At 73.3% G+C, this 52482-nt stretch carries 60 protein-coding genes and 1 tRNA gene (1 of these 61 only partly in view); 32 read left to right on the top strand and 29 right to left on the bottom strand.

Annotated elements, in window-relative coordinates; genetic code table 11:
• Both AB0E19_RS21345 and AB0E19_RS21340 read left to right on the top strand, forming a co-directional pair.
• A protein-coding gene (locus AB0E19_RS21345; protein ID WP_031009709.1) for a DUF1416 domain-containing protein crosses the window boundary here: on the top strand, positions 1-260 show its 3' portion. The gene continues 31 nt to the left of window position 1, outside the view; only the last 260 of its 291 coding nucleotides appear in the window; its start codon lies off the left edge, out of view; its stop codon occupies positions 258-260.
• Between the two features lie 120 nt (positions 261-380).
• Positions 381-641 (top strand): DUF3099 domain-containing protein, encoded by a 261-nt coding sequence (locus AB0E19_RS21340; protein ID WP_362182328.1) that lies wholly within the window; start codon positions 381-383, stop codon positions 639-641.
• Positions 642-650: 9 nt separating this feature from the next.
• Here AB0E19_RS21340 and AB0E19_RS21335 read toward each other — a convergent pair whose 3' ends face one another.
• Positions 651-1166, bottom strand: a complete 516-nt coding sequence (locus tag AB0E19_RS21335) for a hypothetical protein (RefSeq protein WP_362182324.1) — start codon at positions 1164-1166, stop codon at positions 651-653.
• Between the two features lie 122 nt (positions 1167-1288).
• Positions 1289-1651 (bottom strand): DsrE family protein, encoded by a 363-nt coding sequence (locus tag AB0E19_RS21330; protein ID WP_362182321.1) that lies wholly within the window; start codon positions 1649-1651, stop codon positions 1289-1291.
• A gap of 318 nt (positions 1652-1969) precedes the next feature.
• Here AB0E19_RS21330 and AB0E19_RS21325 point away from each other — a divergent pair, with 318 nt between their 5' ends.
• The 3 genes from AB0E19_RS21325 to AB0E19_RS21315 are packed head-to-tail and all read left to right on the top strand — an operon-like array spanning position 1970 to position 4031.
• A complete protein-coding gene (locus AB0E19_RS21325) occupies positions 1970-2542 on the top strand; it encodes an FABP family protein (protein WP_189950939.1) in 573 nt (190 codons plus the stop codon).
• Positions 2543-2592: 50 nt separating this feature from the next.
• Positions 2593-3030, top strand: coding sequence for a transcriptional repressor (locus AB0E19_RS21320; protein WP_362182317.1), 438 nt, complete (start codon positions 2593-2595; stop codon positions 3028-3030).
• Between the two features lie 23 nt (positions 3031-3053).
• Positions 3054-4031: a folate-binding protein gene (locus tag AB0E19_RS21315; protein ID WP_362182314.1), complete on the top strand. Its 978-nt coding sequence runs from the start codon at positions 3054-3056 to the stop codon at positions 4029-4031.
• A gap of 24 nt (positions 4032-4055) precedes the next feature.
• Here AB0E19_RS21315 and dtd read toward each other — a convergent pair whose 3' ends face one another.
• The gene (gene dtd / locus AB0E19_RS21310) at positions 4056-4481 is read right to left on the bottom strand and encodes a D-aminoacyl-tRNA deacylase (protein WP_362182311.1); all 426 of its coding nucleotides are present in this window, start codon (positions 4479-4481) and stop codon (positions 4056-4058) included.
• 128 nt (positions 4482-4609) lie between these two features.
• On the opposite strand from dtd, the gene AB0E19_RS21305 reads away from it, so the two are divergent.
• Both AB0E19_RS21305 and AB0E19_RS21300 read left to right on the top strand, forming a co-directional pair.
• Positions 4610-5236 (top strand): ABC transporter substrate-binding protein, encoded by a 627-nt coding sequence (locus AB0E19_RS21305; RefSeq protein ID WP_362182308.1) that lies wholly within the window; start codon positions 4610-4612, stop codon positions 5234-5236.
• 50 nt (positions 5237-5286) lie between these two features.
• A complete protein-coding gene (locus AB0E19_RS21300; RefSeq protein ID WP_362182305.1) occupies positions 5287-6531 on the top strand; it encodes a GNAT family N-acetyltransferase in 1245 nt (414 codons plus the stop codon).
• Between the two features lie 2 nt (positions 6532-6533).
• Here AB0E19_RS21300 and AB0E19_RS21295 read toward each other — a convergent pair whose 3' ends face one another.
• On the bottom strand, positions 6534-7304 hold the full coding sequence (locus tag AB0E19_RS21295) for an ABC transporter permease (protein WP_362182302.1): 771 nt from the start codon (positions 7302-7304) through the stop codon (positions 6534-6536).
• The gene (locus AB0E19_RS21290; RefSeq protein WP_362182299.1) at positions 7297-8253 is read right to left on the bottom strand and encodes an ATP-binding cassette domain-containing protein; all 957 of its coding nucleotides are present in this window, start codon (positions 8251-8253) and stop codon (positions 7297-7299) included. Before AB0E19_RS21290 ends, AB0E19_RS21295 begins: the two co-directional genes overlap by 8 nt.
• Positions 8254-8369: 116 nt before the next feature.
• Here AB0E19_RS21290 and AB0E19_RS21285 point away from each other — a divergent pair, with 116 nt between their 5' ends.
• Positions 8370-9149 carry a TetR/AcrR family transcriptional regulator gene (locus AB0E19_RS21285; RefSeq protein WP_362182296.1) on the top strand — a complete coding sequence of 260 codons (780 nt, stop codon included), beginning with the start codon at positions 8370-8372 and terminating at the stop codon, positions 9147-9149.
• A 7-nt stretch (positions 9150-9156) separates the two neighbouring features.
• Here AB0E19_RS21285 and AB0E19_RS21280 read toward each other — a convergent pair whose 3' ends face one another.
• The 4 genes from AB0E19_RS21280 to AB0E19_RS21265 form a co-directional block, all read right to left on the bottom strand.
• The gene (locus AB0E19_RS21280) at positions 9157-10608 is read right to left on the bottom strand and encodes an MFS transporter (protein WP_362182293.1); all 1452 of its coding nucleotides are present in this window, start codon (positions 10606-10608) and stop codon (positions 9157-9159) included.
• A gap of 98 nt (positions 10609-10706) precedes the next feature.
• Positions 10707-11192 (bottom strand): MarR family winged helix-turn-helix transcriptional regulator, encoded by a 486-nt coding sequence (locus AB0E19_RS21275; RefSeq protein WP_362182290.1) that lies wholly within the window; start codon positions 11190-11192, stop codon positions 10707-10709.
• A gap of 79 nt (positions 11193-11271) precedes the next feature.
• Positions 11272-11685, bottom strand: a complete 414-nt coding sequence (locus AB0E19_RS21270; RefSeq protein WP_362182287.1) for a VOC family protein — start codon at positions 11683-11685, stop codon at positions 11272-11274.
• Between the two features lie 10 nt (positions 11686-11695).
• The gene (locus tag AB0E19_RS21265) at positions 11696-12115 is read right to left on the bottom strand and encodes a helix-turn-helix transcriptional regulator (protein WP_362182459.1); all 420 of its coding nucleotides are present in this window, start codon (positions 12113-12115) and stop codon (positions 11696-11698) included.
• Between the two features lie 87 nt (positions 12116-12202).
• On the opposite strand from AB0E19_RS21265, the gene AB0E19_RS21260 reads away from it, so the two are divergent.
• From AB0E19_RS21260 to AB0E19_RS21250, 3 genes are all read left to right on the top strand, one after another.
• On the top strand, positions 12203-12682 hold the full coding sequence (locus AB0E19_RS21260) for a helix-turn-helix transcriptional regulator (RefSeq protein WP_362182284.1): 480 nt from the start codon (positions 12203-12205) through the stop codon (positions 12680-12682).
• Between the two features lie 64 nt (positions 12683-12746).
• Positions 12747-13319 (top strand): hypothetical protein, encoded by a 573-nt coding sequence (locus tag AB0E19_RS21255; protein ID WP_362182281.1) that lies wholly within the window; start codon positions 12747-12749, stop codon positions 13317-13319.
• Positions 13320-13415: 96 nt separating this feature from the next.
• The gene (locus AB0E19_RS21250) at positions 13416-13763 is read left to right on the top strand and encodes a DUF2516 family protein (protein ID WP_362182278.1); all 348 of its coding nucleotides are present in this window, start codon (positions 13416-13418) and stop codon (positions 13761-13763) included.
• Positions 13764-13824: 61 nt separating this feature from the next.
• Here the strand turns inward: AB0E19_RS21250 and AB0E19_RS21245 are convergent, their stop codons facing one another.
• From AB0E19_RS21245 to AB0E19_RS21235, 3 genes are all read right to left on the bottom strand, one after another.
• Positions 13825-15201 carry a fused response regulator/phosphatase gene (locus tag AB0E19_RS21245; RefSeq protein WP_362182275.1) on the bottom strand — a complete coding sequence of 459 codons (1377 nt, stop codon included), beginning with the start codon at positions 15199-15201 and terminating at the stop codon, positions 13825-13827.
• A gap of 434 nt (positions 15202-15635) precedes the next feature.
• Positions 15636-16700, bottom strand: coding sequence for a C40 family peptidase (locus AB0E19_RS21240; RefSeq protein ID WP_362182272.1), 1065 nt, complete (start codon positions 16698-16700; stop codon positions 15636-15638).
• Positions 16701-16944: 244 nt separating this feature from the next.
• Entirely contained in the window at positions 16945-17748 is an 804-nt protein-coding gene (locus AB0E19_RS21235; protein ID WP_360607932.1) for a class I SAM-dependent methyltransferase, read from the bottom strand.
• 473 nt (positions 17749-18221) lie between these two features.
• Here AB0E19_RS21235 and mshA point away from each other — a divergent pair, with 473 nt between their 5' ends.
• Both mshA and AB0E19_RS21225 read left to right on the top strand, forming a co-directional pair.
• On the top strand, positions 18222-19592 hold the full coding sequence (mshA, locus tag AB0E19_RS21230; RefSeq protein WP_362182269.1) for a D-inositol-3-phosphate glycosyltransferase: 1371 nt from the start codon (positions 18222-18224) through the stop codon (positions 19590-19592).
• Positions 19585-20133: a YbjN domain-containing protein gene (locus AB0E19_RS21225; protein ID WP_362182266.1), complete on the top strand. Its 549-nt coding sequence runs from the start codon at positions 19585-19587 to the stop codon at positions 20131-20133. The genes mshA and AB0E19_RS21225 overlap by 8 nt, the downstream gene beginning before the upstream one ends.
• Here AB0E19_RS21225 and AB0E19_RS21220 read toward each other — a convergent pair.
• Complete coding sequence (locus AB0E19_RS21220; RefSeq protein ID WP_362182263.1) at positions 20063-21394, bottom strand: MFS transporter; 1332 nt, start codon at positions 21392-21394, stop codon at positions 20063-20065. The genes AB0E19_RS21225 and AB0E19_RS21220 overlap by 71 nt on opposite strands.
• Positions 21395-21520: 126 nt before the next feature.
• On the opposite strand from AB0E19_RS21220, the gene AB0E19_RS21215 reads away from it, so the two are divergent.
• Entirely contained in the window at positions 21521-22279 is a 759-nt protein-coding gene (locus tag AB0E19_RS21215) for a phosphoglyceromutase (protein ID WP_189950971.1), read from the top strand.
• Positions 22280-22534: 255 nt separating this feature from the next.
• Here AB0E19_RS21215 and AB0E19_RS21210 read toward each other — a convergent pair whose 3' ends face one another.
• The gene (locus tag AB0E19_RS21210; RefSeq protein ID WP_362182259.1) at positions 22535-23068 is read right to left on the bottom strand and encodes a hypothetical protein; all 534 of its coding nucleotides are present in this window, start codon (positions 23066-23068) and stop codon (positions 22535-22537) included.
• A 96-nt stretch (positions 23069-23164) separates the two neighbouring features.
• On the opposite strand from AB0E19_RS21210, the gene AB0E19_RS21205 reads away from it, so the two are divergent.
• Positions 23165-23632 carry a GNAT family N-acetyltransferase gene (locus AB0E19_RS21205; RefSeq protein ID WP_362182256.1) on the top strand — a complete coding sequence of 156 codons (468 nt, stop codon included), beginning with the start codon at positions 23165-23167 and terminating at the stop codon, positions 23630-23632.
• A gap of 120 nt (positions 23633-23752) precedes the next feature.
• On the opposite strand, the gene AB0E19_RS21200 is transcribed toward AB0E19_RS21205, so the two are convergent.
• On the bottom strand, positions 23753-23905 hold the full coding sequence (locus AB0E19_RS21200; RefSeq protein ID WP_360607948.1) for a hypothetical protein: 153 nt from the start codon (positions 23903-23905) through the stop codon (positions 23753-23755).
• Between the two features lie 117 nt (positions 23906-24022).
• A complete protein-coding gene (gene phoU / locus AB0E19_RS21195; protein ID WP_031009786.1) occupies positions 24023-24703 on the bottom strand; it encodes a phosphate signaling complex protein PhoU in 681 nt (226 codons plus the stop codon).
• 266 nt (positions 24704-24969) lie between these two features.
• Here phoU and AB0E19_RS21190 point away from each other — a divergent pair, with 266 nt between their 5' ends.
• Positions 24970-26199 carry an ATP-binding protein gene (locus AB0E19_RS21190; RefSeq protein ID WP_189950983.1) on the top strand — a complete coding sequence of 410 codons (1230 nt, stop codon included), beginning with the start codon at positions 24970-24972 and terminating at the stop codon, positions 26197-26199.
• Positions 26196-26876, top strand: coding sequence for a response regulator transcription factor (locus AB0E19_RS21185; RefSeq protein WP_043226173.1), 681 nt, complete (start codon positions 26196-26198; stop codon positions 26874-26876). The genes AB0E19_RS21190 and AB0E19_RS21185 overlap by 4 nt, the downstream gene beginning before the upstream one ends.
• A 117-nt stretch (positions 26877-26993) precedes the next feature.
• Here AB0E19_RS21185 and AB0E19_RS21180 read toward each other — a convergent pair whose 3' ends face one another.
• Positions 26994-27623, bottom strand: coding sequence for a DUF461 domain-containing protein (locus tag AB0E19_RS21180; protein WP_362182249.1), 630 nt, complete (start codon positions 27621-27623; stop codon positions 26994-26996).
• A gap of 611 nt (positions 27624-28234) precedes the next feature.
• On the opposite strand from AB0E19_RS21180, the gene AB0E19_RS21175 reads away from it, so the two are divergent.
• From AB0E19_RS21175 to rlmB, 5 genes are all read left to right on the top strand, one after another.
• Entirely contained in the window at positions 28235-28717 is a 483-nt protein-coding gene (locus AB0E19_RS21175; protein ID WP_003953493.1) for a CarD family transcriptional regulator, read from the top strand.
• Between the two features lie 277 nt (positions 28718-28994).
• Entirely contained in the window at positions 28995-29744 is a 750-nt protein-coding gene (gene ispD / locus AB0E19_RS21170; RefSeq protein WP_362182246.1) for a 2-C-methyl-D-erythritol 4-phosphate cytidylyltransferase, read from the top strand.
• Entirely contained in the window at positions 29734-30240 is a 507-nt protein-coding gene (gene ispF / locus AB0E19_RS21165) for a 2-C-methyl-D-erythritol 2,4-cyclodiphosphate synthase (RefSeq protein WP_360607956.1), read from the top strand. The genes ispD and ispF overlap by 11 nt, the downstream gene beginning before the upstream one ends.
• 73 nt (positions 30241-30313) lie before the next feature.
• On the top strand, positions 30314-31711 hold the full coding sequence (gene cysS, locus AB0E19_RS21160; RefSeq protein WP_360607958.1) for a cysteine--tRNA ligase: 1398 nt from the start codon (positions 30314-30316) through the stop codon (positions 31709-31711).
• Positions 31712-31801: 90 nt separating this feature from the next.
• On the top strand, positions 31802-32758 hold the full coding sequence (gene rlmB, locus AB0E19_RS21155; RefSeq protein ID WP_362182241.1) for a 23S rRNA (guanosine(2251)-2'-O)-methyltransferase RlmB: 957 nt from the start codon (positions 31802-31804) through the stop codon (positions 32756-32758).
• A 28-nt stretch (positions 32759-32786) separates the two neighbouring features.
• Here rlmB and AB0E19_RS21150 read toward each other — a convergent pair whose 3' ends face one another.
• Positions 32787-33419, bottom strand: coding sequence for an NUDIX hydrolase (locus tag AB0E19_RS21150; RefSeq protein WP_362182238.1), 633 nt, complete (start codon positions 33417-33419; stop codon positions 32787-32789).
• Between the two features lie 13 nt (positions 33420-33432).
• Positions 33433-35007, bottom strand: coding sequence for a hypothetical protein (locus tag AB0E19_RS21145; protein ID WP_362182235.1), 1575 nt, complete (start codon positions 35005-35007; stop codon positions 33433-33435).
• A 166-nt stretch (positions 35008-35173) separates the two neighbouring features.
• Here AB0E19_RS21145 and AB0E19_RS21140 point away from each other — a divergent pair, with 166 nt between their 5' ends.
• Positions 35174-36727, top strand: a complete 1554-nt coding sequence (locus AB0E19_RS21140; protein WP_362182232.1) for a DoxX family membrane protein — start codon at positions 35174-35176, stop codon at positions 36725-36727.
• Between the two features lie 90 nt (positions 36728-36817).
• Here AB0E19_RS21140 and AB0E19_RS21135 read toward each other — a convergent pair whose 3' ends face one another.
• From AB0E19_RS21135 to ugpC, 3 genes are all read right to left on the bottom strand, one after another.
• Positions 36818-37534: a nucleotidyltransferase family protein gene (locus AB0E19_RS21135; RefSeq protein ID WP_362182229.1), complete on the bottom strand. Its 717-nt coding sequence runs from the start codon at positions 37532-37534 to the stop codon at positions 36818-36820.
• 46 nt (positions 37535-37580) lie between these two features.
• The gene (locus tag AB0E19_RS21130) at positions 37581-37997 is read right to left on the bottom strand and encodes a hypothetical protein (protein WP_360607973.1); all 417 of its coding nucleotides are present in this window, start codon (positions 37995-37997) and stop codon (positions 37581-37583) included.
• A 235-nt stretch (positions 37998-38232) separates the two neighbouring features.
• Positions 38233-39330, bottom strand: coding sequence for a sn-glycerol-3-phosphate ABC transporter ATP-binding protein UgpC (gene ugpC / locus AB0E19_RS21125; protein WP_360607975.1), 1098 nt, complete (start codon positions 39328-39330; stop codon positions 38233-38235).
• A gap of 145 nt (positions 39331-39475) precedes the next feature.
• Here ugpC and AB0E19_RS21120 point away from each other — a divergent pair, with 145 nt between their 5' ends.
• From AB0E19_RS21120 to AB0E19_RS21110, 3 genes are all read left to right on the top strand, one after another.
• Complete coding sequence (locus tag AB0E19_RS21120; RefSeq protein WP_362182224.1) at positions 39476-39814, top strand: helix-turn-helix transcriptional regulator; 339 nt, start codon at positions 39476-39478, stop codon at positions 39812-39814.
• Positions 39811-40248: a hypothetical protein gene (locus tag AB0E19_RS21115; protein WP_362182220.1), complete on the top strand. Its 438-nt coding sequence runs from the start codon at positions 39811-39813 to the stop codon at positions 40246-40248. The genes AB0E19_RS21120 and AB0E19_RS21115 overlap by 4 nt, the downstream gene beginning before the upstream one ends.
• Positions 40249-40283: 35 nt before the next feature.
• Positions 40284-40357, top strand: a tRNA-Thr gene (locus tag AB0E19_RS21110).
• Positions 40358-40433: 76 nt separating this feature from the next.
• Here AB0E19_RS21110 and AB0E19_RS21105 read toward each other — a convergent pair.
• The gene (locus AB0E19_RS21105) at positions 40434-41828 is read right to left on the bottom strand and encodes an FAD-binding oxidoreductase (protein ID WP_362182217.1); all 1395 of its coding nucleotides are present in this window, start codon (positions 41826-41828) and stop codon (positions 40434-40436) included.
• A 443-nt stretch (positions 41829-42271) separates the two neighbouring features.
• Between AB0E19_RS21105 and AB0E19_RS21100 the strand changes: the two genes are divergently transcribed.
• Genes AB0E19_RS21100 through AB0E19_RS21090 form a run of 3 tightly spaced genes read left to right on the top strand, consistent with a single transcriptional unit; the run spans position 42272 to position 44018 of the window.
• Entirely contained in the window at positions 42272-43159 is an 888-nt protein-coding gene (locus tag AB0E19_RS21100) for an aminoglycoside phosphotransferase family protein (protein WP_362182214.1), read from the top strand.
• 4 nt (positions 43160-43163) lie between these two features.
• Positions 43164-43646 carry a GNAT family N-acetyltransferase gene (locus AB0E19_RS21095; RefSeq protein WP_362182211.1) on the top strand — a complete coding sequence of 161 codons (483 nt, stop codon included), beginning with the start codon at positions 43164-43166 and terminating at the stop codon, positions 43644-43646.
• A gap of 9 nt (positions 43647-43655) precedes the next feature.
• Positions 43656-44018, top strand: a complete 363-nt coding sequence (locus tag AB0E19_RS21090; protein WP_362182208.1) for a hypothetical protein — start codon at positions 43656-43658, stop codon at positions 44016-44018.
• Positions 44019-44025: 7 nt separating this feature from the next.
• On the opposite strand, the gene AB0E19_RS21085 is transcribed toward AB0E19_RS21090, so the two are convergent.
• Positions 44026-45024: a zinc-binding dehydrogenase gene (locus AB0E19_RS21085; protein ID WP_362182205.1), complete on the bottom strand. Its 999-nt coding sequence runs from the start codon at positions 45022-45024 to the stop codon at positions 44026-44028.
• Between the two features lie 110 nt (positions 45025-45134).
• Here AB0E19_RS21085 and AB0E19_RS21080 point away from each other — a divergent pair, with 110 nt between their 5' ends.
• Positions 45135-45791 carry a pentapeptide repeat-containing protein gene (locus AB0E19_RS21080; protein ID WP_362182201.1) on the top strand — a complete coding sequence of 219 codons (657 nt, stop codon included), beginning with the start codon at positions 45135-45137 and terminating at the stop codon, positions 45789-45791.
• Positions 45792-45802: 11 nt separating this feature from the next.
• On the opposite strand, the gene AB0E19_RS21075 is transcribed toward AB0E19_RS21080, so the two are convergent.
• The 4 genes from AB0E19_RS21075 to AB0E19_RS21060 all read right to left on the bottom strand — a co-directional run bounded on the left by AB0E19_RS21075 (position 45803) and on the right by AB0E19_RS21060 (position 49417).
• Complete coding sequence (locus AB0E19_RS21075) at positions 45803-46303, bottom strand: hypothetical protein (protein ID WP_362182197.1); 501 nt, start codon at positions 46301-46303, stop codon at positions 45803-45805.
• A 92-nt stretch (positions 46304-46395) separates the two neighbouring features.
• On the bottom strand, positions 46396-47601 hold the full coding sequence (locus AB0E19_RS21070; RefSeq protein WP_362182194.1) for an FAD-dependent monooxygenase: 1206 nt from the start codon (positions 47599-47601) through the stop codon (positions 46396-46398).
• Positions 47602-47669: 68 nt separating this feature from the next.
• On the bottom strand, positions 47670-48290 hold the full coding sequence (locus AB0E19_RS21065; protein ID WP_030495583.1) for a response regulator transcription factor: 621 nt from the start codon (positions 48288-48290) through the stop codon (positions 47670-47672).
• Positions 48291-48304: 14 nt separating this feature from the next.
• Positions 48305-49417 carry a sensor histidine kinase gene (locus tag AB0E19_RS21060; RefSeq protein ID WP_362182189.1) on the bottom strand — a complete coding sequence of 371 codons (1113 nt, stop codon included), beginning with the start codon at positions 49415-49417 and terminating at the stop codon, positions 48305-48307.
• Between the two features lie 456 nt (positions 49418-49873).
• Here AB0E19_RS21060 and AB0E19_RS21055 point away from each other — a divergent pair, with 456 nt between their 5' ends.
• Together AB0E19_RS21055 and AB0E19_RS21050 are read left to right on the top strand one after the other, a co-directional pair.
• The gene (locus tag AB0E19_RS21055; protein WP_362182186.1) at positions 49874-50416 is read left to right on the top strand and encodes a heme-binding protein; all 543 of its coding nucleotides are present in this window, start codon (positions 49874-49876) and stop codon (positions 50414-50416) included.
• 111 nt (positions 50417-50527) lie between these two features.
• Entirely contained in the window at positions 50528-51946 is a 1419-nt protein-coding gene (locus AB0E19_RS21050) for a M1 family metallopeptidase (protein WP_362182456.1), read from the top strand.
• Here AB0E19_RS21050 and AB0E19_RS21045 read toward each other — a convergent pair.
• The gene (locus AB0E19_RS21045) at positions 51943-52467 is read right to left on the bottom strand and encodes a GNAT family N-acetyltransferase (RefSeq protein WP_362182183.1); all 525 of its coding nucleotides are present in this window, start codon (positions 52465-52467) and stop codon (positions 51943-51945) included. The genes AB0E19_RS21050 and AB0E19_RS21045 overlap by 4 nt on opposite strands.
• Positions 52468-52482 lie beyond the last annotated feature (15 nt).

The following is a 52482-nucleotide window of genomic DNA, read 5'->3' as shown; positions in this document are numbered from 1 at the left end:
TCAGCACCCTCAAGCCCGGTGAGACGGCCATCCAGGGCCAGGTGACCAAGGACGGCGAGCCCGTCACCGGTTACGTCCGCCTCCTGGACTCCTCCGGCGAGTTCACGGCCGAGGTCCCCACCTCCGCCACCGGCCAGTTCCGCTTCTACGCGGCCACCGGCGAGTGGACCCTCCGCGCCCTCGTCCCCGGCGCCCAGGCCGACCGCAAGGTCGTCGTCACCGAGACGGGTAGCCTGACGGACGTGGCCATCGCGGTCTGATCCGTCGCATCACAGACGGCCGGAGGGCCGTGCCTCCTGGGGGGTTGGACGCCATCACCAGGACTCGGGGCACGGCCCTTCGGTCTGTCCGCGGCGGGGTCGCGGTCGTAGGCTGGAGGTGTGTACGCACGGCGTCGGCGCGTCTACTTCTGGATGATGGGTGCCTGCCTGCTGCTCTTCGTGGGCGCCTGGGCCGTCGTGCGGTTGTTCTCCATGCCGGTGGCCATCGGGATGTGCGTGGTGGCCATGGTCATCCCGCCGGTCGCGGCGATGGTGGCGAACCGGCGGGGGCCGGAGGACCGCTGGTGGGACGACCCGTCCGGGGATGCGCAGTCGGACGAGTGGTGGGACGAGCTCGACGGCAGGAAGCGGCGGGAGTAGCGGCGGGCGTCAGCCGAACCAGGCATGGGACTCCGGCTGGTGGGGGCGGACCAGGGCCAGGATCGTCAGGGCCGTCCAGGCCACCGTGATGATCGTCATGCCGAGGAACACATAGGCGAACGGCAGGGACACCCAGCCGTAGGCGATGGCCGAGATCCGTACGCCCGGCAGGCGGGTGGGGAACCTGAGCGCGGTGGCCACGCCCCAGCCGGCCAGCGCCAGGACCAGTACGCCGAGGAACCGGACCGTGCCCGAGTGGAGCTCCGGCGCGTCGTCCTCCCAGGTCCGCGCCGCGATCTCGACGTCGTGCGTGAGCACCCAGACGGCGAGCAGGGCCTGCGCGCCGGCCAGCACCATCAGCAGCGTGCGGAGATTGCGTACCGGCCCGGGCATCGGCACGTCGCCCGGCGGGTACACGGGGGGCTCGGGCGGCTTCGCGGGGCCGCCGCCGGACCGGGCGGGGTCCCGCGGGCGGTTCCACGGGCGCTCGTCGTCGGGCCGTCCTGCGCCGTCGTTCCGTTCCACCGTGGCCTCCCCCGCCTCGCCCGGAACCGTCCGCACACACGTGCGTGCGCCATGGTCGGCGATCCGCCCGGAGGAGTCCAGGGGAGATCCGGCCGGAATCCGTACCGGAACCGGGGACGGGGTCAGTAGACGAGGGCCTGGGTGCCGTCGGTCATGGCCTCCTGGACGAAGACCTGCGCGCCGGCGATGCGGACGCCGGGCAGGACGTCCTGCTCGGTGATCTCGCGGCGGGCCGCGCACTGGGTGCAGAGGGTGATCCGGCCGGCGGCCAGGATCGAGTCGATCAGGTCCGGGAGCGGGGCGGCGTGCGGCAGCTCGAACTCGGCCGCCTTGCCCGGGAGGGCGAACCACGCGGACTCGCCGGTCAGCCACAGCGACACCTCGACGCCGCTGGCGACGGCGACGGCCGCCACGGTGAAGGCCTGGGAGCAGCGTTCCGGGGCGTCGGCCCCGGCGGTCACCTTGATCACGAGCTTCTTCGCCATGCACCGCACTGTAATGCGAGGCCGTGCCGGAGGCCGACCGGGAAGCGGGGTCCGTTCCGGTGCTTGATCGTCGGGGAGACCCACCTCACCGAGTGGGCGGGGGTCCCGCCCACTAAGCTGGGGTCCGGTCCGTTCCGCCTTCACCGCTCAGCCGAGGAGCACCCCGTGATCGTTTTCTTCGAGACCCTGCTGGTCCTGGTCGCCGTCGGCGTGCTCGCCTTCACCGGTCTGGCCGTGAAGAAGCTGTACCAGGGTCAGCGCTGACCCCTCGGTCCCTCCCCTCTCACCGGCCCCTTTCACAGATCGTCTGAGTCGCTCATGATCCAGATCCCGTCCGACCTCAACCCGGACCTCGTCCCGCTCGCGTTCCTCCTCGGGACCTGGGAGGGCGCCGGCGTGTCCGACTTCCCCGGCGCCGAGAAGTGCAACTTCGGCCAGTCCGTGACCTTCAGCCACGACGGCCGGGACTTCCTGGAGTACCACTCGCACTCCTGGGTCCTCGACGCGGAGGGCAACAAGGTCCGCCCGCTGGAGAGCGAGAGCGGCTTCTGGCGGATCGACAAGGACCGCAAGGTCGAGGTCGTGATGGTCCGCGACGACGGCGTCGTCGAGGTCTGGTACGGCGAGCTCGCCGACCAGAAGCCGCAGATCGACCTGGCGACCGACGCCGTGGCCCGCACCGCCGCCTCCGGCCCGTACAGCGGTGGCAAGCGCCTCTACGGCTACGTGAAGAGCGACCTCATGTGGGTCGGCGAGAAGGCGACCCCCGAGGTCCCGCTCCGCCCCTACATGTCCGCCCACCTGAAGAAGGTCGTCACCCCCGAGGAGGTCGCCGAGATGGCGCGCAACCTCCCCGACATGCCCGACGACGGCATCGCCTTCTTCAAGTAGGCCCCCGCGGGACCCCCGGCAGCCCGCCGCGCCCTCCTACACTGGGGGGCGTGGTGAGCACCGACTGGAAGAGCGATCTGCGGCAGCGCGGCTACCGGCTGACGCCGCAGCGTCAGCTTGTCCTGGAGGCGGTGGACGTGCTGGAGCACGCCACGCCGGACGACATCCTCGTCGAGGTGCGCAAGACCGCCTCCGGGGTGAACATCTCCACGGTGTACCGGACCCTGGAGCTCCTGGAGGAGCTCGGGCTCGTCAGTCACGCGCATCTGGGGCACGGGGCCCCGACGTACCACCTCGCGGACCGGCACCACCATCTGCATCTGGTGTGCCGGGACTGTTCGGGGGTGATCGAGGCGGACGTCGAGGTGGCCGCCGAGTTCACCGGGAAGCTGCGCGAGACCTTCGGGTTCGCGACCGACATGAAGCACTTCGCGATCTTCGGGCTGTGCGCGGACTGCGCGCGCAAGGCCGCCGCCGACGAGTCCTGACGGCGGAGTCGTAGGCTTTTCCCATGAAGAGCCCTTCGAAGAGCCCTTTGCTGTCCCTGCCCGGCGCCGTTCCCGCCGAAGGCCGTGACGAAGGCGTCGCCGCGCACTACGGCGACCTGTTCCGTGAGCAGCGTTCCCTCGCCGACGGGGCGGGATTCGTCGACCTCTCGCACCGGGGGGTCGTCACCGTCACCGGCGACGACCGGCTGAGCTGGCTGCATCTGCTGCTCACCCAGCACGTCAGCGACCTTCCGGCCGGTCAGGCCACGGAGGCGCTGATCCTCTCCGCCAACGGGCACATCGAGCACGCCCTCTCCCTCGTCGACGACGGCGAGACGGTGTGGGCGCACGTCGAGCCGGGGACGCAGGGCGAGCTGATCGCCTACCTGGAGTCGATGAAGTTCTTCTACCGGGTCGAGGTCGCCGACCGGTCGGACGAGTTCGCCGTGGTGCACCTGCCGGCCGGTTCCACCGCGGAGTCGCCCGAGGGCGTCGTCGTACGGGAGACGGCGTACGGGCGTGACCTGTTCCTGCCGCGTGCGGAGCTGGAGGCCTTCGCCGGTGCGCACGGGCCGGCCGCCGGTGTCCTCGCGTACGAGGCGCTGCGCGTGGAGGGGCACCGGCCGCGGCTCGGCTTCGAGACCGACCACCGGACGATCCCGCACGAGGTCGGGCTCATCGGCACGGCCGTGCACCTGCAGAAGGGCTGCTACCGGGGGCAGGAGACGGTCGCCCGGGTGCAGAACCTGGGGAAGCCGCCGCGCCGCCTGGTCTTCCTGCACCTGGACGGCAGCGAGGTGGCGCTGCCCGCGCACGGTACGCCGCTGCGGCTCGCGGCCGACGGGCCGGAGGGGCGTCAGCTCGGCTTCGTGACGACGGCCGTCCGCCACCACGAGCTGGGGCCGATCGCCCTGGCGCTGGTGAAGCGGAACGTGCCGGTGGACGCGCCGCTGGTGGCGGGGACGACGGCCGCCGCGCAGGAGACCGTCGTCGAGCCGTAGCCGTCGGATGCGCGACGGACGGCGTCAGACGTCGACGACGACCGTGAACGGGCCGTGGTTCGTGAGGCTGACGCGCATGTCGGCTCCGAAGCGGCCCGTCTCCACGTGCGCGCCCAGCTTCCGCAGCTGCGCGACGACCTCGTCGACGAGGGGTTCGGCGACGGGGCCCGGGGCGGCGGCGTTCCAGGTGGGGCGGCGGCCCTTGCGGGCGTCGCCGTAGAGCGTGAACTGGGAGATCACCAGGAGCGGCGCGGCCGTGTCGGAGCAGGACTTCTCGTCCTCCAGTACCCGGACGGACCAGAGCTTTCTCGCCAATTGGGCGGCCTTCTCGGGGGTGTCGTCGTGGGTGACCCCCACCAGGACGCACAGCCCCTCGCCGGTGATCTCGCCGACCGTCTCCCCTGCGACGACGACCTTCGCGCCGTCCACCCTCTGCACCACAGCTCGCATGGGCCCCAACCTACCGATCGGGGATTTCTGGGGGCCGAACGGGTGCAGAGCGCCTGCACGCGCGTGTGCGGGAGTGGCACCATGCCAGGAGGCGGTGCGGCTGCGCACCGGTCGAGGGGACGATTCTCATGAGTGCATCCAGCACGGGGCCGACGCCGTCCGGCCCCGTACCGCTGATCCGCTCCGCCGGTCCGGTGCCCGGTGGCCCGGTGCCCGGCGGTCCGGTCGCGCGGCCGCCCGTGCAGCGGACCGGTGAGCCGGCGCCGTCCGGCCGGCCGGGGCACGACCTCGGCGGGCTGCGTCTGGCCGAGCTGCGGGCGTTGCGCCGGGACGCGCAGAGCGACGAGGCCGATCTCAGCTATGTGCGCCGGATGCTGCAGGGCCGGATCGACATCCTGCGGGCGGAGCTGGCGCGCCGGACCGATCCGGAGGCGCCGGTGCTCGACCGGCTCTCCGAGATCCTCGCGGACGTGCCGTCGCGGCACCGGACCTCGGCCCGGCACGTGACGCTGTCGACGCCGCGCGGGGAGGAGTACCGGCGGCTCGCGGCCGAGATGCTGTCGGAGGTCGAGCTGTCGGACCTGACGGCCCGCACGGACGAGGAGCTGCACACCGCGATGGGACGGCTCGCCGGGTACGAGCAGCAGATCTCGCGGCGCCGGCAGTCGCTCCAGCGGACCGCCGACGACTGCGGGGCGGAGATCGCCCGTCGTTACCGGGAGGGCGAGGCGCAGGTCGACGACCTGCTGGCCTGAGCCCGGGGAAAACCCGTGGCGGAACGGGCGGGCGTGCGTAGGGTCGGGGGATGGCTGTCGAACTGCGTGCGGTGACCGAGTCCGAGTTCCCCGACTGGCTGCGTGCGTTGCGGACCGGGTTCCTGCACGAGCCGGTCGTCTCCGACGGGCTGGTCGCCGACCGGCTGGCCCATGCCGACCTGGACCGGACGCTGGCCGCCGTGGACGGCGGCCGGGTGGTCGCCACCTTCCGTTCCTTCCGGCAGGAGCTGAGCACGGTCGGCGGTGGCACCCTCGTCGCGGACGCGGTCACGCAGGTGACGGTGGCGCCGACGCACAGGCGGCGCGGGCTGCTGAGCCGGCTGATGGCGCTGGACCTGGCGGCCGCCCGGGAGCGGGGCGACGCGGTCGCGACCCTGATCGCCGCCGAGTACCCGATCTACGGCCGGTACGGCTTCGGTCCGGCGAGCTGGACGACCGAGTGGAGCGTGGACCTGCGCCGGGCGGGCCTCGATCCGCGCCGCAGCGGCCGTCCGGAGGACGGCGGCCGCATCGATCTCGCCGACGGGGCGGAGATCCGCCGGATCGGTCCCGGGCTGCACCGGCGGCTCGCCGGGGTCCGGGCCGGCGTCACCGATCGCGCGCCGCGCAACTGGGACGTGGGCACCGGCGGCGGCTATCAGCTGGAGTCGTGGACGGAGCCGTACTACGCGGTCTACCGCTCGGCCGCCGGGGAGCCGGAGGGGTACGTGTCGTACCGCTGCGACGACAAGTGGGGCGACGGCAAGCAGCCGGAGAACACGCTGACCGTGCGGGACCTGATCGCGGCGACGCCGGCCGCCGAGCACGCGCTGTGGCGGTACGTCTGCTCGGTGGACTGGGTGGCGACCGTCCGCAGCGGCCACCGGCCGCCGGACGACCCGCTGCCGCTGCTGCTGCCGGACCCGCGGGCGGCGAGGGCGGTGAGCCACGTGGACATGATGTGGCTGCGGATCCTGGACGTGGTGCGGGTCCTGGAGGAGCGGACGTACCCGGTGACGGACGGGCTCGTCCTCGACGTGCGGGACGGCGACGGCTTCGTGGGCGGCCGCTACCGCCTGGACGCCTCGCCGAAGGGGGCGTCGTGCGTTCCGACGACCGCCTCCGCGGACCTCGTGCTGGACGTGGCCGAGCTGTCGCGGCTGGTCCTCGGCGACGAGTCGGCGGTCCGGCTGGCCCTGCTGGGCCGGATCGAGGAGGCGGTGCCGGGTGCGGCGGCCCGGGCCGAGCTGTTGTTCCGGGCGCCGCTGCGGGCGTTCTCGCCCGACATCTTCTAGGGCTACCGGGTACGGAGGCGGAAGAGCGCGCCGGAGGCGGCGACGGCCAGGGCGAGGAGGCCGCCGCACCAGGCGAGCGCGGTCCAGGGCGCGTCGCCGACCGGCTGGTCGAGGAGCAGGCCGCGCATCGACTCGATGAGCGGGGTGACGGGCTGGTGCTCGGCGAAGCCGTGCAGCCAGCCCGGCATGGTCTCGATGGGCACGAAGGCGCTGCTCGGGTAGGGCAGGAACATCATGAGGAAGGTGACCGTGTTGGCCGCCTCGGGGGTCTTGGCGACGAGGCCGGCGGCCGCGGACAGCCAGGACACGGCGGTGATGTAGGCGAGCAGCAGGCCGATGGCGGCGAGCCAGCCGCCGGGGGTGGCGGTGGGCCGGAAGCCGATGAGGAAGGCGACGCCGAGGACCAGCGCGGTGGCCAGGACGTTCCGGGCGACGGTGGCGACGACGTGGCCGGTGAGGAAGGGGACGGCGCCGACGTCGAGGGTGCGGAGGCGGTCGACGGTGCCGCGCCGCATGTCCTCGCTGACGGAGACGGCGGTGGCGGCGGCGCCGAAGCCGGCGCACAGGACGATGACGCCGGGGACGACGTAGGTGACGTAGCGGGTGGCGCCGGTGTCGATGGCGCCGCCGAAGAAGTAGACGAAGACGAGCATCAGCATCACGGGCATCACCAGGGCGGTGACGACGGCGTCGAGGTTGCGCCGGCTGAGGAGGATGCCGCGCCCGACGAGGGCGGTGGTGGTGGCGAGGGGGCTCGCGGTCGCGTCAGACATGGCTCGGCTCCTTCGTGGCGCTGGTGAGGGTGAGGAAGACGTCGTCGAGGGTGGCGCTGTGCACGGCGAAGCGCGTGATGTCGGTGCGGTGCGGGTCGAGTTCGTCGAGCAGGGCGCGGACGTGGGCGGCGCTGCCGTCGGTGGGGACGCCGAGGGTGAGGGTGGCGGGGGTGTGGCCGGTGGCGTGCGGGGCGAGGCGGAGGTAGGCCTCCCGGTCGCGGGCGACGAGGTCGAGGCGGTGGCCCGCGTACCGCCGCTTGAGTTCCTCGGGGGTGCCTTCGGCGAGGGTGCGGCCGCCGCCGAGGACGGCGACGCGGTGGGCGAGCCGGTCGGCCTCCTCCAGGTACTGGGTGGTGAGGAAGACGGTGGTGCCGTGGGCCGACAACTCGCGGACGGCGTCCCAGAGTTCGTTGCGGCTGCGGGGGTCGAGGCCGGTGGTGGGCTCGTCGAGGAAGACGATGCGGGTGGTGCCGGGGTCGCGGACGAGGCCGGCGGCGAGGTCGAGGCGGCGGCGCATGCCGCCGGAGTACGTCTTCGTCTGCCGGTCGCGGGCGTCGGTGAGCCGGAAGCGTTCGAGGAGTTCGTCGGCGCGGCGGGCGGCGGCCTTGCGGGAGAGGCCGGAGAGCCGGGCGGCGAGGCGGAGGTTCTCGGCGCCGGTGAGGGTCTCGTCGACGGCGGCGTACTGGCCGGTGAGGCTGATGGCGCGGCGGACCGCGCGCCGCTCGGTGACGACGTCGTGGCCGGCCACGCGCGCGTGCCCGGCGTCGGGGGCGGCGAGGGTGGCGAGGACGCGGACGGTGGTGGTCTTGCCGGCGCCGTTGGGCCCGAGGAGGGCGAAGACGGTGCCGGTCTCGACGCGGAGGTCGAGGGAGTCGAGGACGCGGACGGCGCCGTAGGTCTTGGTGAGGCCGGCGGTCTCGATGGCGGGATTTCCGGTGGCGGGAGGCATGGGTGTCCCCTTCTGCTGCGCTCGTCGGCGTACTGCGTATGCCTTACGCGTTACTGTGTAAGGGTTACGCATTACTAGGATGGGCGTCAAGCGAGCGAGGCGAGGAGGCGGCGCGGATGACGGGTGACGAGGGCCGGAAGGGGTCCGGGGAGAGCGGCGGTACGTATCTGCCGCCGTCCGTCGAGGCCGCCTGGGGGCTGCGCGAGCGCCCCACCAAGGGGCCGAAGCCCGGGCTCAGCCAGGACCGGATCGTCGCCGCGGCCGTGGACCTCGCCTCCGCGGAGGGGCTCGCCGCCGTCTCGATGGGGCGGGTCGCCAAGGAACTGGGCGCCTCCACGATGTCCCTCTACCGGTACGTCTCCGCCAAGCAGGAGCTGTACGTCCTCATGCAGGAGGCGGCGACGGGCGCCCCGCCCGAGCTGTTCGGCCCGGAGGACCCCTGGCGGGAGCGGCTGGAGCGCTGGGCCCGGGCGATGCGCGAGGTCTATCTGCGCAACCTGTGGCTGCTGCGCGTCCCGGTCTCCGGCCCGCCCGCGACGCCGCACGCGGTGGCCTGGTGGGAGAAGGCGCTGCTGGCGCTGGACGGCACCGGTCTCGGCGAGGGCGCCAAGATCTCGGTGACGCTCCTCGTGGCCGGCTTCGTGAAGAACGACGCGCTGATGATGGCGGAGCTGGCCGACGCCGTGGAGGCGTCCGGGTCCGCGCCGGAGGAGGCGATGGCCCAGTACAGCCGCACCCTGCGCCGGCTGGTCGACCCGGAGGTGTACCCGCGGGTGGCGGGGCTGATCGAGTCCGGGGTCCTGGACCGGCCCGACGCCCCCGACGACGAGTTCCGCTTCGGTCTGGCCCGGATCCTGGACGGCGTCGCGGCCCTCGTGGAGGGCCGCGCTTCCTGAATCGCCGTCAGGCCGCCATGGCCACCTCGGACTTCGGTGCCCGCGCCTTCTCCTTGCGCAGCACGGCCGCGGCGATCGCGAGGGCGGCGACCAGAAGTCCCGTGCCGACCGCGAAGGCGAGGCGGTAGCCGCCGGTCAGGGCCTCGGCGGTGCTCCGGCCGGCCGCGTCGAGCGCCTCGGTGCGGGCGGCGGCCAGGGTGGTGAGGACGGCGACGCCGAGCGCCATGCCGATCTGCTGCGTGGTGTTGAAGAGGCCGGAGGCGAGGCCCGCGTCGGCCTCGTCGGCGCCCGACATCCCGAGCGCGGTGAGCGCGGGCAGCGCCAGGCCGAAGCCGGCGGCGAGCAGCATCACGGGGAGCAGGTCGACGGCGTACGAGGCGTGCGCCGGGAGCCGGGTGAGCAGGCCGAGGACGCCGATCAGCAGGGTGAGTCCGGTGAGCAGGACGGCGCGCTCGCCGAAGCGGGTGATCAGCCGCGCGGCCGCGCCGAGCGAGACGGCGCCGATGACCAGGGCGGCGGGCAGCATCGCGAGACCGGTGGCGGTGGCGCCGTACCCCTGGGCCTTCTGGAGGTAGAGGGCGACCAGGACCTGGAAGGAGAACAGGGCGGCGACCATGAGGAGCTGGACGGCGTTGGCGCCGGCGACGGCCCGGGAGCGGAGGATCCGCAGCGGCATCAGCGGGGTCGCGGCCGTGCGCTGGCGGACCAGGAAGCCGGCGAGGAGGGCGAGGGCGAGCGCCCCGAGGCCGAGGGTGTGGGCGGAGCCGGCGCCGTACTCCTCGATGCGCACGACCGCGTAGATGCCGGTCATCAGGCCCGCGGTGACCAGGAACGCGCCGAGCGTGTCGGCGCCGGCCCGCAGGCCGAGTCCCCGGTCGGCGGGGAGGGCGCGGGTGGCGAGGGCGATCGCGGCGGCGCCGATCGGCAGGTTGATGAAGAAGATCCAGTTCCAGGAGAGGGCGTCGGTGAGGAGTCCGCCGAGGACCTGGCCGACGGAGGCTCCGGCGGCGCCGGTGAAGCTGAACACGGCGATGGCGCGGGCCCGTTCGCGGGGCTCGGTGAAGAGCGTGACGAGGATGCCGAGGCTGACCGCGGAGGACATCGCGCTGCCGGCGCCCTGGAGGAAGCGGGCGGCGATCAGGACGGCGGGGGAGGCGGCGACGGCGGCGAGCAGGGAGGCGCCGGTGAAGACGGCGATCCCGGCGAGGAACATCCGTCTGCGTCCGATCAGGTCGCCGAGCCGTCCGGCGAGCAGGAGGAGCGAGCCGAAGGTGATCAGGTAGGCGTTGACGACCCAGCTCAGTCCGGCCGGGGTGAAGCCGAGGTCGGCCTGGATGGCGGGCATCGCGACGGTGACGATGCTGCCGTCGAGGACGGTCATGAGCATGGCGCTGGCGAGGACGGTGAGCGCGAGGGAGCGGGAGCCGGAGCCGGAGCCGGAGCGGGAGTGGGTACGCATGGATCTCTCCTGTCGAGGGAGGCAACAGGAGAGACGTTAGCAGAAGGTTTTGTTGCAGACTATTTTTTACGGGACGTTGTGCGGGGGGTGGGGTGGGGTCAGTTCTTCTGGCGGGCCCGGCGGGCGGTCGCCGGCGCCTCGACGGGCGTCCTCAGGTGGTCCTCGGCCAGTCGGCCCAGCGCGCGGACCAGCACCTCCCGCTCCTCCTCCGGCAGTGAGCCCAGGGCGCCCGCGTGGACGCCGTCCACGATCCGCCGGCTCTCCGCGGCGAGCCGCGCGCCCGCCTCGGTGACGGCGATGATCCGCGCCCGCCGGTCCGTGCTCGACGGGCGCCGCTCGGCGAGTCCGGCCTTCTCCAGGGCGTCGACGGTGACGACCATCGTCGTCTTGTCCATGTCGCCGATCTCGGCGAGCTGCGCCTGGGTCCGCTCCTCCTCCAGGGCGTGGACGAGGACGCAGTGCATCCGGGCCGTGAGCCCGATCTCCGCCAGCTCCGCCGCCATGCGCGTCCGGAGGACGTGGCTCGTGTGGTCGAGGAGGTAGGAGAGGTCGGGCTCGCTGCGGCGGGGCGTCAAGGCGGTCATGCCGCCAGGATAGGGGAGGTCGGTCCGTCGCGGATTATCGGAAACCGGAGGATCGCCTCCCCCGGGGGGAGTGAGGGGGTCAGGAGAGCGGCTGCTGGAACACGATCTGGTTGCCCGCCGGGTCGAGGAAGGCGCACTCGCGGACGCCGTACGGCTGGTCCACCGGCTCGCGCAGGACCTCGGCGCCCGAGGCGGTGATCCGCTCGAAGGCCGCGTCGCAGTCGTCCGTACCGAAGATCGCCGCACGCAGCAGGCCCTTGCGCATGAGGTCGACGACCGCCTGGCGGTCGGTCTCGGAGGCGCTCGGGTCGGCGAGCGGCGATTCGAGGACCACCGACACGTCCGGCTGCGCGGGCGAGCCCACGGTCACCCAGCGCATGCCCTGGAAGCCGACGTCCTTGCGGACCTCCAGGCCGAGCGCGTCGCGGTAGAAGCCGAGCGCCTTCTCGTGGTCGTCGACGGTGATGAAGGTCTGGGAGAGGTTGATGTCCATGCCCTCCACGCTAGGGAGCGCTGTCGAGCGGCGCTTCTCCGTTCCTGACCGGTCGCGAGGCCACCTTGGCGACGCAGGCGGGCAGGGCGGCGTCGGCGCCGTGCGCACGGGCCCGGTACGCGCTCGGCGTCTCACCGACCAACTGGGTGAAGCGCGAGCTGAACGAGCCGAGCGACGTGCATCCCACCTCCATGCAGACGTCCGTCACCGACAGGTCCCCGCGCCGGAGCAGCGCCTTGGCCCGCTCGATCCGGCGGGTCATGAGGTAGCCGTACGGCGTCTCGCCGAAGGCGGCGCGGAAGCTCCGCGCGAAGTGCCCGGTGGACATCAGTGCCGTCTGCGCGAGCGCCGCCACGTCCAGGGGGCTCGCGTACTCGCGGTCCATCCGGTCCCGTGCCCTGCGCAGGCGCCGGAGGTCGTCGAGGGGGATGCGGGTCGCCACGCCCCCACGGTAGCGGGAACACAGTTGCAAGCGGACTGCTTGCAATAGTTAGCAAGCGGTGGCAGGGTACGGACCATGGCATCGCTCAACGTCGGCAACCTCGGCAGCCTCGGCGACTACCTGCGCGAGCAGCGGCGCACCGCGCAGCTCTCGCTGCGGCAGCTCGCCGATGCCGCCGGGGTGTCGAACCCGTACCTGAGCCAGATCGAGCGCGGACTGCGCAAGCCCAGCGCCGAGGTGCTCCAGCAGGTCGCCAAGGCGCTGCGGATCTCGGCCGAGACGCTCTACGTGCGGGCCGGGATCCTCGACGAGAAGGACCGCGAGGAGCTGGAGACGCGGGCCGTCATCCTCGCCGACCCCTCGATCAGCGAGCGGCAGAAGCAGGTGCTGCTGCAGATCTACGACTCCTTCCGCAAGGAGAACGCGGCGGAGTCCGGAGCGACCGGCCAGGACGCGGCCGGACAGGACACGGTCAGCCGGGACACGGCCGGACAGGACACGGTCGGCCGGGACACGGTCGGCCGGGACACGGTCGGCCGGGACGCGGCCGGCTAGAGCGACCAGCCAGAGCGACCAGCTCGTACGTCAGCTTGTACGCCCCACCGGGAGGACCACCAGCATGGCCATCATCGACGAACTGCGTACCCCCCTCTACTTCGCCGCCGGCACCGCCGACCTCGCGGTGCGCCAGGCCCGCAAGGTGCCCGGGCTGATCGAGCAGCTGGCCGCCGAGGCGCCCGGCCGGATCGAGGCCGTGCGGAAGACCGACCCGAAGGCCGTGCAGGAGAAGGTCCAGGAGAAGGTGCAGGCCACGGTCGCCGAGGTCGTCGGGGTCGTCGGCGGTCTCGACACCGACCTCAAGAAGCTGGGCGAGACGGCGCAGGACCTCGCCCTGCGGGGCGTCGGCGTGGCCGCCGAGTACGCGGTGAAGGCGCGCGAGAAGTACGAGGAGGTCGCCGCCCGGGGCGAGGAGACCGTCCGCGCCTGGCGCGGCGAGACGGCCGAGCCGACCACGGAGATCACGGTCGTGGTCGAGCCGGAGCCGGAGCCGGTCGTCGAGCCGGCGCCGGAGCCGGTCGCCGAGGCCGAGGCCGAGGCCGCGCCCAGGACCGCGGCCGCCCGCAAGCCCGCCGCCCGCAAGACGCCCGCCAAGAAGGCGGCCGCCGCCAAGGCGGACGTGACGGCCGAATAGCGGATCCGGGCACCATTCCTGGGGTCCGAAGCGTTGGAACGGGTACCTTGACCGCGAGGCGCGTACGTACCCCATGACCCCTAGGCGGTGTTCAGCATGCTGATGGACCGGTTCGACAACACCCTCAACCTGCTGATGTTCCTGGTCTTCACCGGTTTCGCCATCGCCTCGTTCGTGATCGCGGCGCTGGTCAGGGAGGACGCGTACCGGGCCGCGGACAAGCAGACGAAGAAGTTCTGGCTGATCCTCCTCGGGGTCAACCTCGCCCTGAACCTCCTCCTCCCCGGTCTCCTCTTCCTCCTCATCGCGGGCCTGATCGCCGCCATCGTCTTCATGGTGGACGTCCGCCCGGCCCTCAAGCAGGTCATGGGCGGCGGCGGGGGCGGCCGGCGCGGCGGTTCCAGCAGCGACGGCCCGTACGGCCCCTACAACGGCGGCCGGTAGCGGTCGCCGTCGTAGGGGCGTCGTAGGGGCGTCACGGTGTCGGGCGCGGGGCCCGGGGGTGCTACCCCCGGGCCCCGCCGCGTTCCAGGGCCAGCAGGGCCACGTCGTCGGTCAGCTCGCCGCCGTTGAGCGTGCGGGCCTCCGCCATCGCCGCCTCCAGGAGCGCCTCGCCGCGCAGGCCCCCGGTGATCTGCCGGTTGATCATGTCGACCATGCCGTCCTGCCCGAGCCGCGGCGAGCCGGGACCGGCGGTCCGGCCCTCGATCAGGCCGTCGGTGTAGAGGAGCAGGCTCCACGCCCCGCCCAGCTCGACCTGGCGGCGCGGCCAGCGGGCGCGCGGCAGCAGACCCAGCGCCGGGCCCCCGTCCTCGTACGGCAGCAGGCGCGCCGTCCCGCCCTGCTGGGCGACCAGCGGCGCCGGGTGGCCGGCCAGGCAGAGTCCGGCGCGGCGGCCGTCGGGCGCGATGTCGACCGTGCAGAGGGTCGCGAAGATCTCCTCGCTCTCCCGCTCGTGCTCCAGGACCTGCTGGAGGGTGGAGAGCAGCTCGTCGCCGCAGAGCCCGGCGAAGGTCAGGGCGCGCCAGGCGATGCGCAGCTCGACGCCGAGGGCGGCCTCGTCGGGACCGTGGCCGCAGACGTCGCCGATCATGGCGTGCACGGTGCCGTCCGGGGTGCGGACGACGTCGTAGAAGTCGCCGCCGAGCAGCGCGCGGGAGCGGCCCGGCCGGTAGCTGGCGGCGAAGCGGAGGTCGGAGCCCTCCAGGAGCGGGGTGGGCAGCAGGCCGCGCTCCAGGCGGGCGTTCTCCTGGGCGCGCAGCCGGGACTCGGCGAGCTTCACCTTGGTGGCGTCGTTGCGCTTGCGCTCGACCGCGTAGCGGATGGCGCGGCTCAGCAGCCGGCCGTCGAGCTCCTCGCGGAAGAGGTGGTCCTGGGCCCCGACGCGTACCGCCTCGGCGGCGAGCCCCGCGTCGGCGGAGGGGGCGAGGGCCAGCACGGCGTGGCGGGGCGCGAGGCGCAGGATGTGCCGCAGCGGGGCGAGCGGGTCCTCGTCGGCCGCGCCCCGGGGCACGGGCAGCGAGAGGTCGACGAGCACGCAGTGCACGTCGTCGGTGAGGAGCCGCTCGGCCTCGGTGAGGTTGCGGGCGGTGCGGATGCGGATCCGGGTGCCCGCGGCGCCGGCGGCGTCGAGCAGCTCGGGTACGGCGAGGGCGCCCGCCGGGTCGTCCTCGACGACCAGGAGGGTGAGGTCGGTGCGGTCGCGGTCGGTTCCTGTGCCTGTGGCTGTGCTGGTTCCTGCGCCTGTGCCGGGTGCTGTGTCTGTGCCGGCTGCTGCGTCGGTGCCGGTCGCCGCGTCGCTCGCGGCGGTGGCGTCCATGGCGGCGGTGTCGCATGGCCCCGCAGCAGAGACGATTCTCTGGCGCGGTACGGATACGGGCATCGGTCCGGGTTTCCTTCCCTCCCCCGAGGGTGCGCCGGGCGCCGGGTGGCGGCCCGCCCGTCCGGGACCATAGCGCCCGTGCGGCGCCCGGCGGAATGGCGATCACTCCGCGGGCGCCGGGGTCTTCCTTGGCATATGCCGCGGAAGGGGAGGTAGTTGCGCACCGATCGGGCACGGGCGGGCCCCGGACCCATGAGAAAGGTCACTCGGGGCCGCCCGTGTGTCAGGTCGGGCGTCGGCCCGGGGGGCGAGCCGGGTGTCGGGCCCGCGCGTCGGGTCGCGCGTCGGGCCCACGTGTCAGGGCCGGGCGTCGGGTGTGCGTCGGGCCCGCGTGTCAGGCCCCGCGCGTCAGGAGGGGCGTCGGGCCCGCGTGTCAGGCCCGCGCGTCGGGCCGTGCGTCGGGCCGGGCGGCAGGAGGGGCGTCGGGCCGGGCGTCAGGAGGGGCGGACGATGCCGAGGATCTCCATCGAGCCGGCGCCGGCCACGGTCACGTCCCGGCCGGGCCGGGGCGCGTGGACCATCTTCCCGTCGCCGATGTACATGCCGATGTGGCTGGCGTCCTTGTAGTAGACGATCAGATCGCCGGGGCGCATGTCCTGCGGCTGCACGCGGGGGAGCAGCCGCCACTGCTCCTGCGAGGTGCGCGGGATGCGCTCGCCGGCGGCCGCCCAGGCGGACTGGGTGAGACCGGAGCAGTCGAAGGAGTCGGGGCCCTCGGCGCCCCACACGTACGGCTTGCCGACCTGTGCGAGGGCCGCTTCGACCGCCCTGCGGCCCTCCGCGGTGGACTCGGCGCCGAGCTCGTCGAGGATGCCGGTGTCCAGCCACTTGGTCTGGGCCCGCTGCCGGGCCTGCTCCTCCAGGCGGCGCAGCCGCTCGCGCTCCTCGGCGGCGAGCTCGCTCTCCAGCTTCCTCGCGGCGGCGATCTTCTCGTTGATCTCCTTCTTCGCGGCGGCCTGCCGGACCCGGTCGGCCTCCAGCTTGGTCCAGTTGTCGCCGGCCTCCGAGGCGTAGGTGTCCAGCTCGGCCTGGGCGCGGGTGAGTTCGCCGAGGAGGTCGCTGGTGGCCTTGGCGCCCTCGCGGAGCCGGCCGGCCGTGTCGAGGTAGAGCTGCGGGTCGCCGGAGAGGGCGAGCTGGGCGCTCCGGGGGATGCCGCCGCTGCGGTACTGGGCGCGGGCGGTGGCGCCGGCCTGGGCCTTGAGCGCGTCGATCCGCTTGCGGCCGCCCTCGATCATGCGGGCGAGCCGGACGATCTCGGCGGACTGGGTCTCGGTGCGCTCCTCGGCGAGGTTGTACGCGTCGGTGGCGGCGGCCGCCTGGTGGTAGAGCGCCTCGATCTCCGTACGGACCTCTTCGAGGGTCTTCTTCGGCGCGGGCGGCGGCGGGGGCAGCGGGGCGGCGGCGGCCTGGAGGGTGAACACCGGTGTGGCCAGGACGGCCAGGGCGCAGGCCACGGTGACCGCGGCGGCGGCGTACGGACGTCGGCGTCGTCGGTTCACTGGCTCCCCCTCACGGCCCGGGTGTCCCCCCTGGGCCGCTTTCTGATTTACCGTCAGTAACTTGTGTGGTCCTGGCGATAGTGCCACGTGATTCCGGAAAACGACAGGTACCCCACCAGAGTGACGCCCGGGAACCGACGGACGTTCCCCCGGCGGGGTGCCATGATCAGGCGCCCCTGGGCCGTCCCTTCCGGACCATGCCGGGCTCGCGGCGTCCGGTGCGGCCTGATCCGAGGGGAACGGCCTAGCCGGCGCGGGGTGCCAGGGCGTCCCAGCGCACCGTGACCTCGCCCTGGCGCCACCGTTTCGGGCCGTCCGTGACCGGCCAGTCCGCCGCGAGGTCCCGGACGGCGCGGATCCAGCGCTGCCGGGCGCCCAGGGAGGCGTACGGGGCCGCCGCCGCCCAGGCCCGGTCGAAGTCCCGCAGGAAGGCGTGGACCGGCTCGCCCGGCACGTTGCGGTGGATCAGTGCCTTCGGGAGGCGTTCGGCGAGGTCCGAGGGGCGGTCGAGCGAGCCGAGCCGGGTCGCGAGGGTGACCGTGCGCGGCCCGCCCCGGTCGAGCGCCACCCACACGTGCCGGCGCCCGATCTCGTCGCAGGTCCCCTCGACGAGGAGGCCGTCCGGCGCGAGCCGCCCGCACAGGCGCTCCCACACCGCCGCGACCTGCTCCTCGTCGTACTGGCGCAGCACGTTCGCGGCCCGGATCAGCGCGGGCGCGCCCGGCACCGGCACCTCGAAGCCGCCGTGCACGAAGCGCAGGCCCTCGTGCCGCTCCTCGTACGGCCTCGCGGCCTCCACCCTGGCCGGTTCGATCTCGATCCCGTACAGCAGGGTGCGGGGCTCGGCGGTGCGCAGCCGCGCGAGCAGCTCCACGGCGGTCCAGGGGGCGGCGCCGTACCCGAGGTCGACGGCGACGGGCGGCTCGGGGGAGCGGCGCAGGGCGGGCCCGTGGACGGCGGCGATCCAGCGGTCCATGCGGCGCAGCCGGTTGGGGTTGGTGGTCCCGCGGGTCGGGGTGCCGACGGGGCGGGTGGTGCGCGGGGCCATGGGACGAGGATACGGAGCCGCGCGGGGGAGCGGCCCCGGGGCCACGGCGCTCCCTGTGCCCCGACCCTGTCCCCGCCGTCCCTGCCGTCCCCGCCGTCCCCGCCGTCCCCGCCGTCCCTGCCGTCCCTGCCGTCCCTGCCGTCCCCGCCGGCCCGCCCGGCCGCTCGGTCGCTGCCCGGCGACCTCAGCCCCGCCCCCCACCCACTCCCCGTCCCCCCCCCGCCACTCCCCCCCCCACCACTTTCCGTCCCCCCACCACTTCCCGTCCCCCCCACCACTCCCCGCCCAACCGCCCGCATCCACCCCCCAACCTCGACCTTCCTTCGAGTAATGAATTGGCAAAACGCCGGACGCGGTGGAAAGGGTGGAAATGAAGGAGGTCGTTCCGGTGTTGTGCGGGGCGGAGGACGTGGACCGCGCCCTCCGCCTGTCATGTCCGCACGCCAGGCCCCTCTCGCGGAAGGACCGCCGACGTGAGCCAGTACGTGTCCCGGTTCGCCGGCACCCGGCACCGGCACCCGGCAGCGGCCTCCCGGCTCCGGCTGCCGGGCCGCCCCCGGACCCCCCGCCGGGTGGCCATGCTCTCCGTGCACACCTCCCCGCTCCACCAGCCGGGCACCGGCGACGCGGGCGGCATGAACGTCTACATCGTCGAGCTCGCCAAGCGGCTCGCCGCCATCGACATCGAGGTCGAGATCTTCACCCGGGCCACCACCGGCGGCCTCCCGCCGGTGGTCGAGCTGGCGCCCGGGGTCCTGGTGCGGCACGTCGACGCGGGTCCGTACGAGGGCCTCGCCAAGGAGGAGCTGCCGGCCCAGCTCTGCGCCTTCACGCACGGCGTGATGCAGGCGTGGGCGGGCCACCGTCCCGGCCACTACGACCTGGTCCACTCGCACTACTGGCTCTCCGGTCACGTCGGCTGGCTCGCCGCCGAGCGGTGGGGCGTCCCGCTCGTCCACGCCATGCACACCATGGCCAAGGTCAAGAACGCGGCGCTCGCCGAGGGCGACACCCCCGAGCCGGCCGCGCGGGTCATCGGCGAGACCCAGATCGTCGCCGCCGCCGACCGGCTGATCGCCAACACCACCGAGGAGGCCGACGAGCTGGCCCGCTTCTACGACGCGGACCCCGGCAAGATCGCGGTCGTCCACCCCGGGGTCAACCTCGACCGCTTCCGGCCCGCCGACGGCCGCACCGCCGCCCGCGCCCGCCTCGGCCTGCCGGCGGACGCCTTCGTGCCGGTCTTCGCCGGCCGGATCCAGCCCCTCAAGGCCCCGGACATCCTGCTGCGCGCCGCCGCTGTGATGGTGGACCGGGACCCCTCGCTGCGCTCCCGCATGGTGGTGCCGGTGGTCGGCGGCCCCAGCGGCAGCGGCCTCGCCAAGCCGGAGCAGCTCCAGAAGCTCGCCGCCCGGCTCGGCATCGCCGACCTCGTCCGCTTCCACCCGCCGGTGGGCCAGGAGCGGCTCGCCGACTGGTTCCGGGCCGCGTCGGTCCTCGTCATGCCCTCGTACAGCGAGTCCTTCGGGCTGGTCGCGATCGAGGCGCAGGCGGCCGGCACCCCGGTCGTCGCGGCCGCGGTGGGCGGCCTGCCCGTCGCCGTGCGGGACGAGCGGACCGGCTTCCTGGTGCGGGGCCACGACCCGGCGGAGTACGCACGGGTGCTGGACCGTTTCGCCGCCGACCCGGGTCTCACGCTCCGGATGGGCGAGGCGGCGGCGCGGCACGCCGAGTCCTTCGGCTGGGACACGGCCGCGTCGGGCACCGCCGACGTGTACACGGCCGCCATGCACGACCACCGCCAGCGCACGCACCACCGTCGCGTACGCTCCCACCATGGCTGACGCTCAGGACGCGCAGGACGTACGGCGGATCGTCGAGGACACCCTCACCGAGGCGGAGCTGGAGTGGGAGAGCCCCGCGCCCGGCTCGTACGTGGTCAAGCTTCCCGGCACCCGCAAGCTGTTCACCACGCTGTCGCTGCGCCTGGGCCGTCACTCCCTCTCCCTCAACGCCTTCGTCGTCCGTCACCCGGACGAGAACGAGGCCGGCGTCCACCGCTGGCTCCTCGAACGGAACCTCAGGCTGTACGGGGTGGGGTACGCGATCGACCCGCTCGGCGACATCTACCTCGCCGGCAAGCTGCCGCTGGCCGCCGTCACGCCGGAGGAGCTGGACCGGCTGCTCGGCTCGGTCCTGGAGACGGCGGACGGCGACTTCAACACGCTGCTCGAACTCGGCTTCGCGTCGGCCATCCGCCGGGAGTACGCCTGGCGGGTCTCCCGGGGAGAGTCGACGCGGAACCTCGACGCGTTCAGGAACCTGACGCGGGAGCAGGCTGCTTCGGCTCCTCCTTCTGTTCCGGCCGCGCCGGAACGGGACTGACGGCCCCGGCGGATTCGACGGCCCCGGCGGACTCGACGGACTCGTCCTCGGCCAGCGCCTTCCGCAGCCGCAGCGTGTAGCCGACGGCGGCGAGGACGCCGACGCCGAAGGTGCCGGCCCACAGGACGTCCGAGCCGGGCCCGTCGACGATCGCGCCGGCGAGGACGGGCGCGACGAAACCGGCGACGGCCCACGACATGCCCATGACGCCCTGGTAGCGGCCGCGGGCGTGCTCGGGGGCGAGCCGGGCGGTGGCGGCGGCGTTCGTCGGCACGTGCACCATCTCGCCGATCGTCCACACGATGACGGTGGCGGCGAAGGCGACGGACGAGCCGGCCAGCGCGGTGGCGCCGGTGCCGACGGCGAAGAGCAGCGCGGAGACGGTGAGCAGGGCGACCGGCGAGCGCCGCTCGGTCACCTTGTTGACCAGCAGCTGGAAGCCGACGATCACGACGCCGTTGACGGCGATGACCATGCCGTACGAGGACGGCGGCAGGCCCTGCTCGGCCATGGTCAGCGGCAGGCCGATCCAGGGCGCGGTGAAGACCAGGCAGACCAGCAGGTTGAGCAGCACGAGCGTCCGGAAGGGAGCGTCGCGCAGCACGTCGAGCATCGACACCTTCTCCGCCGGCCCGCTCTCCCCGGCCGCCTTCTCCGCGGGCCGCTCCGGCCGGGTCTCCGGCAGTCGCAGGAAGACGATCACGGCGCAGAGGGTGGTGGCGACGGCGTCGACGAGGAAGAGGGTGCGGTAGCCGAGGAAGGCGGCGGCGCCGCCCGCGATCGAGGCGACGGCGAAGCCGAGGTTGAGGGCCCAGTAGTTGAGGGCGTAGGCGCGGCGCACGTCGTCGGCGGGGACCATGTCGGCGATCGTCGCGTTGATGGAGGGGCGGACGGCCTGCATGGCGACGCCCATGAGCAGCACGACGGCGGCCACGCCCCAGGCGCTGGTGACGAAGGCGAGCGCGGCGGCGCAGGCGGCGCCCGCGAGGTGCATGGTGATCATGGTGGGCCGGCGGCCCCAGCGGTCGGTCAGCACGCCGCCGAGCGGGGAGCCGGCGACGCCGCCGAGGCCGTGGAGGGCGACGACGAGACCGGCGAACCAGGCGGAGTACCCGAGCTCGACGGTCAGGTAGTACGAGAGGAAGGTCAGGACGAAGGCGCCGGTCCTGTTGACCAAGGTCGACAGCCAGAGCCACCAGAAGCCCTGCGGGAGACCGGAGACGGTGGCGTGTGCCGACCGTCTGAGCGATTCGATGGACATATGAGGTGCTCCCCCCGCGTGCTGTAAGACCCTCCAACAGCTCTCGAAACTTACGCATCTCGGCAGGCGGACGCCAGCGAATTGACGACGCGCGTCAATCGTCAGCGGTCCATTAGGCTCGTACGCATGGCCGACGCACCGTACAAGCTGATCCTCCTCCGCCACGGCGAGAGCGAGTGGAACGAGAAGAATCTGTTCACCGGATGGGTGGACGTGAACCTCACCGCGAAGGGTGAGAAGGAGGCGACGCGCGGCGGCGAGCTGCTCAAGGACGCCGGCCTGCTCCCCGACGTGCTGCACACCTCCCTCCAGAAGCGCGCCATCCGCACCGCCCAGCTCGCGCTGGAGTCCGCGGACCGCCACTGGATCCCGGTCCACCGCTCCTGGCGCCTGAACGAGCGTCACTACGGCGCCCTCCAGGGCAAGGACAAGGCCCAGACCCTCGCCGAGTTCGGCGAGGAGCAGTTCATGCTCTGGCGCCGCTCGTACGACACCCCGCCGCCGCCGCTCGCCGACGACGCCGAGTACTCCCAGGCCGGCGACGCCCGCTACGCGACCATCCCGCCGGAGCTGCGCCCGCAGACCGAGTGCCTCAAGGACGTCGTGGAGCGCATGCTCCCGTACTGGTACGACGGCATCGTCCCGGACCTCCTCGCCGGCCGCACCGTCCTGGTCGCCGCCCACGGCAACAGCCTCCGCGCCCTGGTGAAGCACCTCGACGGCATCTCCGACGCCGACATCGCGGGCCTCAACATCCCCACGGGCATCCCCCTCTCGTACGAGCTCGACGAGAACTTCAAGCCCCTCAACCCCGGCGGCACCTACCTCGACCCGGAGGCCGCCGCAGCCGCCATCGAGGCCGTCAAGAACCAGGGCAAGAAGTAGTCCTTACGTGCGAAAGAGCCCCCGACCTGCGGATTCTCCGCCGGGAGGGGGCTTCTTCGTGTCCTGGGGCCCTCTGCGGGCCGTCAGGGGGACGGGGCCGTGCTCGCGTCGGACTCCGGTTCCTCTCGGACTTCGGCCAGGGCGCCGGCGCTTCGCAGCACGGTGACGGCATCGTCGGCCTCGTCCTGGGGCCAGGGCCCGTACTGCCGAAACGTGATCCGGCGCGCGGGCCGTACCGCGGGGTTGTACGAGGGGTCAGTGCTCCTGGGCCCCGCCCGCCGCCTCGTCGCAGGCGCGGTCGCGGAACTCGTCGAGGGAGGAGACGCGGATCTCGTCGTCGAGGGTGTAGCGGACCTGGCCGGGCTTCAGGCGGGCCAGGTCCTCCGGGGTGAAGCTGACGGGGGTGGCCGACCAGGAGCCGTCCTCGGTCCAGCCGGCGAGGCGGTAGCTGCGGCCCTTCTCCAGGCGGGCGGTCCGGGTCTCCGGGGTCCAGCGCTCCGCCTCCGGGGCGCCCGCGGTCTGCATCAGGGGCCAGGAGGTGAAGCCGGTGACCGGGCCGTCGTGGCGCCAGTCGCCGGTGATCTCCCGGGACTCCTTCGGCACGTCGTCGGGGTAGAGCATCGCCCCGTCCACATGGTCGTGGCACATCAGGAGGACGCCGAGCGGGGTGCCGTCCTCCGTCACCGACACGCCCGCGAGGCCGGCCGGGGTCGTCGCGCAGCCCGTGAGCAGCAGGGCGGCGGCACCGGCCGCTGCCGCCGTCAGGAGGGTCGCTCGCGCGGAGGGCATGGCCGCAATTCTGTCGGGCCGAGGGGCGGCCTGCCCAGGGGGTGACCGGCGGTAATTCGAGGTGGGCCGGGGCGGAACGGCGATAGCGTCCTGTCCATGACACGATCGCCGCGCCTGGAGCCGGTCACCCCCGCCACCGTCGACGCCGCCCTCGCCCTGCGGGTCCACCCCCATCAGGAGAAGAACGTCGCGCCCGTCGCGACGTCGCTCGCCGAGGCCTACGCCCATGGCGACACCGCCTGGCCCCGCCTGGTCTTCGACGGCGACCGGCTCGTCGGCTTCCTCATGGCCTTCCTCGACATCGTCTGGAACGAGGAGAAGGACCCCGAGGACCGGCGCAGCGGACTGTGGCGACTGAACGTCTCCGCCGACGCGCAGGGCGAGGGGTACGGACGCTTCGCCGTCGACGCCGTCGCCGAGGAGCTGCGCCGCAGGGGGACCCGGCGGATGTACGTGACCTGGGAGCCCGGCGAGGACGGGCCCGGCGCGTTCTACCGCCGGCTCGGGTTCCGCACCACGGGGGAGGAGAGCGGCGGGCAGGTCGTCGGCGTTCTGGAGCTGTGAGCTGTGAGCTGTGAGCTGTGAGCTGTGAGCTGTGAGCTGTGGGTCGTGAGCTGTGGGTCGTGGGGCTGAGACGTAAGAGAAAGGGGGAGGGGGCTCCTGCGAGACCCCTCCCCCCGTACCTCAGCCCGAGCAGCCGCCGCACTGGCACGGCGCGCCCGACTGGCAGCCGCAGCCGCAGCCGGAGCCGCAGCCGCAGGCGCCCAGGACCGGCAGGTGCGTCCGCTCGTGCGCGGCCTGCGCCGCCGTCTCGGTCGTGATGGGGGAATCGGCCATGGGGTCCCTCCCTGACGGGACGCGGATCGTCCCTCGTCCCCCATTCCATGCCCGCCCCGACCGGCGCATCAACGGCGCACGGAAGCCCCGTGCGCCCGTACGCCCTCGCCGTACGCCTTACGCGCCCTCGACCGGGGTGTCCTGCGGCTGCAGCTCGTCCGCGTGCTCACCCGTCACCAGATAGACGACGCGCTTCGCCACCGACACCGCGTGGTCGGCGAACCGCTCGTAGTAGCGGCCCAGCAGCGTCACGTCCACGGCCGTCTCGATGCCGTGCTTCCACCGGTCGTCCATCAGGTGCTGGAAGAGCGCCCGGTGCAGCAGGTCCATCTCGTCGTCGTCCTGCTCCAGCTGCATCGCCAGGTCGACGTCCTTGGTGATGATGACCTCGGCGGCCTTCGCCATCAGGCGCTGCGCCAGCTGGCCCATCTGGAGGATGGTCGCGTGCAGGTCGTTGGGGACCGCGCGGTCCGGGAAGCGCAGCCGGGTCAGCTTGGCCACGTGCTGGGCCAGGTCGCCGGAGCGCTCCAGGTCGGCGCTCATCCGCAGCGAGGTGACCACGATCCGCAGGTCCGTCGCCACCGGCTGCTGGCGCGCGAGCAGCGCGATCGCCCGCGCCTCCAGGTCGTGCTGGAGGTCGTCGACCTTCTGGTCCGCGGCGATGACGCTCTCCGCGAGCTTCAGGTCCGCGTCGAGCATCGCCGTGGTGGCGCGCCCGATCGCCGATCCGACCAGGCGGGCCATCTCGACCAGGCCCTCGCCGATCGAATCAAGTTCCTCGTGGTACGCGTCCCGCATGGATGTCCCTCTCTCCGGGGGTGCCTTGTCTTCGGGGTGTCGCTCAGGACCCCCACGCTGCCACGTTCGACCCCCTGTGCGTCCGGCTCCAACCCCTCGTATGAACCGGTTCTGGCCTGAAGGTGAACTCTGGGCGACGCGGGCGCCCTTCCCTTCCAGGGCAAGTGAACCGCCCCGGTCTCCAGGGTGAACTCTGAGCGACGAGTGTTCGAGCAGGCACTCGGACGGCTGGGAGGGAGTCCGTGACCACGCATAACCTGGATGGCATGGACGTGAACGCGGCGGTCGCCGCATTGGCAGCGATCGCCGGCGTGTGCACCGGCGTGATCGCCATGCTGGCGTTCCGCTGGAGCGAACGCGACCAGGCGCGACCCACCCGTACCTCCCTGCACACCGACGCCGTGCTGCCGCCCGGCGTCGACACCGTGCTCTCCGTGCTGCGCTCCTCCGCGGTCGTGCTCGACGAGAGCGACTCCGTGGTGAAGGCCAGCTCGGCGGCGTACGCCCTCGGGCTCGTCCGCGGCGGGAAGCTGGCCGTGGAGCCGATGCTCAACATGGCCCGCGACACCCGCAGGGACGGGGAGATACGCCAGGTCGAGCTGGACCTGCCCCGGCGCGGCGGCGGACGCGGCGAGGCCCTCGCGGTCTCGGCGCGGGTGGCCCCGCTGGGCTCGCGGCTCGTGCTGCTCCTGGTCGAGGACCTGACGGAGGCCCGTCGTATCGAAGCGGTACGGCGCGACTTCGTCGCGAACGTGAGCCACGAGCTGAAGACCCCGGTCGGGGCGCTCTCCCTGCTCTCCGAGGCCGTCATGGACGCCTCGGACGACCCCGAGGCCGTCATGCGCTTCGCGGGCCGGATGCAGATCGAGGCGACCCGGCTGACCAACCTGGTCCAGGAGCTCATCGACCTCTCGCGGGTGCAGAACGACGACCCGCTGGAGGACTCCGAGCCGGTGTCCGTGGACGAGCTGGTCGCCGAGGCGATCGACCGCTCGCGGCACCCGGCCTCCACCAAGCAGATCACCATGGCCTCCGGAGGCTCCGCCGACCTGTTCGTCTGGGGCAGCCGCGGCCAGCTCGCCGCCGCCCTCGGCAACCTCGTCGAGAACGCCGTCAACTACTCGCCGGCCCGGACCCGCGTGGGCATCGCCGCCCGCCGCGTCGCGGCACCCGGCGGGGACCTCATCGAGATAGCCGTGACCGACCAGGGCATCGGCATCCCGGAGAAGGACCGCGAGCGGATCTTCGAGCGCTTCTACCGCGTCGACCCGGCACGCTCGCGTGCCACCGGCGGTACGGGGCTCGGGCTCGCGATCGTCAAGCACGTGGCCGCCTCGCACGGCGGAGAGGTCACCGTGTGGAGCACCGAGGGTCAGGGCTCCACCTTCACCCTGCGGCTGCCCGAGGCGGGCTCCGCACGGGACCGCCGGACCGCCGCCTCCCTCACCCCCGATCTCATGACCGAACCGCTTCCCGCACCGGAGGTCCTTCCGTGACCCGAGTCCTTGTCGTCGAGGATGAGGAATCCTTCAGCGACGCCCTGTCGTACATGCTCCGCAAGGAGGGTTTCGAGGTCGCCGTGGCGGCGACCGGGCCCGACGGCCTCGACGAGTTCGAGCGCAACGGAGCGGACCTCGTCCTCCTCGACCTGATGCTGCCGGGCCTGCCCGGCACGGAGGTCTGCCGGCAGCTGCGGGGGCGCTCCAACGTCCCGGTCATCATGGTGACCGCGAAGGACAGCGAGATCGACAAGGTCGTCGGCCTGGAGATAGGAGCCGACGACTACGTGACCAAGCCCTTCTCCTCGCGCGAGCTGGTCGCCCGCATCCGCGCGGTGCTGCGCCGTCGCGGCGAGCCGGAGGAGGTCACCCCGGCGGCCCTGGAGGCCGGCCCGGTCCGCATGGACGTCGACCGCCACGTGGTGACGGTCGGCGGCGGCAAGATCGACCTCCCCCTGAAGGAGTTCGACCTCCTGGAGATGCTGCTCCGCAACGCGGGCCGCGTCCTCACCCGCATGCAGCTCATCGACCGCGTCTGGGGCGCCGACTACGTGGGCGACACCAAGACCCTCGACGTCCACGTCAAGCGCCTCCGCGCCAAGATCGAACCGGACCCGGGCGCTCCCCGCTACCTGGTCACGGTCCGGGGCCTGGGCTACAAGTTCGAGCCGTAGGATCCGCGCCCGCCCACGAGGCCGGGCGGGGTTCGATCAGTACGGAGCACGAGGCGGTACGCAGGAAGGGGCGCCCCCACCGGGGGCGCCCCTTCCTGGCGTCTGGCTGCCGGAGTCTCAGTGGCCGGCCGCGGGGGCGTCGCCGCCCTCGGCGCCGTGCTCGCCGGACTCCGCGTGCTCGCCGGCCTCGGCCGAGGCGCTCGCGGTGGGCTTGGTGCCGGGCGGGAGGGGGACCTCGGACGGGCCGAAGTCCTTGAAGTAGCTCGTCGACGGGACGACGAAGGCCTCCAGGGAGACGTCGCCGGTCTCGCTGAGCGTGAAGACGACCTTCTGCGCGTCGCCGTTCCTCGCGGCCTCGCTGCCGTCGGCGATGGTCGCGGTGGCGTTGCCCTCGCCGCCGATGACGACCGAGCCGCCGGCGGGGACCACGACCGGGCCGGAGCCCTTCGCGGACTTCAGGACGACCGCGGCGTTGCTGCCGGGCAGGCTGATGGACTGCAGCGTCTGCGGGGCGCGGCCGTTGTTGAAGACGGTGGCCGAGACGACGGCCGGGCCCTTGACGCCGGGCGTCGGCTGGGTGATGACGATCGCGTTCTGGATCTTGACGTCGTCCACCGTGACGGCGGCGTTGTCCGGCCGGACGCCGAGCGTCTGGGCGTCGTTGCCGGCACCGCAGGCGGACAGCGCGGCGATCGAGAACACGATGGCGGTGGCGGCGAGAGCGCCGCGTCGAAGGCTGCGGCTCACGGCGGCGGCAACTCCTAGGACGTACGGACTACGGACGGAAGCGGCTAAGGCCCAGCTAAAGGCGCGTCAGCGCGCTTAGGTTACCGACCCTGACTCTCCGTCCCGCACCCGACCCGCCCCTTAGCGTCCGCCGCCCCGTCGGCGGCGGTGTGGGAGACGCCCGCGCGCGGTTCGCGCGTGGCCGGAACACATCGCATTGGCCCGGCGTTCACATAACCGACGTGATCAATTCGGGGGCGGCGTCGCATTCCGCATGCCTTCCCTTACGGAAAAGCACGACCGGTTCGCCCGCTGATCAATTCGGGAATCCCGGCATGATCCCTCCGTACGGGTGGTCGATCCTCGAACGGAGCACGTGAAGAGGCCCACTCCTGACCGGACAAAACGGGACATAACGCCCTCTCGGGTAGGTCCCGGATGTGTGTGACGTGCGCGTTTCTCTCCGTCGACGCAGCCGCTCCGACCTGCGAATACCGCCTTCCGGAAGCCTTCCACAGCATGCGGGCGAGGCACTTGTCAAGCCCCGAGATATGCCCTGACCTGCGGAAACGCCATTCAGAAGAAGCCGTTTCCGTGTTACCCTGGATAGCCACGGAAGGGGTACCTGTCACATGACGTTCAAGGTTGGCGACACCGTGGTCTATCCCCATCACGGGGCCGCGCTGATCGAGGCCATCGAAACTCGCCAGATCAAAGGCGTGGACAAGACCTACTTGGTGCTGAAGGTCGCGCAGGGCGACCTGACGGTTCGCGTGCCGGCGGACAACGCGGAGTTCGTAGGCGTGCGCGACGTTGTCGGGCAGGACGGGCTGGACCGGGTCTTCGAGGTGCTGCGCGCGCCGTACGCCGAGGAGCCGACGAACTGGTCCCGCCGCTACAAGGCGAACCTCGAGAAGCTCGCCTCCGGCGATGTCATCAAGGTCGCCGAAGTGGTCCGCGACCTCTGGCGCCGCGAGCGCGAGCGCGGTCTCTCCGCAGGTGAGAAGCGCATGCTCGCCAAGGCTCGCCAGATCCTGGTGAGCGAGCTGGCGCTCGCCGAGAACACCAACGAGGACAAGGCCGAGGCCCTCCTCGACGAGGTGCTCGCGTCCTGACCCATGGCTCACGCCATGCCGGGAAGCGATCCCAGCAGCAATGCCGCGGTGCCCGCTGACGCGCTGTGAATCCCACGATTCCACAGTGCCGTCGCCGGGCACTGCGGCATGTTCGTCTCTGTCCTTCCCTCCCCTGAGCTCCGCGCGAGCTCACCGCCTGCAGCATGGCGACGCCTCGACCGTCGTCACGGAAAGGGCCCGGTCGAGGCGTCGCATCTCAGCCTGCTGACGCCATACCCACGTCGCCCGCGGAAACAAACCTGCCGGAGTGCAACCGATGTCAGACGAAGCGCGTCCTCCTCGTACCGCCGTGGTGATCCCGGCCGCAGGACGGGGCGTACGCCTCGGCCCGGGCGCCCCCAAAGCGCTGCGCGCGCTGAACGGCACCCCCATGCTCGTCCACGCCGTCCGCGCGATGGCCGCCTCCCGCGCGGTCCGGCTCGTCGTCGTGGTCGCCCCCGCCGACGGCGTCGCCGAGGTCAAGCACCTCCTCGACGACCACGCCCTGCCCGAGAGGACCGACTACCTCGTCGTCGCCGGCGGCGACACCCGCCAGGAGTCCGTCCGCCTCGGCCTCAAGGCGGTCCCCGACGACCTCGACATCGTCCTGGTGCACGACGCGGCCCGCCCGCTCGTCCCCGTCGACACCGTCGACGCCGTCATCGAGGCCGTCCGCGACGGGGCCGTCGCCGTCGTCCCCGCGCTGCCCGTCGCCGACACCGTCAAGGAGGTCGAGCCGGCCACCGAGCCCGGCGGCCCCGAGCAGGTCGTCGCCACCCCGGTCCGCGCCCGCCTCCGCGCCGTCCAGACCCCCCAGGGCTTCGACCGCGCCACCCTCGTCGACGCCCACGCCACCGTCGCCCTCGCCGGCGAGGGCGCCACCGACGACGCCGGCATGGTCGAGAAGCTCGGCGCCCCCGTCGTCGTCGTCCCCGGCCACGAAGAGGCCTTCAAGGTGACCCGCCCCCTCGACCTCGTCCTCGCCGAGGCCGTACTCGCCCGCAGGAGGGCCAACGATGGCTTCTGACCCCACCGGCCGACCCGTGATCCCCCGCACCGGCATCGGCACCGACGTGCACGCCTTCGAGGAGGGCCGCGAGCTCTGGTGCGCCGGCCTCCTCTGGGAGGACGAGCAGTACGGCCTCGCCGGCCACTCCGACGGCGACGTCGCCGCCCACGCCGCCTGCGACGCCCTCTTCTCCGCCGCCGGCATCGGCGACCTCGGCGCCCACTTCGGCACCTCGCGCCCCGAGTGGGCCGGCGCCTCCGGCACCACCCTGCTCGCCGAGGCCGCCCGGATCGTCCGCGCCGAGGGGTACGAGATCGGCAACATCGCCGTCCAGGTCGTCGGCGTCCGCCCCAAGGTCGGCAAGCGCCGCGACGAGGCCCAGAAGGCGCTGAGCGAGGCCGCCGGCGCTCCCGTCTCCGTCTCCGGCACCACGACCGACGGCCTCGGGCTCACCGGCCGCGCCGAGGGCCTCGCCGCCCTCGCGACCGCCCTGGTGTACCCCGTATCGCGCTAGCCCGGGGGAAAAACGTGCCCCGGGACCGGGAATCGGTCGCGGGGCACCACCACACGCCCACTACCCTGGACCCGTGACTATTCGCCTGTACGACACCAGCGCGCGGCAGATCCGTGACTTCACCCCGCTCACGCCGGGCCGCGTCTCGATCTACCTCTGTGGCGCCACCGTCCAGGCGGCCCCGCACATCGGCCACATCCGGTCGGGGCTGAACTTCGACATCATGCGCCGCTGGTTCGCCTACCGCGGCTACGACGTCACGTTCATCCGCAACGTCACCGACATCGACGACAAGATCATCGCCAAGGGCAGGGACCAGAACCGCCCCTGGTGGTCGATCGGGTACGACAACGAGCGCGCGTTCAACGCCGGCTACGAGGCCCTCGGCTGCCTGCCGCCCACCTACGAGCCCCGCGCCACCGGCCACGTGCCCGAGATGATCGAGATGATGCGCGGCCTCATCGAGCGCGGCCACGCCTACGAGGCCGACGGCAGCGTCTACTTCGACGTGCGCTCCTTCCCGGGCTACCTGGAGCTCTCCAACCAGGACCTGGACGACCTCCGCCAGCCCGACGAGGGCGTCTCCGGCAAGCGCGACCCCCGCGACTTCGCCATGTGGAAGGCGACCAAGCCCGGCGAGCCCGACTGGGAGACCCCGTGGGGCCGCGGCCGGCCCGGCTGGCACCTGGAGTGCTCGGCCATGGCCCACAAGTACCTGGGCTCCGCCTTCGACATCCACGGCGGCGGCCTCGACCTGATCTTCCCGCACCACGAGAACGAGATCGCCCAGGCCAAGGCCTTCGGCGACGAGTTCGCCCGCTACTGGGTGCACAACGCCTGGGTCACCATGAGCGGCGAGAAGATGTCGAAGTCGCTCGGCAACTCGGTCCTCGTGAGCGAGATGGTGAAGAACTGGCGCCCCATCGTCCTGCGCTACTACCTCGGCACCCCGCACTACCGCTCGATGATCGAGTACAGCGAGGAGTCCCTGCGCGAGGCCGAGGCCGCCTTCGGCCGCATCGAGGGCTTCGTCCAGCGCGCCACCGAGAAGGCCGGCCGGACCGTCCCGCCCGCCGCCGAGGTGCCGCCGGCCTTCGCCGAGGCCATGGACGACGACCTGGGCGTCCCGCACGCGCTGGCGATCATCCACACCACCGTCCGCCAGGGCAACAGCGCGCTCGGCGCCGACGACAAGGACGAGGCCATCGCCCGCCTCGCCGAGGTCCGCGCCATGCTCGGCGTCCTCGGCCTGGACCCGCTCGACCCCCAGTGGGCCGACGAGTCCGGCGGCGGCGAGGAGCTCCACGGCGTCGTCGACACCCTCGTCCGGCTCGTGCTCCAGCAGCGCGAGGCCGCCCGCGAGCGCAAGGACTGGGGTACGGCGGACGCGATCCGCGACCAGCTCACCCAGTCCGGCCTGGCGATCGAGGACAGCCCCGACGGCCCCCGCTGGACCATCGCCAACCGATAGAACACCCCGAAGACGTGCCGCCCGGAGCCCCGGGCGGCACACTTCACTTAAAAGACTTCCGCACGTACGCCAGAGGAACAGGTAGCAGTCATGGCCGGGAACAGCCAGCGCAGGGGACGTCGCACGTCCAACAAGAAGGGCGCGACGATCGGCAGCGGTGGCAAGCGACGCCGCGCCCTGGAGGGCAAGGGCCCGACGCCCAAGGCCGAGGACCGCAAGGGCCACAAGGCCTTCCGCGTCTCCAACGCGATGGCCAGGAACGCGGCCAAGCGCAAGCCCGTGGCCCGCCGCGGCGGCAAGGGCCAGTCCGAGATGGTCGTCGGCCGCAACCCGGTCTTCGAGGCGCTGCGCGACGGCGTGCCCGCCACCACCCTCTACGTCCAGCAGTTCATCGACAACGACGAGCGCGTGCGCGAGGCCCTCAACCTCGCCACCGGCCGCGGCAACATCAACATCATGGAGGCGCCGCGCCCCGAGCTGGACCGGATGACCAACGGCCTGAACCACCAGGGCCTCGTCCTCCAGGTCCCGCCGTACGAGTACGCGCACCCCGAGGACCTCGCCGCGGCCGCCTACGACGAGCACGAGGACCCGCTGATCGTCGCCCTCGACGGCGTCACCGACCCGCGCAACCTCGGCGCGATCGTCCGTTCCGTCTCCGCCTTCGGCGGCCACGGCGTCGTCGTCCCCGAGCGGCGTGCCGCCGGCATGACCGCCGGCGCCTGGAAGACCTCGGCCGGCACCGCCGCCCGCACCCCGGTCGCCCGCGCCACCAACCTCACCCGCTGCCTGCAGGAGTACCAGAAGGCCGGGCTCACGGTCGTCGGCCTCGCCGCCGACGGCGAGGCCGAGGTCCACGAGCTGGAGGCCCTCGAAGGCCCCGTCGTCATCGTGGTCGGCTCCGAGGGCAAGGGCCTCTCCCGCCTCGTCGGCGAGACCTGCGACATCCTCGTCCGCATCCCGATGCCCGGCGGCGCCGAGTCCCTCAACGCCGGTGTCGCCGCCGGTGTCGTGCTGTACGAGGCGGCCCGCCGCCGCATGGCCTGAACGAAGCCGGTACGGCCTGACGGGCGGTTCAGCCCGCCAGGCCGGCCAGCCGGGCCCGGGTCAGGACGGCCAGCGTGAAGCCGTCGGTGATCCGCCCGTCGGCGATCATCGCCTCCGCCTCCGCGAACGGCACCGTCCGCGCCGCCCGGATGCCCTCGCCGCCCGCGAGCCGCCCGACCCCGTCGACGTAGGCGGCGAACAGCAGCACCCGGTCGCCGAGCAGCCCCGTGTCCGGATGCATCTCGCCGAGCGGCACCAGCTTCCGCACCCGCGCGCCGATCTCCTCGCCGAGCTCCTTCGCCGCGTTCTCCGCGGCGCTGAGCCCTGCCGTGCCGAAGCCGCGCGGCACCTCCCAGTGCCAGGACCGGGTCGCGTGCCGGTAGTGCTCGATCAGCACCATCCCGCCGTCGAGCAGCGGCAGCACCACGCACCCCGGCTCGGCGACCGGCGCCAGCGCCCGGATGTAGGTGCCGGGCCGGCCGTCCGGGAAGCGCACCGGATCCCGGACGAGCAGCAGGTACGGGTCCTGGTAGACCACCCCGCCGGCGGCCTCCACTGCGGGCGGGTCCGTCAGGATCTCGATCCCGCCCGGCTCGTTGCGGAACAGTTCCGGCCGCTCCGCGCGCAGCCGCTCGTACCGCCGTACCTGCTCGCCGCTCATCGCACGCTCTCCGCTACTCGTTCCGTCCCTGCTGGTCGGCCTGGGTGCCGCGCGGGCCGTCGGCCCGTCCCGCCCCGACGAACTCCGCGCCGCACGCGGCCTCGATGACCGCCCAGTCCTTCTTCAGATTGCCCAGCCGCAGCGTCGGCAATGTCAGCGAGTGCCCCAGGCCCGCGCGGCGGCCGCGCGCCGCCTCGTCCCAGAACTCGAGGCGGACGGTGAGCGCCCCGCCCACCGCCGTCAGCGCCTGCAGCGCGCCCGACAGCACGGTCGGCGGCTCACCGCTCACGATCTGCACCGCGATGCCGGCCGACTCCAGGACCAGCGCCGTGGTGATCTCCCGGGCGAAGCCCTCGGACGACCGGGTGAGCCGGCGCGCCGTCCGCAGCATCCGCGCGTGGTCCCGGGCGATCGCCGCCGTCCGCTCCATGAACTCGGCCCGGTCCGGGAGCCGCCCGCCCTGGAAGCTGCCGTGCAGGAACGCTTCGAGCGACCCGAGGTACGTCCCCCACTCCGGGGTCCCGCGCAGGGCGACGATGTCGGCGAGCGACAGGCCCGCGTACGAGTTGGGCCCGTCGACCGACCGGTGCAGCGAGTCCGCCAGCAGATTCCGGACCAGCAGGCCGACCGCCTCCGGGTCCTGCGCGAGCGCCCGTGGCGACACCTCCTCCTGGAGCGCGCGGCGCGGCGGGGAACCGGGCGGGGTCAGCGCGATCAGTCCGCTCGCGTCCGGCACCCCCAGGTTGTACATGAGGTCGATCAGCTGCTTGGTCGGCACGATCTCGTCGCCGTCCCGCAGCAGGTTCCGGTACGGATCCGAGCCGGGCCGGGTCAGGAACCGCTGGTAGACCGTGTTCCTGGTGATGCTGCCGGAGCCGTCCTGGTCGGCGGCCCAGCGGGAGATCTCCTTCAGGATGCCGGAGCGCATGGACGCGGCCAGCTCCCTGGGGATCCCCAGGTCCCGGGCGAGCTGCTGGTCGCGCAGCCACTGGAGGCCGGCCAGCTGCCGGCTGAAGCGCTGGGCGATGCGGTCGGCGCCGTCCCGGTTGGCGTCCTCGTCCCAGTCCAGGCGGACGAAGGCGGGTTCGGTCTCCTCGCTGACGAGCCGGCGCCAGGCCGTGCCCGCGACCCTGTCGTGGCCGAAGGCGAAGTCCTCGGTGCCGTCCCGCTCCAGGTACAGGTACGGGACGATCGCGCGGTCGCCGAGGAGCTCGCCGAAGGCCCGGCGGTCCGCCGGCTCGGCGTGCGGGACGTAGTTCTCGTACAGCGCCTCGTTGTTGACGAAGAAGGCGCGGTTGACCACGAGGGTCCCGCTGTTGACCAGTGCGCGGCGCAGCTCGGCCGCGGCGGCGGCGGTGGACCGGGCGTCCTTCGCCGGGGCGTCCGACTCCTGTCGCTCCACCGCCAGTTCGGTCGGCAGCCACTGGTTGTCGAGCGCCTGGGCGACGACGGGGTAGTGGTCGAGGTCCGAGAACACGAGCTGGTTCGCCGCGGCGGCCGGCTCCTGCGGGGCCCGCTGCCGTGGCACCCGCGACGGCTCCCGGGCCTCCGCTCCCTCGTCCGGCTCGCGCGCAACGGGACTGGTCATGCTGTCGCTCCCCTCGACCGGCATCACTCGCCTCCCAACCTAAACGGCGGCACCGACAACGAACAGTGGTTCACGGCAGGGGCGTTGACAACGGCGATGATCTTGACGGGTCTCGGACATTTCCCGACTGTCAAGGCAGTGTCCTAACCCCGCGTCACTCGGTTAGATGAGTGTGGACACCAGAACGCCCCGGCCGGGGTTCGACGATCAGCCGGCGTTGAGCATGGTCAAGGTGGATTCCGATCCCGCCCAGGTGATCGTGAACCACGCCAGCTTCCGGGTGCGGCTCGCGCCTGCCCAGCCGCCGAGGTCCGCCGCGAACGCGCGCCTGGCCGGCCTCTCCGGCGTCGGCGGCGCGGGCGCGCCGCGGCGCCGCCCCGTCGTGTGGACCGGGAAGGCGACGCCGGGCGCCACCGGGCTCCTCCAGGCCGTGCGCGAGGCCGAGGCCGCCCCCGGTGCCGCGGTCTCCACGCTGGAGCCGACCACCCAGACCATCCCGCGCATCGACGACACGATGCCGACCCCCGTCGTGCCCGCCGAGGCCGCCGCCCCCCTGCTGCCGCCGATGCGGCGCGCCGAGGGCGCCTACGACGAGGTGTACGACCTGCGGCCCGAGCCGGAGCCGTACGAGGAGGGCCGGGCGGGCACCGCCGCGGCGGGGGTCCGGCACGCCTACTACCCGGGGCGCCGGATGAACCTCGGCGTGGTGCTCCTCCCGCTCCGCGTCTTCCTCGGCTTCATCTCCATCTACGCCGGCATGGGCAAGCTCTGCGACCCCGTCTACTTCGACGGCGGCGAGCGCGGCTCCATGGTCAAGTGGCTGACCCAGCTGCACCCGTGGCCGCTCGCCGAGCCGCTGCGGGACTTCGCGCTCCAGCACCCGGTCGGCGCCGGACTCACCGTCGCCTTCCTCCAGGTCGTCGTCGGCGTCCTCACCGTCCTCGGCCTCTGGCAGCGGGCCGCCGCCGTCGTCGGCGCGCTGCTGTCGGCCGCGCTCATCCTCACCGTCAGCTGGCGGACCGTGCCCGTCTACGACGCGCCCGACATCATCTACCTGGCCGCCTGGTCGCCGCTGATCATCGCCGGCGCCCCCGTCTACTCCGTCGACTCCCGTCTGGCCGGCGAGGCCTGGCGGACCCTCGGCCCGCGCGCCGAACTGTGGCAGCTGCGCCGCCGCGTGGTGCGCCGCTCGACCCTCTTCGCCTCCATCGTCGTCGGCCTCACGCTGCTGATCGGCTCGGTCCTCGGCGGCGCCGTCCGCTCCACGGAGATGGTGACCGTGCCGGGCCCGAACGACGACCCGATCAACCACCTGCCGGGCCAGCCGCTCCCCACCGAGCCGGAGCGGCGTCGCACCCCGTCGGAGTCGCCGCGCGGCGAGCGCCCGGAGCCCTCGGCGTCGACGAGCACCGAGGCCCGCGAGGAGGCGGAGGAGACCCAGGAGGCGACCCGGCCGGCCGAGACCGGCAGCGGAAGCTCCGCGCCGACGCAGGAGACCCTGCCGACGGCCCCGCGCACCACCGGCGGCACCACCAGCGGCAGCTCCTCGCCGACCCAGTCCAAGCCCGCGCCGCCGCCGTCCACCAGCGACACCCCGAGCACCACGGGCGGGACTTCCGGCTCCGGCTCCACCGGTTCGACGAGCGAGCAGCCGCCGACCGAGGAGGCCACGACCGGCGGCGACGCGCCGCGGAACCCGATCGGCGGCCTGCTGGGCTGAGCCCGGGGCCGTACGCGTACGGGAGAGGCGGCACCGTCCGGAGGGACGGTGCCGCCTCTTCGCGTGGCGGGGCCCGGCGCCGGTGGCCCGTCAGTGGCTCTGGGCGGCGAGCTCCTTCGCGGCCTCCGTGAGGTCCTTGGCGGTGTCGATGGCCCTCCAGTACGCCCCCTGGGGCAGCGGGAAGCCGGCCAGGCGCCGCTCGCGGGCGAGGCGGGGGAAGGTGGTCCGCTCGTGGTCGCCGAGGTCGGGGAGGAGCTCGGTGAAGGCGGGGGAGAAGACGTACACGCCGGCGTTGATGAGGAACGGCGACGGCGGGGCCTCGACGAAGTCGGTGATGTGCCCGAAGGTGTCGGTCTCGACGGCGCCCCACGGGATGCGGGGGCGGGCCAGGGCGAGGGTGGCGGTGGCGTCGCGCTCGTCGTGGAAGGCGGCCATCTCGCGCAGCGAGAAGCGGGTCCAGATGTCGCCGTTGGTGGCGTACCACGGCCGGTCCGGATCGGGCAGGTGCGCGGCGGCGTACTTGAGGCCGCCGCCGCGGCCCAGCGGTTCGGTCTCGACGACCGTGGTCACCTTGAGCGGGAGGTCGGCCGAGTCCAGCCACTCCTGGAGGACCTCGGCGAGATGCCCGCAGGAGACGACGGCGTCGGTGACGCCCTCGGCGGCCAGCCAGGACAGCTGATGGCCGATGATCGGGGTCCCGGTGCCCGGGATCTCGACCATCGGCTTGGGGCGGTCGTCGGTGTAGGGGCGCAGCCGCGAGCCCTGGCCGCCCGCCAGGACCACGGCCTGCGTCGGAGTGGTGTGCATACGGGGAACGATAGGTGCCCCGCGGGCGCGGGCGCGGGGAGCGCGCTCAGGCCGTCGCGCGCATCACGCCGGTCGCGTACGCGGTGTCGCAGACCGGGCGGGAGAAGGCCTGGGCGCGGGCCGGGCCGTAGTGCTCGACGGCGGCGCGGCCGAGGGCGCGGGCGATCGACACGCAGTGCTCGGCGAGCGAGGGGCGGTTCTCCACCTCGCGCTGGAGGTGGGTGAGGGCGACGCCGGGGTCCTTCTCCTGGAGCTCGGCGAGGAGCCGGTCCCGCAGGACGTCCTGCGGGGCGCGGGACTTGGCGCGGGTGGAGACGTCCGCCGACGAGGCGGTCAGCATCCGGCCTTCGGCGTCCTGGCCGGCCCACGGCACGGCGGACACCGCGAGCGTTCCCGACAGGACCAGGACGACGGGCAGGACGAGGGCGAGGGAGCGGCCGATTCGGCGGGCAGTGTGCGTCACGCAGGCGAGCGTAGCGGCCGGTAGTGATATGGCGACATTTAGTCACTCTCGCGAGGGATGGTTCGACGCGGCTTTTCGAATTCTGTGTTGACGCGAGGTGGTGGGGCGGGCCCTGAATGCCGGGGTTTTCCGGGGTAAGCCCGCTTATCTGCGGGGCGATCCCGTTTAAACGAACGACCCCGCATCCGCCAGGGACACGGGGCCGTTCGCCACGGGCCGTTTCCGGCCCGGCGGGTCACTCGCTGATGCGCTGCTCCGTGGACTTGGAGAAGACGTGCAGCTCGCCGGCGCGCGGGACGACGTGCAGCGTGGAGCCCTTGGCGGGGATCTCGCGGCCGCCGACGCGGATGACGATGTCCTTGTCCTCGCCGCCGACGCGGGTGGAGCCGTAGACGAAGCCGTCGGAGCCGAGCTCCTCGACGACGTTGACGGTCACGGCCACGCCGTCCTTGCTGGTGGCGCCGGAGACGTCGAAGTGCTCCGGGCGGACGCCGACGACGACGGTGGTGTCGCCGTTGGCGGCGGCGGTGGCGAGCGCGTCACGGGAGACCGGGACGACGCTGTTGCCGAACTTCACGCCGCCCTCGGTGATCGGGACCTCGATCAGGTTCATGGCGGGGGAGCCGATGAAGCCGGCGACGAAGAGGTTCGCGGGCCTGTCGTACATGTTGCGCGGGGTGTCGACCTGCTGGAGCAGACCGTCCTTCAGCACGGCGACGCGGTCGCCCATGGTGAGGGCCTCGGTCTGGTCGTGCGTCACGTACACGGTGGTGATGCCGAGGCGGCGCTGCAGGCCGGCGATCTGCGTACGGGTCGAGACGCGGAGCTTGGCGTCGAGGTTCGACAGCGGCTCGTCCATGAGGAAGACCTGCGGCTCGCGGACGATCGCGCGGCCCATGGCGACGCGCTGGCGCTGACCGCCGGAGAGCGCCTTCGGCTTGCGGTCGAGGTACTCGGTGAGGTCGAGGATCTTCGCCGCCTCCTCGACCTTGGCGCGGATCTCGGCCTTGTTGACGCCGGCGATCTTGAGCGCGAAGCCCATGTTGTCGGCGACGGTCATGTGCGGGTACAGCGCGTAGTTCTGGAACACCATGGCGATGTCCCGGTCCTTCGGCGGCAGGTGGGTGACGTCGCGGTCACCGATGCGGATGGCGCCCGCGTTCACGTCCTCCAGGCCGGCGAGCATGCGCAGCGAGGTGGACTTGCCGCAGCCCGAGGGACCGACGAGGACGAGGAACTCGCCGTCCGCGATCTCGATGTCGAGCTGGTTGACGGAGGGCTTGGTGGCACCCGGGTAGATGCGGGTCGCCTTGTCGAAAGTGACGGAAGCCATGGTGATGTGTCCCTTCACCGGCAGGAACGTGCCGGACGATCCGAGTAAAGGAAGGATTGAGGTCTAGTCCACCAGGGTGAACTCCGCTTGACGCTACCCCGGCGGTGTCGGGTCTGTCAGTAGTCGCAGCCGGTGACTTTTCCGGATGATCGTCCGGCACCGCCCCTGCCGCTCCCCCCACCGATGGAGGCGTTCCCTGCGGCTCTCCGCCGACGACCGGCGCTCCCTGAAGCGGGTCCTCCAGCGCCGCCGGGCCGCCATATCCCCGGTGACCAGGGGATTTCCCCCATGGCTCCCGGGTCCGGGGAGACGGGGCGAGGGGCTGGGCCAGGAGCAGACCGACGAGCTCCTCGCGCGCGCCCGGGGCACGTACAACCGCCTGGAGAACGGCCGGCTCGCCCACCCCGGCGCCGACCTCCTCACGGCCGTCGCCCAGGTCCTCGGGCTCGACGAGCACGAGTGTGGACCTTCCTCCGGCGGGTGACGCGCAAGGAGAACCCGCCGGGCGCCCTGCACGGCAGCGCGGGCACCGACGTCGCCGGGGCGTGGCGGCGGATCGTCGAGGGGATCACCGGCACGCTCGTGTACCTCGGCGACGTCGAGTCCGGCGTCGTCGCCCACAACGGGGACTTCCGCGCCTTCTTCCCCCGCCGCCGGCCCCCCGCCAACGTCATGCGCCGGCTGCTCCTCGACCCGGAGCCCGCACCGAGGTCCTGGTGGACTGGGCGGAGCTCTGGGCACCGGCGGTCATGCCCCACCTGCGGCAGACGGTGGAGTCCCGCCCCCGGAGCGGCGCCGGCCCGTCTGGAACGGGACGTCCTCGCCGACCCGGTGGCCGGCCCCCTCTACCGCGCCCGCGCCGCCGTCCCCGGCTTCCCCCCTGGCTTTCCCCCCGAGCGATTTCGGGACCCTGTGTAGAGTGGGCCACGCGCGCGTGCCCGACGTGCGCGCCCGCCGCCTTAGCTCAGTTGGCTAGAGCGCTTGACTTGTAATCTTGAGGTCGTCGGTTCGATTCCGACAGGCGGCTCGTACGACGAAGGCCCCGGCCCCCGTGAGGGGTTCGGGGCCTTCGTCGTGTTCGGTGCGCGCGGCGCGTCCGGGGGTCAGCGGCCCGCGATGCGGTTGGCCCAGTGGGCTGTGCGGGCGGTGGTGGGGGTGTGGGTGGTGGCCTCGTGGTGGTCGGCGGCGCGGTAGGCGGTGTAGAGGGTGTGGACGCCGAGCCAGCGGAGGGGTTCCGGCTCCCAGGTGCGGACCTTGTGGTTCACCCAGGGGAGGGTGGTGAGCTCGGTGGGGCCGGACTGGCCGGAGTCCTGGCGGATGAGGTCGCGGAGGGTGCGGGCGGCGAGGTTGGTGGTGGCGACGCCGGAGCCGACGTAGCCGCCGGCCCAGCCGAGGCCGGTGGAGCGGTCGAGGGCGACCGTGGCGCACCAGTCGCGGGGGACGCCGAGGACGCCGGACCAGGCGTGGTCGACGCGGACGCCCGCGAGCTGCGGGAAGAAGCGGATCAGGAGGTCGTGGAGGTCCCGGACGGTCCGGGGCTGGGTGCGGCCGTCGTTGTCGGTCTTCGAGCCGTACCGGTAGGGGACGCCCCGGCCGCCGAGCGCGATGCGGCCGTCGGCGGTGCGCTGGGCGTACATGTAGGCGTGGGCCATGTCGCCGAGGGTCTCCAGGCCGTTCCAGCCGATGGACTCCCACTGGGCGTCGGTGAGCGGTTCGGTGGCGATCATGGAGGAGTTCATGGGGAGCCAGGTGCGGCGCTGTCCCGAGAGGGAGGCGGTGAAGCCCTCCGTGCAGCGGAGCACGTAGGGGGCCCGGACCGTGCCGTACGGCGTGACGGCGTGCTTGGGCCTGATCTCCGTGACCGGGGTCGACTCGTGGATCGTGACGCCGAGGGCCTCGACGGCGGCGCGCAGGCCGTTGACGAGCTTCACCGGGTGGACGCGGGCGCCGTGCGGGGTCCAGGAGGAGCCGACGGCGCCGGCGACGCGGATGCGTTCGGCGGTCTCGCGGGCGCCGTGGATCTCCCGGTCCGTCTCGCCGAAGGCGTGCTCGATCGCGTGGAACTCCTTGAGGCGGGTCAGCTGGGCGGGGGTGAGGGCGACCTCCAGGACGCCGCCGCGGTGCTGGTCGGCCTCGATCTTCTCGGCGTCGAGGACGTCGAGGACCTCGGTCACGGTGGCGTTCATCGCCTGCTGGAGGCGGACGGCGGCGTCGTGGCCGTGCAGCTCGGCGTAGCGGTCGCGGCCGGCGATGCCGTTGTAGAGCCAGCCGCCGTTGCGGCCGGAGGCGCCGTAGCCGCAGAAGCGGGCCTCCAGGACCACGATGTCGAGGAAGGGCACCGCCTTCTTCAGGTAGTAGGCGGTCCACAGGCCGGTGTAGCCGCCGCCGACGATGCAGACGTCGGCGGTCCGGTCGCCGGGGAGCGGCTCCTGCGGCTCCGGCAGGCCCTCCTGGGCGAACCAGAATGAGATGCCGCCGTTGACCGTGCTGGTGTTCATGTCGTCCCTCTTCCCGGTGCGTGGCGGGAGGGTACCGGGGGCGCCGGTCCTCTGGAAACGGGTCTTTCGGCGGCCGGTGGCGGCCGGCGGCGCGCCTGGGTGCGGGCGTGCGGATTTCGTCGCTGCGGAAGGATCCCCCCCATGGCTGTACGCAGGACTCGGCGTGCCGTCGCGGGCGGGGTCCCGGCGGGGCTCATCGGCCTTGCGGGGGTGGGGTGTTCGGCGTCGGGGCGTGCGCCGGCGGGCCCGGGCGAGCCGGCCGCCACGGGGCGCGCGGCGACGCGGGGCGCGCGGCCGTCGGCCGTGGACGGCACGAAGACCGTCGTCGGTGACGCGGACGCGGACGCGCCGCACACGGTGACGGCGGACGCGGGGCCGGGCTGGACGACGCGGCGGAGTTCGGGGAGCTGTCGGACGGGGCGCTCGGGTCGTAGGGTCGGTGGGTGATCCACGTACCGGATGAACTCGCGGAGTCCCAGGGGCGGTACAACGGCGAGGCGGGGCGGGCTTTCGTCGCCGCGCTGCCGGGGCGGGCGGAGGACTTCCTCGCCCGGTGGGGGCTGCGGCTCGCAGGCCGCTCGATGCACGGCGTCGCCTCGCTGGTGCTGCCGGTGCGGCGGGCCGACGGCACGCCCGCCGCGCTCAAGCTCCAACTCCTCGACGAGGAGAGCGAGGGCGAGCCCGTCGCGCTCCGCGCGTGGGGCGGGGACGGTGCGGTGCGGCTCCTGGAGCATGACCCGGAGACCGGCACGATGCTCCTCGAACGGGCCGACGAGCGGCGGCACTTGTCGCGCCACGGCGACGAACGGGAGGCCGTACGCATCCTGGCCGGGCTGCTCGCCCGGCTGTCCGCGCTCCCGGCGCCGCCGGGGCTGCGGCGGCTCGACGCGATCGCCGGGCGGATGCTCGAACAGGTCCCGGATGCGAGGGCCCGGCTGGGCGCCGGGGACGCGGCGCTGCTCGCGGACTGCGCCGCCGCCGTCCGCGAGGTCGTGGACGAGCCCGGCGACCGGCTGCTGCACTGGGACCTGCACTACGACAACGTGCTGGGCGCGGAGCGCGAGCCGTGGCTGGCGATCGACCCGAAGCCGCTTTCGGGCGACCCCGGCTTCGAGCTGCTGCCGGCCCTGACGGACCTGTGGAACCCGGACCCGGCCGAGATCCGCTGGCGCTTCGACCTGCTCACGGAGCGGCTGGGGCTGGACCGGGGGCGGGCTCTGGCGTGGACGCTGGGGCGGGTGCTGCAGAACGGTCTGTGGGACGTCGAGGACGGCGAACCCGCGCTCGACGCCGACCAGGTGGGCATCGCGCGGGCGCTGCTGGCACGCTGAGGGCATGATCCGTACCGCCACACCCGCCGACGTGCCCGTCATCCACGCCCTGATCCGTGACCTCGCCGAGTACGAGAAGGCGCTCGACGAGGTCCGTGCCACGCCCTCGCAGCTCCACGAGGCGCTCTTCGGCGAGCGGCCGGCCGCCTTCGCGCACATCGCCGAGACCGAGGACGGCGAGCCGGTCGGCTTCGCGCTGTGGTTCCTCAACTTCTCGACCTGGCGCGGGGTCCACGGCATCTACCTGGAGGACCTGTACGTCCGTCCGGAGGCGCGCGGCGGCGGCCACGGCAAGGCGCTGCTGACCGAGCTGGCGCGGATCTGCGTGGAGCGCGGCTACGAGCGCCTGGAGTGGTCGGTGCTGAACTGGAACAAGCCGTCGATCGACTTCTACGAGTCGCTGGGCGCCCGCCCGCAGGACGAGTGGTCGGTGTACCGGCTGACGGACGGGGCCCTGGCGGCGCTCGGTGCGCGGGGCCGGGTGTAGGAATGCCCTATGTGCAATGACGACAAGGACCACGGTCACGACCTGGGTGTCGAGGCCCGTTTCCAGCGGATCACCGACTTCATCGAGGCGCGCCTGACCCCGCTCTTCGACCCCGAGAACGGCAGCGACCACGGCTTCGGGATGGACGACACCTCCCGCGCCCTGCGGGCGCTGCGCTACACCGTGCAGGCGGCCTCGCAGGTCACCGGGCTGGTGGAGAAGCGCGAGACGGCGCCGGAGCTGCGCCAGGTGGTGGACCAGGCGCTGGAGCACAACTGGGACGCGCTGCGCTCCATCGCCCGGATGTGGGAGGACCACGAGGACTTCCGGAAGGAGTTCAAGGCGCACTCCTGGGACGTCCTCGGCGTCTGAGTCCCGTCTACGGGACGAGTACCACCTTGCCCATCGTGCCCCGGGTCTCCAGGGCGCGGTGGGCTTCCGCCGCTTCGGCGAGGGGGAAGCGGTGGACGGCGGGGCGGAGGGTGCCGTCGGAGGCGGCGGCGAGCGCGGCGAGTTCGAGGGCGCGGACGTCCCCTCCGGCCTTCCGGATCATGACGGGGCCGAGGACGGAGCCGGACGTGATGCCGCGCGCGGTGAGTTCCTCCTCGGTGAAGGAGAGGGGTTCGCCGTCGTGGAGGCCCGCGCCGGACCAGCCGAAGACGAGGTGCTGTCCGCCCTTGCCGAGGAGGTCGACGGCGGCGCGGCCGGTGTCGCCGCCGACGGAGTCGAAGACGACGGTGGCGGTGCGGTCGCCGAGGAAGGCGCGGACCTCGGCGGGCCAGTCGGGGCGGGTGTAGTCGACGGCGAGGTCGGCGCCGTTCTCGCGGACGCGGGCGACCTTGGCGGGGCCGCCGGCGAGGCCGACGACGGTGGCGCCGGCGTTCTTGGCGTACTGGACGAGGAGGGTGCCGATGCCGCCGGCGGCGGCGGGCACGATCGCGACCGAGTCCGGGCCGAGTGCGGTGAACTGGAGGATGCCGAGGGTGGTGCGGCCGGTGCCGATCATGGCGACGGCCTCGGCCTCGCCGAGGTGGTCGGGGAGTTCGTGGAGGCGGGCGGCGTCGGTGACGGCGAGCTCGGCGTAGCCTCCGGGGTTCATGCCGAGGTGGGCGACGACGCGCTTGCCGAGCCAGGACGGGTCGGTGCCCTCGCCGACGGCGTCGACGGTGCCGGCGACCTCGCGGCCGGGGACGGTGGGGAGTTCGGCGGGGGCCGGGAAGGGGCCGGGGGCGCCCTCGCGGAGGGCGGTGTCGAGGAGGTGGACGCCGGCGGCGGCGACGGCGATGCGGACCTGGCCGGCGGCGGGGACGGGGTCGGGAACCTCCTCGTGGGTGAGGTTCTCGGCGGGGCCGAAGGCGTGGAGGCGGATGGCGTGCATGACGGTTCCCCTTCGTCGGTGGCTGTGCCCCCACACTCGTACCTCGACCTTGCTTGAGGTCAAGGGCGGGTCGTCGGCGGGTTGTCGGTGGCGTGCGCCACCATGGGGGCATGACGCGAAAGACCAGGCCGCCCCGCCGAGTGGAGCTGAGGCTGCCGCCTCTGGAGCCGTACGAGGGCGGACTCGCCCCCGACGGGGACTACGACGGCCTGGAGCTGGCCGGGCTCGATCTGACGGGTGCCTCGGGGGAGGGCGCGCGGTTCCTGGACTGCGCGGTGCGGGAGTGCGTGCTGGACGAGGCGCGGCTGACGGGCGCCGGGTTCCTGGACTCGCGCCTGGAGGCGGTGCGGGGCGTGGGGACCGACCTGTCGCGGGCGCGGTTGCGGGACGCGGAGGTGGTGGACGCGCGGTTCGGGGGGACGCAGCTGCACGGCTCGGCGTGGGAGCGGGTGCTGGTCCGGGGCGGCAAGTGGGACTATCCGAACCTGCGGGCGGCGACCCTGCGCGACGTGGTCTTCGAGGGGTGCGTCCTGGTGGAGCCGGACTTCGGCGGGGCGACCCTGGAGCGCGTCGCGTTCGTGGACTGCGAGCTGGTCGGGGTGGACGTCTCCGGGGCGAAGCTGGCCGACGTGGACCTGCGCGGGGTGCGCAGGCTGGAGATCGCGCGCGGGGTGGAGTCGCTGGCGGGCGCGGTCGTCTCCTCGACGCAGCTCCTGGACCTGGCGCCGGTGTTCGCGGCGCGGCTGGGGGTGCGGGTGGAGGACTGAGGACGCGGGGGCTACTTCAGGCGGGGGAAGCGGGCCTGGAGGTCCCAGACGGCCGGGTTGTCGGCGAGGCCCTCGTGCATGTCGGTGAGGTCGGCGATCAGGTCGTGGAGGAAGTCGCGGGCCTCGCGGCGGAGTTCGGTGTGGGAGAAGGTGAGCGGGCGTTCGTCGCCGGGCATCCAGTCGGCCTCGACGTCGACCCAGCCGAAGCGGCGCTCGAAGAGCATCCGGTCCGAGGACTCGGTGAAGTCCAGTTCGGCGTACTGGGGGCGGGAGGCGCGGCTGCCCTGCGGGTCGCGGTCGAGCTGTTCGACGATGTCGCAGAGCGCCCACGCGAAGTCGAGGACCGGCACCCATCCCCAGGCCGTGGACACCTCCCGGTCCTCCTTGGTGTCCGCGAGGTAGACGTCCCCGCAGAAGAGGTCGTGCCGCAGCGCGTGCACGTCCGCCCGCCGGTAGTCGGTCTGCGGGGGATCGGGGAAGCGCCGGGAGAGGGAGTAGCCGATGTCGAGCACGCCCTGATGGTGTCACGTCCCCGGGCCCGGCGTCCCCGGGCCCGATGTCCCCGGGCCCGATGTCCCGGGGCCCGATGTCCCCGGGCCCGGGGTCAGACGCGGTGGGTCGCCCGGGCCAGCCGCGGGCCGAGCCAGCGCTTGAGGCGGCGCAGGGGCTCCAGGCTGCCGGCGGCGCGGTCGAGGCGGTAGTAGAGCTGCGGGGGGACGTACGGAAGGAGGGGGGAGTGGCGCTGGCCGAGGAGGGCGAACATCCGGTCCGGCTCCAGGCCCATGTAGCGGGGCAGGTTCTCGTACCACTGGGCGCTCAGGCGGGCCGCGCTCTGGGCGGAGACGAGTTCGGCGCGGCGCCGCTTCCCGTAGGCGGCGAGGGCGGTGTCGAGGTCGTCCGGGTGGGTGCGGAGGGCGGTCGCGAGGGCGAGGGCGTCCTCCAGGGCGAGGGTGGTGCCGGCGCCGATCGAGTAGTGGGTGGTGTGGGCGGCGTCGCCGAGGAGGACGGTCCGGCCGTGGTGCCAGGCGCGGGTGGTCAGGGTGCGGAAGCGGAGCCACTGCGCGGGGTCGGCGCCCCGGTCGCGGCCGATCAGCTCGTGCCCGTCGAGGAGGTCGTGGAAGAGCTTCTCCAGGAGCGCCAGGCAGTCGCCCTCGGGCATGGTGTCCAGGCCGAGGCCGGTCCAGGTGCCGGGGGCGCACTCGACGACGCAGGTGGAGCGCTCGCCGCTGAATCCGTAGGCGTAGCACCAGATCCAGCCGTGTCCGGTCTCCTTGAAGGCGAAGCTGAAGGAGTCGAACACCTTGCTGGTGCCCAGCCAGATGTACGGGTTGCGGCCGGTGGCGAAGGCGGTGCCGTAGTGGTCGGCGTGGGCCTCGCGCAGGACGCTGTGCACGCCGTCGGCCGCGACGACCAGGTCCGCGTCGGCCAGCTCCGGCGCGTCCGGGCCGGCGATCGGGTGCTCGTACGCGACCTCCACGCCGAGCTCGGCGGCCCGGTCCGCGAGGAGCCCGAGCATCCGGCGGCGGCCGATGCCGAAGCCGGCGTCGCCGCGGTGCACGGTCCGCTCGTCGCGGACGATCGCGAGGCCGTCGGTCCACGTCACCGAGGCCTCGGCGACGGCCGCGGCGGACTCGGGGTCGCCCGCCCGCAGCTTGTCGAGGAGCCCGGCCCAGTAGGTGACGCCCCAGCCGTAGGTGGAGCCGGCCGCGTTCCGCTCGTACACGGCGATCTCGTGCGACGGGTCCTGGCGCTTGAGCAGGATCGAGAGGTACAGGCCGGCGGGCCCGCCACCGACGACGGCGATCTTCACGTGCGCTCCCGAGGAGAACATGACACTGTGCAGTGGAACGACAGCGCACGGTAGCAGCCCCGGGGGGCTCAGGGGAGCAGGCGCTGCTCCTTCGCGACCGCCACGGCGCCGGCCCGCGTGTCGACGCCGAGCTTCGCGTAGATCCGGCCCAGGTGGGTCTTGACGGTGGCCTCGCTGATGAAGAGCGCGCGGGCGATCTCCTTGTTGCCGAGGCCGTGCGCCAGCTGGCCGAGGATGTCGCGCTCCCGGTCGGTGAGCGAGGGGCCCGCGGCGCCGCGCATCCGGTCCATGACCCGGCTCGCGACCGGCGGGGAGAGCGCCGTGCGCCCCTGGGCGGCGGAGTGGATCGCGGCGAACAGCTCCTCGGGCCGCTCGGCCTTCAGGAGGTAGCCGGTGGCGCCCGCCTCGATGGCCCGGGTGATGTCGGCGTCGGTGTCGTACGTGGTGAGGACGAGGACGTGGACGCCGGTGGGCGCGATCCGCCGGGTCGCCTCCACGCCGTCGATGCCGGCGCCGAGCTGGAGGTCCATCAGGACCACGTCCGGCTTCAGCTTCGCGGCCATCGCGACGGCCTCCTCGCCGCTGCCGGCCTCCCCGACGACCTCGATGTCGGGGGTGGAGCCGAGGAGGGCGAGCAGTCCGGCGCGGACGACGACGTGGTCGTCGCAGAGGAGGATGCGTACGGTCACGGGCCTGCCTTCCGTCAGAGGGTGAGGGGGATCGCGGCGGAGAGCACCGTGCCCTCGCCGGGGGCCGACTCCACCGTAAGCGTGCCGCCCAGCTGCTGGGCCCTGACCCGCATCGCGGGCAGGCCGTGGCCGCGGACGCCGCCGCCGTCGCGGGCGGCCGACGGGTCGAAGCCGCTGCCGTCGTCGGCGACGTCCAGGACGACCTGGTCGTCGAGGTAGGTGAGGGTGAGGGCGGCGGAGGTCGCGCCGGCGTGCTCCCGGATGTTGGCGAGCGCGCCCTGCGCGATCCGCAGGAGCGCCGACTGGGCCCGGTCCGGCAGCGGCACCGGCGTGCCGTCGACCCGGAAGGCGGCCGACTCGCGCTCCGCGAGCCCGCGCAGCGCCTGCTCCAGGCCGCCGCCCTCGGCGAGGTCGGCGGGGGCCAGGTCGTGGACGAAGCGGCGGGCCTCGGCGAGGTTCCGCTCGGCGATCGACTCGGCGGTGCGGACGTGCCGGCGGGCGGTCGACGGGTCGCTGTCCCAGGTGCGGTCGGCGGCCTGGAGCAGCATCTGCTGGCTGGACAGGCCCTGGGCGAGGGTGTCGTGGATCTCCATGGAGAGCCGCTGCCGCTCGGCGAGGGTGCCCTCGCGCCGCTCGATCGCGGCGAGTTCGCGGCGGGTGCGGATCAGGTCGTCGATGAGGGCGCGCTGCCGGGCCGCCTGCCGGTCGGCGTGGACGAAGACGCCGGTGGCGATGGCGGCGACGGCCGGCGGGGCCACGATCAGGTTCGGGTCCCAGCCGCCGTGCGAGAGCTGCACCTGCGCGAAGACGACGAAGGCGGTGAGGAGGGTGACGAGGACGAGGGCGGCCCGCGCCGGGAGGGTCCGCAGGCCGGTGTAGAAGAGCGGGACCGCGCACCAGGCGAAGCTGGGCGCGAGGACGACGAGGACCACCCAGACGGCGACGACCGTGCACAGCCAGGCGATCCGGCCGGGGGTGGCGCGGCTGCCGAGGACCGGGCCGAGGAGGTAGAGCGCGGCGAGCGCGACGGAGAGCGCGACGATCCAGAGGCCGCGGTCCTCCCACTCGTGGCGGATGAGGAAGCGGACCAGGGAGGCGCCGAGCAGCAGGAAGAACGCGACGTGCATGACGCGCGCCAGCCACCCGGCGTCCGGGTCGTGCGGCTGCCCGCCGCGCGGGGCCTGACCACGCGGGGCCTGACCACGCGGGGCCTGACCGCGCGGGGCCTGGCCGTGGGGTGCCCGGCCGTACGGTGCTCGCCCGTGCGGGGCCTGCCCGTGCGGGGCGGGTGCCGGGTCCTGGGTGTGCCGTGCGTGTCGGCCGGTCCGGTCCACCGTCTCGCCTCCTTCGCGGGCTGTCCTCGGTGGCGCGCCTCGCGGGGCCGCGCTGACCTGGGTGTACGTATCCATGCTGACCCGCGAGGACCACACGGGCATCAGCCGATCGGCTGACCCCGGCATCGTCCGGTGCGCGCCGCGAGGGCAGCCGGACCGTCGACCGTACGGGGCCGGTGCCGGACCCAGGATGGAGGCAGAGCGAACGAAGCGCCGCCCTCCTCCACACGACCTCCCCGGGAGCCCACCATGAAGAAGAAGCTCGTCCTCGGCACCACCGTCGCCGCCGTCCTGGCCGCCGGCACCTTCGGCGCCGTCGCCGCCAACGCCTCCGCCCCGGCCGCCGCCCCCGCCGCCGTCGTCAAGGCCGACGCGGGCAGCGACAACCTGTTCCAGACCGACCACCTCACCATCGAGGCCGCCACCGACGCCGCCGAGGCCGTCCTCGACGCCGCCGAGAAGGAGAACCAGCGCGTCTCCGTGGCCGTCGTCGACCGCAACGGCAACACCATCGTCACCCTGCGCGGCGACGGCGCCGGCCCGCAGTCCTACGAGTCGGCCGTGAAGAAGGCGTTCACCGCCGTCTCCTGGAACGCCCCCACCTCCGAGCTGGTCAAGCGCCTGGAGCAGGCCCCGAACCTGAAGGACATCCCGGGCACCCTCTTCCTCGGCGGCGGCGCCCCGGTCACCGCCAACGGCGGCCCGATCGCCGGCATCGGCGTCGCCGGCGCCCCCTCCGGCGACCTGGACGAGAAGTTCGCCCGCGCCGGTGTCGCCGAGCTCGCGAAGTAGGCGGAGCCCCCCCCGTACCGGTGAGGGCGTCCGATTCCCCCCGACGGACGCCCTCACCCTCTGCCCGGCTTGTCTAGGATTCGTACCGTGATCCGTGCCGCGATCCGTACCGTGATCCAGACCCGTCGGGCCGGACGGTCCCCCCGGGCCGCCGCCTCCCTGGCGGCGGCCCTCGCCGTGCTCGGCGGCCTCCTCGCCGGCTGCTCGCCGGAGACCGGCGGGGTGCGGGGCACGCCCGGCACGTCCGGGCTGCGCGACCCGTACTTCGCCAAGCTCGGCAACGGCGGCTACGACGTCGGCCACTACGCCCTCGACCTCGCCTACGACCCGGACACCGGCCGGCTCGACGGCACCGCGCGGATCACCGCCCGCGCCACCCAGGACCTCTCCGCGTTCAACCTCGACCTGTCCGGGCTGACCGTGGCGGGCGCGACCGTCGACGGCGAGCCCGCCGCCGTCAACCGCGCCGGGACCGAGCTGACGCTCCGTCCGCGCGACGAGCTGCCGAGCGGACGGGAGTTCACCGTCACGGTCGAGTACGCGGGGGTGCCCGAGGCGCTCACCGACCCCGACGGGTCGACGGAGGGCTGGCTGAGGAGCGCCGGCGGGGCCGTCGCGGTCGGCGAACCGGCCGGCTCCATGACCTGGTTCCCCGGCAACCACCACCCCTCCGACAAGGCGGCGTACGAGATCGCGCTGACCGCCCCGAGCCGGCTCGCGGCGCTCTCCAACGGCGTCCGCGTCTCCGCCGAGCCCGTCTCCGGCGGCCGCACCCGCACGGTCTGGCGCCAGTCGGAGCCGATGGCGAGCTACCTCGCGACGGTGATGATCGGCCGGTACGAGACCACCACCGGCACGGCGCTCGGCGAGGTCCCGGTGGTCACCGCCGTCGAGCCCGCGCTCGTCTCCGCGACGGCCGGACTCCGCGCCGAACTCCCCACGATCCTCGCCCGCCAGCGGGACCGCTTCGGCCCCTACCCCTTCTCCGCCGCCGGCGCCGTCGTCACCGCCGACGGGTCCCTCGGCTACGCCCTGGAGACGCAGACCCGGCCCGTCTTCCCCGCCGGCTCCTTCGACCGCACGACGCTCGTGCACGAACTGGCCCACCAGTGGTTCGGGAACTCCGTCACCCCCGCGTCCTGGCAGGACATCTGGCTCAACGAGGGCTTCGCCACGTACGCCGAGTGGCTGTACGCGGAGGAGTACGGCTCCGTGCCCGCCGCCGACAGCTTCGCGGCGGCCTTCGCCGAGGACGCCAACTGGGCCTTCCCGCCCGCCGATCCCCCCACCGCCGAGAACCTCTTCGACCCGCCCGTCTACCAGCGCGGCGCGATGGTCCTCCACAAGCTCCGCGAGACCGCCGGCGACCGCGTCTTCGACGAGCTGCTGCGCGGCTGGGCCGCGAAGTACCGGCACGCCAACGCGTCCACGGCGGACTTCACGGCCTACGCGGAGTCGGTCGCCGGCCGGGACCTGGACGGGGTGTGGGACGTCTGGCTGTTCGGCGACGGACGGCCGGAGAAGCCCTAGCCCAGGGACTTCCGCAGGACCACGCACGGGCGGCCGTGCGCCAGGTCCGGGCGGCGGGCGGTCTCCTCGTACCCCAGGGCGGTCCAGAAGGCGAGGGCCTCCGGGTTGTTCTCCAGGACGGCGAGCTTGAGGCCCGTGCGGCCCCCGGCGCGGAAGGCGTCCTCGACGTGCCGGGCGAGGCGGCGGCCGAAGCCGGCGCGCCGCTCGTCCGCGTGGACCATGAGGAGGCCCAGCCAGGGGTCGGGGTCGGCCGGGTCGGGGTGGTGGCCGAGCGTCACGGCGACGGCGACGAGGCGGCCCTCGGAGCGGGCCAGGAGGACCTCGGCGGAGGGCTCGGCGAGTTCGTCGGCGAGGGCGGCCGCGACCTGCTCGGGGCGGATCGCGTCCGGGTCCGGGAAGTCACCGCTGAGCTGCTGGAACGCGCGGTCCGAGGCGTACAGCGCGGTGAGTTCGGTGAGCAGCGGCCCGGGCAGCGCGACGCCGTCCTCCAGGGCCTTGGGCGCGAGGGTCTCGACGATCACGGGGCAAGGGTAGGG

It is taken from the genome of Streptomyces sp. NPDC047974, from assembly GCF_040653375.1.
Taxonomy (GTDB): domain Bacteria; phylum Actinomycetota; class Actinomycetes; order Streptomycetales; family Streptomycetaceae; genus Streptomyces.
This window is presented reverse-complemented; position numbering and strand designations above follow the sequence as displayed.

Bases quoted from the DNA above. Each gene is read 5' to 3' on its own strand.
- AB0E19_RS21235 (WP_360607932.1), bottom strand. From the start codon at position 17,748: ATGGCCCCGCGCACCACCCGCCCCGTCGGCACCCCGACCCGCGGGACC.
- AB0E19_RS21295 (WP_362182302.1), bottom strand. From the start codon at position 7,304: ATGTCTGACGCGACCGCGAGCCCCCTCGCCACCACCACCGCCCTCGTC.
- ispD (WP_362182246.1), top strand. From the start codon at position 28,995: ATGTCAGACGAAGCGCGTCCTCCTCGTACCGCCGTGGTGATCCCGGCC.
- AB0E19_RS21145 (WP_362182235.1), bottom strand. From the start codon at position 35,007: ATGACCAGTCCCGTTGCGCGCGAGCCGGACGAGGGAGCGGAGGCCCGG.
- AB0E19_RS21290 (WP_362182299.1), bottom strand. From the start codon at position 8,253: ATGCCTCCCGCCACCGGAAATCCCGCCATCGAGACCGCCGGCCTCACC.
- AB0E19_RS21205 (WP_362182256.1), top strand. From the start codon at position 23,165: ATGACACGATCGCCGCGCCTGGAGCCGGTCACCCCCGCCACCGTCGAC.
- AB0E19_RS21285 (WP_362182296.1), top strand. From the start codon at position 8,370: ATGACGGGTGACGAGGGCCGGAAGGGGTCCGGGGAGAGCGGCGGTACG.
- AB0E19_RS21330 (WP_362182321.1), bottom strand. From the start codon at position 1,651: ATGGCGAAGAAGCTCGTGATCAAGGTGACCGCCGGGGCCGACGCCCCG.
- AB0E19_RS21275 (WP_362182290.1), bottom strand. From the start codon at position 11,192: ATGACCGCCTTGACGCCCCGCCGCAGCGAGCCCGACCTCTCCTACCTC.
- dtd (WP_362182311.1), bottom strand. From the start codon at position 4,481: ATGCGAGCTGTGGTGCAGAGGGTGGACGGCGCGAAGGTCGTCGTCGCA.
- AB0E19_RS21105 (WP_362182217.1), bottom strand. From the start codon at position 41,828: ATGAACACCAGCACGGTCAACGGCGGCATCTCATTCTGGTTCGCCCAG.
- AB0E19_RS21210 (WP_362182259.1), bottom strand. From the start codon at position 23,068: ATGCCCTCCGCGCGAGCGACCCTCCTGACGGCGGCAGCGGCCGGTGCC.
- AB0E19_RS21245 (WP_362182275.1), bottom strand. From the start codon at position 15,201: ATGCCCGTATCCGTACCGCGCCAGAGAATCGTCTCTGCTGCGGGGCCA.
- AB0E19_RS21250 (WP_362182278.1), top strand. From the start codon at position 13,416: ATGCTGATGGACCGGTTCGACAACACCCTCAACCTGCTGATGTTCCTG.
- AB0E19_RS21220 (WP_362182263.1), bottom strand. From the start codon at position 21,394: ATGTCCATCGAATCGCTCAGACGGTCGGCACACGCCACCGTCTCCGGT.
- AB0E19_RS21135 (WP_362182229.1), bottom strand. From the start codon at position 37,534: ATGCACACCACTCCGACGCAGGCCGTGGTCCTGGCGGGCGGCCAGGGC.
- AB0E19_RS21080 (WP_362182201.1), top strand. From the start codon at position 45,135: ATGACGCGAAAGACCAGGCCGCCCCGCCGAGTGGAGCTGAGGCTGCCG.
- phoU (WP_031009786.1), bottom strand. From the start codon at position 24,703: ATGCGGGACGCGTACCACGAGGAACTTGATTCGATCGGCGAGGGCCTG.
- AB0E19_RS21140 (WP_362182232.1), top strand. From the start codon at position 35,174: ATGAGTGTGGACACCAGAACGCCCCGGCCGGGGTTCGACGATCAGCCG.
- ugpC (WP_360607975.1), bottom strand. From the start codon at position 39,330: ATGGCTTCCGTCACTTTCGACAAGGCGACCCGCATCTACCCGGGTGCC.
- AB0E19_RS21280 (WP_362182293.1), bottom strand. From the start codon at position 10,608: ATGCGTACCCACTCCCGCTCCGGCTCCGGCTCCGGCTCCCGCTCCCTC.
- AB0E19_RS21200 (WP_360607948.1), bottom strand. From the start codon at position 23,905: ATGGCCGATTCCCCCATCACGACCGAGACGGCGGCGCAGGCCGCGCAC.
- ispF (WP_360607956.1), top strand. From the start codon at position 29,734: ATGGCTTCTGACCCCACCGGCCGACCCGTGATCCCCCGCACCGGCATC.
- AB0E19_RS21060 (WP_362182189.1), bottom strand. From the start codon at position 49,417: ATGCACGTCGCGTTCTTCCTGCTGCTCGGCGCCTCCCTGGTCCGCTTC.
- AB0E19_RS21325 (WP_189950939.1), top strand. From the start codon at position 1,970: ATGATCCAGATCCCGTCCGACCTCAACCCGGACCTCGTCCCGCTCGCG.
- AB0E19_RS21255 (WP_362182281.1), top strand. From the start codon at position 12,747: ATGGCCATCATCGACGAACTGCGTACCCCCCTCTACTTCGCCGCCGGC.
- AB0E19_RS21095 (WP_362182211.1), top strand. From the start codon at position 43,164: ATGATCCGTACCGCCACACCCGCCGACGTGCCCGTCATCCACGCCCTG.
- AB0E19_RS21055 (WP_362182186.1), top strand. From the start codon at position 49,874: ATGAAGAAGAAGCTCGTCCTCGGCACCACCGTCGCCGCCGTCCTGGCC.
- AB0E19_RS21300 (WP_362182305.1), top strand. From the start codon at position 5,287: ATGGCTGTCGAACTGCGTGCGGTGACCGAGTCCGAGTTCCCCGACTGG.
- AB0E19_RS21090 (WP_362182208.1), top strand. From the start codon at position 43,656: ATGTGCAATGACGACAAGGACCACGGTCACGACCTGGGTGTCGAGGCC.
- AB0E19_RS21260 (WP_362182284.1), top strand. From the start codon at position 12,203: ATGGCATCGCTCAACGTCGGCAACCTCGGCAGCCTCGGCGACTACCTG.
- rlmB (WP_362182241.1), top strand. From the start codon at position 31,802: ATGGCCGGGAACAGCCAGCGCAGGGGACGTCGCACGTCCAACAAGAAG.
- AB0E19_RS21085 (WP_362182205.1), bottom strand. From the start codon at position 45,024: ATGCACGCCATCCGCCTCCACGCCTTCGGCCCCGCCGAGAACCTCACC.
- AB0E19_RS21190 (WP_189950983.1), top strand. From the start codon at position 24,970: ATGGACGTGAACGCGGCGGTCGCCGCATTGGCAGCGATCGCCGGCGTG.
- AB0E19_RS21215 (WP_189950971.1), top strand. From the start codon at position 21,521: ATGGCCGACGCACCGTACAAGCTGATCCTCCTCCGCCACGGCGAGAGC.
- AB0E19_RS21225 (WP_362182266.1), top strand. From the start codon at position 19,585: ATGGCTGACGCTCAGGACGCGCAGGACGTACGGCGGATCGTCGAGGAC.
- AB0E19_RS21120 (WP_362182224.1), top strand. From the start codon at position 39,476: ATGATCGTCCGGCACCGCCCCTGCCGCTCCCCCCACCGATGGAGGCGT.
- AB0E19_RS21175 (WP_003953493.1), top strand. From the start codon at position 28,235: ATGACGTTCAAGGTTGGCGACACCGTGGTCTATCCCCATCACGGGGCC.
- AB0E19_RS21150 (WP_362182238.1), bottom strand. From the start codon at position 33,419: ATGAGCGGCGAGCAGGTACGGCGGTACGAGCGGCTGCGCGCGGAGCGG.
- AB0E19_RS21305 (WP_362182308.1), top strand. From the start codon at position 4,610: ATGAGTGCATCCAGCACGGGGCCGACGCCGTCCGGCCCCGTACCGCTG.
- AB0E19_RS21270 (WP_362182287.1), bottom strand. From the start codon at position 11,685: ATGGACATCAACCTCTCCCAGACCTTCATCACCGTCGACGACCACGAG.
- AB0E19_RS21315 (WP_362182314.1), top strand. From the start codon at position 3,054: ATGAAGAGCCCTTCGAAGAGCCCTTTGCTGTCCCTGCCCGGCGCCGTT.